We start from the raw sequence: 55,590 nt of genomic DNA, 5'->3' as shown, positions 1-55,590 counted from the left end.
GCATCCCGGTCGACCCGAACCGCACCCGCAACCTGACGGTGGACGAGCCCACCGCGTGATGATCAGGTGACCTGGTCGTTCCGGGTCCTGGCTCATGGTCGACAGTGAGCCAGGACCCCGCCAGGTGAGCCACGACGGCCCCGCTGCGCACCCGCGCGGCGGGGCCGTCGGCGTATGGCGTACTCTTGTCGACGTTCCCCCCAAGACCGCTGGTCGTCGCACGTCCGCGTGCGATCGAAGGTCCCGGAGCTCCGGGCGACCCGCGCAGGAGGACGGTTCGATCGGCAGGCGTTCGCGCCTGCCTCTCGCCCCGTGCGCCCTGCGCCGGGGCGTTCCTCGTCTCCGGGCCTCTCGTCGCACGTCGTCGTGCAGCGTCCAGCAGTCGCCCGACAGACGAGAGGAGGCCCATGCCCACGCAGGCGAAGGCCGCGGTGATCGACGAGATCACCGAGCGGTTCCAGTCGTCCAGCGCGGCGGTGCTCACCGAGTACCGCGGGCTGTCCGTGGCCCAGCTGACCCAGCTGCGCCGTTCCCTCGGTGAGGGCAGCAGCTACGCCGTCGTCAAGAACACCCTGACGAAGCGGGCAGCGGACCAGGTCGGTCACACCGACCTCGCCCCGCTGCTCAACGGTCCTACCGCGATCGCCTTCATCGAGGGCGATGTCGTCGAGGCCGCCAAGGCCATCCGCGACTTCGCGCGCGCCAACCCGCTGCTCGTCGTCAAGGGTGGTGTCGTCGAGGGCCGCACGGTCAGCCCCGCCGAGGTCACCGCCCTGGCCGACGTCGAGCCGCGCGAGGTGCTGCTGGCCAAGCTGGCCGGCGCGATGAAGGGCAACCTGACCAAGGCCGCCGGCCTGTTCCAGGCCCCGCTGTCGCAGGTCGCCCGCCTGGCCGAGGCGCTCAAGGAGAAGAAGCCCGCCGAGGGCGCCGACTCCACCGCCGACGCCGCCGCGGACACCGCTGCTGCCGACACCCCCACCCCCGACGCTGACGCCGCGGACGCCGCGGCCAGCACCGACTGACCCCAGAAGGAGACACCATGGCCAAGCTTTCCACCACGGAGCTGCTCGACGCGTTCAAGGAGATGACCCTCCTCGAGCTGTCCGACTTCGTGAAGCAGTTCGAGGAGACCTTCGAGGTCACCGCTGCTGCCCCCGTCGCCGTCGCGGCCGCCCCGGCCGCCGGTGGTGGTGGCGGCGACGCCGGTGCCGCTGCCGAGGAGCAGGACGAGTTCGACGTCATCCTCGAGAGCGCCGGCGACAAGAAGATCCAGGTCATCAAGGAGGTGCGCGGCCTGACCTCGCTCGGCCTCAAGGAGGCCAAGGACCTGGTCGACAACGCCCCCAAGCCGGTCCTGGAGAAGGTCGCCAAGGACGCCGCCGAGAAGGCCAAGGCCGCTCTCGAGGGCGCCGGCGCCTCGGTCACCGTCAAGTAAGAGGACCCCGCTGCCCCCCGCGCCTCGCTAGCTCGGCGCGGGACCCTGCAGCGGGGCCAGGCACCACCCCGCACAGGGGCCGTCCTCCACCCGGAGGACGGCCCCTGTCGCATGTCCGGGTGGTTTCGGCCGCCTAGGAGGAGATGGGAGTCACGGAAACTCCGTGACACACGTAACCTTCGCCGGGCGCGTTCGTTACTGACCGGTAGTGAGTCGGGCGAGCTCTCCGGGACCGGAGCGGCTCGGGCCACCCACGCGGCCGGGGCCCGCCACTGCGGCGGGGCGGGGAACCGGCGCGATCGGTCGGAGCGGGAGGCAGGGGACACGTGGGCGTCGCAGTCGAGGTCTCGGGGCTGACCAAGTCGTTCGGCAGCCAGAACATCTGGAGCGACGTCACGCTCACGCTCCCGCCCGGGGAGATCTCGGTCCTGCTGGGCCCGTCGGGCACCGGCAAGTCGGTGTTCCTGAAGTCGCTGGTGGGCCTCCTCAAGCCCGAGCGCGGTTCGATCGTCATCTCCGACACCGACATCGTCCGGACCAGCGAGTCCCGGCTTTACGAGGTGCGCAAGCTGTTCGGCGTGCTGTTCCAGGACGGCGCGCTCTTCGGCTCGATGAACCTCTTCGACAACATCGCCTTCCCGCTGCGCGAGCACACGAGGAAGAGCGAGTCCGAGATCCGGCGGATCGTCCTCGAGAAGATGGACATGGTCGGCTTGCAGGGGGCCGAGGGGAAGCTGCCGGGGGAGATCTCCGGCGGCATGCGCAAGCGCGCCGGGCTCGCCCGGGCCCTGGTGCTCGACCCGGAGATCATCCTGTTCGACGAGCCGGACTCCGGCCTCGACCCGGTCCGCGTCGCCTACCTCAACCAGCTCATCGTCGACCTCAACGCCCAGATCGACGCGACCTTCCTCATCGTCACGCACGACATCGGCACCGCCCGCACCGTGCCGGACAACCTCGGCCTGCTCTTCCGCCGCCACCTGGCGATGTTCGGCCCGCGCGAGCAGCTGCTCACCTCCTCCGAGCCGGTCGTCCGCCAGTTCCTCAACGGCCGCCGCGAAGGGCCGATCGGGATGAGCGAGGAGAAGGACGTCGCCCAGGTCGAGGCGGAGATGGCGGCGCTGGAGGCCCGCGGCGGGGACCAGCACAACGGCATCGGGCCCAAGGGCGCCAGCGGTGGGGACGCCGTCCCGCCGCAGCTGGACCCATCCCCGGGCCTGCCGGAGCGCAAGGCGGTGCGCCGCCGGCAGGAGCGGGTGGCGCGCATGCTCCACGAGTTCGACCCCGCCACCGCCGAGGCCATCCGGGCCTCGCTGCCCCACGACCTGCTCGCGCAGGTCGACGCCGGTGTCTTCGGTCCGACGCCGGTCCCGGGTGGCCGGCACTGGGCGCCCGAGCCGGGCGCGACGGCCCCCACGGTCGTGCTGCCCCGGGTCGGGGGGGACGGGTGACCGCCACCGGCAAGCCGCCCGCGCCGGGGCTGCTCGACGGCAGGTACTCGCCGACCCGGCCGCTGGCGGCGAGCGGGAAGCTGTTCGCCTTCGCCCTCGACGTGCTGCGGGCCCTGCCCAAGCGCCCGTTCCAGGTGCGGGAGTTCATCCAGCAGACCTGGTTCGTCGCCAGCGTGACCATCCTGCCGACGGCGCTGGTGGCGATCCCCTTCGGCGCGGTCATCGCCCTGCAGCTGGGCTCGCTGACCCGGCAGCTGGGCGCCCAGTCCTTCACCGGGTCGGCCTCGGTGCTCGCCGTCCTGCGCGAGGCGAGCCCGATCGTCACCGCGCTGCTGATCGCGGGCGCCGGGGGATCGGCGATCTGCGCCGACCTGGGCGCGCGCAAGATCCGCGACGAGATCGACGCGATGGAGGTCCTGGGCATCAGCCCGATCCAGCGCCTCGTCGTGCCCCGGGTGCTGGCCGCGATGCTGGTGGCCACCCTGCTCAACGGCCTGGTCAGCGTCGTCGGGGTGGCCGGCGGCTACTTCTTCAACGTCGTCCTCCAGGGCGGGACGCCGGGGGCCTACCTCGCCTCGTTCAGCGCCCTGGCCCAGGTGGAGGACTTCTGGTCCGGTGAGCTCAAGGCGCTGGTCTTCGGGTTGATCGCGGGGATCGTGGCCGCCTACAAGGGGCTGGGCGCCGGCGGCGGCCCCAAGGGCGTGGGTGACGCGGTGAACCAGGCGGTGGTCATCACGTTCCTGCTGCTGTTCGCGGTCAACTTCGTGATGACGGCGCTGTACTTCCAGCTCGTCCCCCCGAAGGGGGCGTGATGGCGCTCCTCTCGCCCACCGACCGGATCAAGGTCGGCGCCCGCCGCATCGCACGCACCGTCTACCGGCGGCCGCTGGACACCCTGGACGACCTCGGCGACCAGCTGAGCTTCTACGGCCGGGCGCTGGGCTGGGTGCCGCGCAGCCTGCGGCGCTACAAGCGCGAGACCTTCCGGCTGCTGGCCGAGGTCACCTTCGGCTCCGGGGCGCTGGCGGTCATCGGCGGCACGGTCGGCGTGATCGCGTTCCTCTCCTTCTTCACCGGCACCGAGGTGGGGCTGCAGGGCTACGCCGCGCTGGACCAGCTCGGCACCTCGGCCTTCACCGGTTTCCTCTCGGCGTACTTCAACACCCGGGAGATCGCCCCGCTGGTGGCCGGGCTCGCGCTCTCGGCGACGGTCGGCTGCGGGTTCACCGCGCAGATCGGCGCCATGCGGATCAACGAGGAGATCGACGCGCTCGAGGTCATGGGTGTGCCGTCACTGCCCTTCCTCGTCACGACCCGCATCGTCGCCGGCTTCATCGCCGTCGTCCCGCTGTACGTGCTGGGGCTGCTGAGCAGCTACTTCGCCACGCGCACCATCACCACCCAGGCCTACGGGCAGTCCACCGGCACCTACGACCACTACTTCAACCTGTTCCTGCCCCCGCAGGACGTGTTCTGGTCGTTCCTGAAGGTGCTCGTCTTCGCCGTGGTGATCATCCTGAGCCACTGCTACTACGGCTTCCGCGCCAGCGGCGGGCCCGCCGGCGTGGGCCTGGCGGTGGGCCGGGCGGTGCGCTTCTCGATCGTCGCGGTCATGGTCATCGACCTGTTCCTGTCGCTGGCGATCTGGGGTTCCACGACGACGGTGCGGATCGCGGGGTGAGCGGGGTGACCGGCACGCGGGGCGTGGTCGTGCGTCGGCGGCTGCAGGGGCTGGCCTTCCTGGTCGTGCTCGTGCTGCTGCTGGCGCTGGCCGTGGCGGCGTACCAGAAGGCGTTCACCGAGGTCGCCCGGGTGACCCTCCGGACGGACACGGTCGGCAACCAGCTGCAGGAGGCCTCCGACGTCAAGGTGCGGGGGGTCATCGTGGGCGACGTCCGTGCGGTGCGGGCGAGCACCGACGGCGCGGAGATCGAGCTGGCGATCAAGCCGGAGCACCTCGCGCAGATCCCGGCCGACGTCACCGCGCGGTTGCTGCCCAAGACGCTGTTCGGCGAGCGGTTCGTCTCCCTGGAGCTGCCCGAGCAGCCCAGCCCGGAACGGCTCGCCGACGGCGACGTGATCGGTCAGGACCGCAGCGCGAACGCCATCGAGCTGCAGCGGGTGATCGACGGCCTGCTGCCGCTGCTGCGGGCCGTCGAGCCGCAGGACCTCGCCACCACGCTGGGCGCGGTCGCCGACGCGGTGCGCGGCCGGGGTGACCGGCTGGGAGCCAACCTGGCCGCGGTGGGGCAGTACGTCGGGGAGCTGAACACGGTGCTGCCGCAGCTGCAGGCGGACATCACCGGGCTGGCCGACGTCGCCGACACCTACGAGTCCGCCGCCGACGACCTGCTGGCGGTGCTCGACAACCTCGCTGTCACCAGCACGACGCTGGTGGACCAGCAGGAGCAGCTGCGCCGGACCTTCACGGTGGGCCGGTCGGCCGGTGACGTCACCGCGGGCTTCCTCGAGGCCAACGAGCGGAACATCATCTCGCTGGCCGAGACCTCGCGGCCGGTGCTGGGTGTCTTCGCCGAGTACTCGCCGGTCTACCCCTGCCTGCTGGAGGGGCTCACCCGCTTCAACCCCATGATCAGCGAGGCGTTCGGCGCCGACGGCGACCCGGCGCTCAACCTGAACATCGTGGTGTCCCTGCCGCCACGCAACCCGTACGTGCCCGGTGACCAGCCGGCGTACCTCGACCGGAGCGGCCCCGACTGCCAGGGGCTCGACGACATCGACGGCCTCGTCCGGGCCGCCGAGCGCGGCGAGTACTACTGCCCGACCCCACCGGAGGACGGCGTGGACTCACCCGACAACCCCTACTCGGGCAACCCCGTCTGCCTCGGCGGGCGCGGCCCCGACGACGTGCCCGAGGGCGCGGGGGACCCCAACCCCTCGATGGGCGACTCCCTGCCCTACGACCTCGCCGGATCGACAGCGGAGCTGGACTTCGTGCGGAGCATCCTCGCCTACCAGACCGGGACCGGGCCGAGCGAGGTCTCCGACCTCGCGGCCTCCACGATGGCGCCGCTGCTGCGCGGCACCCAGGTGGCGCTCCGATGAGCGAGCGCCGGCGAGCGAGGAGCGGAGCGGTCGGCCGCGGAGCGGGGTGGGCATCGTGAAGGGGACGCTGCGCGGGCTGGCGGCCCCGCTCACCAAGCTGCTCGTGTTCGGGCTGGTCACCGTGCTGGCCAGCTACGTGCTGGTCAGCACCATCACCAACGCCGGGTACGGCGAGCAGCGCCAGTACCGGGCGCAGTTCACCGACGTCGCGGGGCTGGTGGAGGGCGACGAGGTGCGCATCGCCGGTGTCCGGGTCGGTCAGGTGACCGGCATCGGGCTGGCCGAGGGGATCGATCGCCCCGTCGCCGAGGTGGCCCTGGAGGTCAGCGCCGACGTGCCCCTGCCGGCCGGGGTGGAGGCGACCATCCGCTACCGCAACCTGGTCGGTCAGCGGTACATCGCGCTCGAGGAGGGGGACGGGTCCGCGGGTCGGGTCCTCGCGGAGGACGCGCTGATCCCGCTGGCGCAGACCACCCCGGCCCTGGACCTCACCACGCTCTTCGGTGGCTTCCAGCCGCTGCTGCAGGCCCTGTCGCCGGCGGACATGAACCGGTTGTCGTTCCAGATCATCCAGGTGTTCCAGGGTGAGGGCGGCACGGTGCAGAGCCTGCTGGCGCACATCGCGTCGCTGAGCGACTCGCTCGCCGACAAGGACGCCGTCATCGGCAGCGTGATCGACAACCTCACGACCGTGCTGGGCAGCGTCGCGGCCCGGGACGAGCAGCTGTCCGGCCTGATCGTGAGCCTGCAGCAGTTCGTCACCGGCCTGGCCGGTGACAGCGAGGCCATCTTCGACTCGCTGCAGACCGTCGACGGGCTGGCCCGGGCCACCACCGACCTGCTGGTCGACGTGCGCGCCCCGCTGACCGCCGACATCCGGGCGCTGGAGGACCTCTCGACCAACCTGGCCGACAGCGGCGAGGTCCTCGAGGACTTCCTGCAGCTGGCGCCGACCAAGCTCGACCTGGTCACCCGGACGGCGGTCAACGGCAGCTGGTTCAACTTCTTCCTCTGCGGGGCCTCGGGCAACGTCGTCCTGCCGGTCAGCAACCCCGACGGCACGGAGAACGCCGTCGAGGTGCCGACGGGGGGCCTGCGCAACGGTGAACGGGGGTGCAGCTGATGGCCGGCCGGTCCCGTCCCTTCCGGAGCCGCAACCCGGTGCCGATCGGCGCGGTCAGCCTGACGGTGATCGCCGTCTTCGTGCTGCTGGCGTTCAACGCCCAGTCGCTGCCGCTGATCGGGGGCGGCACCGTGTACCGGGCGCAGTTCTCCGAGGCGGCCGGCCTCCAGCCCGACGACCCGGTCCGGGTGGCCGGCGTCAAGGTGGGCACCGTCGAGAGCCTGTCGCTGGAGGACGGCGCGGTCACGGTCGAGTTCCGGGTCCGGGACGCGTTCGTGGGCGACCGCTCGGAGGCCGCCATCAAGATCGAGACGGTGCTGGGGGCCAAGTACCTGGCGCTCGTGCCGCGCGGCTCCGCCGCGCTGGACCCCGACGAGCGGATCCCGCTGACGCGCACCGCGTCGCCCTACGACGTCGTCGAGGCCTTCGCCGACCTCTCCACGACCGTGCAAGACCTGGACACCGCGCAGCTGGCCGGCTCCTTCGAGGTGCTGGCGGAGACCTTCGCCGAGACACCCGACGAGGTGCGCAGCTCGCTGCAGGGCCTCGCCCGGCTCTCGGACACCATCGCCTCCCGGGACGCCCAGCTCCGCGAGCTGCTGTCGGCGACCCGGACGGTGACCGACGTGCTCGCCGACCGGAACGGGGAGTTCACCCGGTTGATCGTCGACTCGAACACGCTGCTCACCGAAGTGCAGGAACGACGGCAGCTGATCGACGCCGTCCTCACCAGCACCCAGGAGCTGTCCACGCAGCTCTCCGGGCTGGTGGCCGACAACCGCGAGGCGCTCACCCCCGCGCTGGCCCAGCTCGGCCGGGTGACCGACATCCTGGCGCGCAACCGGGAGAACCTCGCCCAGACCGTCGACCGGCTGGCGCCGTTCGTCCGGGTGTTCACGAACACCCTCGGCAACGGCCGGTGGTTCGACAGCTTCGTGGACAACCTGCTGCCCGGCGTGGTCGGCAGCATCGTGTGCGGCGGCCCCGGCGTCGTGGGCGCGCCGGTCTCCTGCCAGGAGGGCAACTGATGAGCGGTTCCCTGCAGCGCGGCGTCGCGCTGGCCGCCACCCTCGTGCTGGTCGGCGCGCTGGGCTGGACGGTGCTCCGGCCGGCGGGCCAGTACCGGGTCACGGCCTGGTTCGGGCAGGCGGTCGGGTTGTACGCGGGCAGCGACGTCCGGGTCCTCGGCATCGAGGTCGGCGAGATCACCGAAGTCCGTCCCGAGGGCGGCCGGGTGCGGGTCGAGATGGCGATCGACGACGACTACGACATCCCGGCCGACGCGAACGCCGTGGTGCTCGCGCCCTCCCTGGTCTCCGACCGGTACGTCCAGTTCGCCCCCGTGTACGACGGCGGGCCGGCGATGCGCGACGGCGCGGAGGTGCCGCTGGAGCGCACCGCGACGCCGGTGGAGCTCGACGCCGTGTACGGCGCCCTCGACGAGCTCTCCGCGGCGCTGGGGCCCACCGGGGCGAACGCCGACGGCGCCTTGTCGGACCTCATCGACGTCGGGGCGGCGAACCTGCAGGGCACCGGGGACGACCTCAACCGCACGCTGACCGGCTTCTCGCGAGCGGTGGAGACGCTGGCCGAGAACCGCGACGGCCTCTTCGATTCGGTCGAGAACCTGCAGCGGTTCACCAGCGCGCTGGCCACCATCGACAACCAGGTCGGCCTGTTCCACCAGAACCTCGCGGCGGTCGCCGACCTGCTCGAGGGCGAGCGCGAGGACCTCGCCACGGCGCTCCAGTTGCTGTCGCAGGCGCTCGGGGAGGTGGCCGGCTTCGTCCAGGACAACACCGACCTGCTGCGCACCAACGTCGACCGGCTGGCCGACGTCACCCTGGCCCTGGTCCAGCAGCGCGACGCGCTGGCCGAGGTGCTGGACGTCGCCCCGGCGGCGCTGGGCAACCTCGCGCACGCCTACAACCCCGACTACGGGACCCTCGACACGCGCGACAACTCGCTGGGTGCCACCAGCCCCGAGGTGATCGTCTGCCAGATCCTGGGGGCGACCGGGCGGCTGCGGCTGGACCTGGACCTGGTGCCCGACGTGCTCACCGATCCGCTGACCCAGGGCCTCCAGCTGCCGCCGATCGAGCAGGTCTGCACCCGCCTGCTCTCCGGGGACGCGGACAACGACGGCGCCCTGGACGACCTCAACGGCAACGGGGTCAGCGACCTGCAGGAGCTGCTGACCGCGCTGTTCGGCGGTGGGACCGCCGGCGCCCGCCCCGGCGGTTCGCTGATCGGCCTGCCGGACCTCTCGGGAGGACGGCGATGACGACCCGGGTCCTCGTGCGGGCGACCGCACTGGCAGGCAGCGTGCTGCTGCTCACCGGCTGCGGCTTCCGCGGCGCGTACTCCTTCGGGCTCCCCGGCGGGGCCGACCTCGGGGACGAGCCCTACACCGTGCAGGTGGAGTTCCTCGACGTCCTGGACCTGGTGCCGCAGTCGGGCGTCCGCGTCGCCGACGTCCCGGTGGGCCGGGTGGAGGAGATCGAGCTGGGCGAGGACTGGACCGCGCTGGTGACGCTGTCGGTCAACGGGGACGTCCGGCTGCCGGCCAACGCCGTGGCGATGATCGGCCAGACCTCGCTGCTCGGCGAGAAGGTCGTCGAGCTGGCTCCCCCCGGCAACGAGGAGCCGCGCGGCACCCTCGAGGACGGCGCGCGGATCGGGCTGGACCGGACCAACCGCAACGTCGAGGTCGAGGAGCTGCTCGGCGCCCTGTCGCTGGTCCTCAGCGGCGGGGGGCTGAGCCAGCTGCAGACGATCACGCGGGAGCTCGGCGTCGCGCTGGAGGGCCGCGCGTCGGCGATCCGCAGCACGCTGGCGCAGCTGGACACCTTCATCGGCGGGCTGGACGCGCAGAAGGCCGAGATCAGCCGGGCGCTGGACAGCGTGAATGCGCTCGCCGCGAGCCTCGCCGAGCGCACGGGGACCATCGAGCAGGCGCTGGACACCATCGGCCCCGGCCTGGACGTGGTGAACCAGCAGCGCGACCTGCTGGTGTCGATGCTCGACAGCCTGGCCCGGCTGGGGGACGTGGGGACCCGCGTCATCGAGCAGGCGGGCGCGAACACGGTGGCGGACCTGCAGCTGCTCCAGCCGATCCTCACCCAGCTCGCCTCCGCCGGGCCGGACCTGGCCGGCTCGCTGGACCTGCTGCTGACCTACCCCTTCCCCGCGAGCTCGCTGTCGGCGCTGAACTACCGGCAGGACCTGCGGACGGGTGGCTACGGGCTGTTCACCAACATGACCGCCACGCTCGACCTCGACCTCACCGAGGTCCTCTGCCGCTACGTCGTGGACCCGGTGACCGGTGCCCTGGAGGAGACCGACCCCGACGACGTCACCGGTGGCCGGTGCGGCGTGCCGGGGAGCCCGCCCGGCAACGGGGCGGGCGAGCCCGGCGGCGGGTCGGCGGCACCGGAGCCCGCGCAGCGGACCGGCCTCGGCGCGTTGCTGCCCGAGGACGTCGTCGGCCGGGTGCCCGGCCCGGGCGGCCTCGTCGGCCTCCCCGACCTGCTGGGAGGCCGGCCGTGATCACCCGCACCACCAAGCTGCAGCTGGCCGCCTTCGCGATGGTGGCCGTCCTCGGCATGGCGTACCTCGGCTTCACCTACGTCGGCCTGGACCGGCTCGTGCTCGGCACCGGCTACGAGGTGGCCGCCGACTTCCGGGACTCCGGCGGGATCTTCGAGAACGCCGAGGTGACCTACCGCGGGGTCGCCGTGGGCCGGGTCACCGACATGGAGCTGGTCGAGGACGGGGTGCGCGTGACGCTCTCCATCGATCCGGACGCCGCGCCGATCCCCGCCGACACCACGGCCGTGGTCTCGACCCGCAGCGCGGTGGGGGAGCAGTACGTCGACCTCGTACCCGACGACGACGAGGGCCCCTACCTCGAGGACGGCGCGGTCATCCCGCAGGAGCGCACCGCCATCCCGGTGCCGGTGGAGCAGCTGCTGCTCAACGTCGACGAGCTGGTCGGCTCCCTGGACCAGGAGAACCTGCGGATCGTCGTCGACGAGCTGGGACGGGCCTTCGCCGGGGCCGGCGACGACCTCGGCCGGCTGATCGACAACGGTGACCTGCTGCTCGCCCGTGCCCAGGAGTCGCTGCCCGAGACGCTGCGCCTGATCACCGACGGCCGGACGGTGCTCGACACCCAGGTGGCGAGCCGCTCGGCGATCCAGCAGTGGGCGGCCGACCTCCGGCTGCTCAGCGACACGCTGGTGACCAGCGACCCCGACCTGCGCAGCCTGCTGGTGAGCGCCCCGGACGCCGGCGACGCGCTGCAGCGGCTCGTGACGGAGGCGGGCCCGGGCCTCGGCCCGCTGATCCGCAACCTCGACGTCCTCAACGGGGTCACCATCCCCCGGCTGGACGGCGTGGAGCAGCTGCTGGTCACCTATCCCGACGTGGTCTCCGGCGGTTTCTCCGTCGTGCGCAACGACGGCGGGACCATGCGGGCCCACTTCGGTTTCGTGCTCAACGCCGGCGAACCGCACGCGTGCACCAGCGGCTACGTCTCCACGGCGGCGTTGCCGGGGCCGGGCGCGGTGCAGGCGCTGGACACCGGGGCCGTGCGCTGCCGCGTCGTCGACGGGGTCGATCCCGCCCCGGGGGACGGAGTCGAGGAGACCGGCTCGAACCTCCGAGGAGAGCAGAACATCGGCCGCTCCGGCGGCGTCGGTGGCACCGGGCCGCAGGGCGGCGGCGGCACCCGTCCACCGGTGCTCGCCGGCCTCGACGAGCTGCTCGGTGACCTGCTGCACGCCAGCCCGTTCTCCCGGACCAACGCCTGAACCACCCATCCGGGTCGGTCGTCGTGCGCACCGGGCCCATCCCACGAGACGACAGAGGAGGATGCGCGGGTGATCAGTGACGCGCGGGCCCGGACGCCGGAGGGCGGTCGGGGGAGTGCCGCTCCGGCCTCCGGCGCCGACGAGGAGCCGGTGGGGGGCGGCACCGCCGTCGAAGCCGGGGAGCCGCCGGTCGCCGAGGTGCTGCCCGACGACGCCGAGGCCACCCGGCCGGAACCGGCGCGCCGCTCCCGGCGGCCGGATCGGGAACCCGCCGCGGAGGAGCGGAGGAGCGCGCGCGCATCGGGTGGCGCCCGGCCGGCGGTTCCGGTGGTGCCGCTGCTCGCGGCGCTGCTGGCCCTGCTCCTGGCCGCGGCCGCGTTCCTGTGGTTCACCCGGCCGGAGCCGTCCGTCATCCGGACCGACGACTACGTCGACGCGCTGCAGGCGGCCCGTGCGCACGTGGTGGACCTCACCTCGTTCGACCACGTCACGCTCGACGACGACCTCCGGCAGATCGAGCAGGTGACCACCGAGGAGCTCGGCGCGGAGACCGTCGCCCAGCTCGAGGCGCGGCGGCAGCAGATCGTCGACTCCGAGGCGGTCGTCAGCACGGAGGTCATCGGGGCCGGCATCACCAGGGCCGGCACGGAGGACGCCGCGGCGCTCCTGGTCATCGAGTCGAGTCAGCGGAGCAGCGCCGACGAGCAGGCCCAGCTGCTGCGCTACCGGATCGAGGTCGAGCTGACCAAGGTCGACGGCCGGTGGCTGCTGTCCGCGATCCGGGGAGCGTGAGGTCGGCATGAGCCAGACACCGGAGAACCGTCCGCGCCCCACGGCGCGGCCGCGGCCGACGCCCGCCGCCCGTCCCGGCCCCCGCCCGCGGGTCGCCGGGAGCCGGCGCGAGCGTGAGGAGGGCCCGGCCGCGGCCGAGCCCGCCGTGCCCCCCGCCGAACCCGCCGACACCCCGGTCGACCCGGCCCCGGCCGGACCCGCGGCCCGGAGGCCGCGCACGACCCGTCGCCACGCGGCCGCTCCGCCTCCCGCCGGGGCCCTGGCGCCCGGCCGGCGTCGCGGCCGCGCCCTGGTCGCCGTCCTGGCGCTGCTGTGCCTGCTCGCCGCGGCCGGCACGGGGGTGCTGCTGTGGCAGCGGCTGGACCCGCGGTACGTCGACGCCTCGGTGATCGATGCGGCGGGGGACGGCGTCCGCGCCCTCTACGCCTACGACTACGAGGACTCCGAGGGCAGCGTGGAGGGCAAGCTCGCGGTGCTCACCGGAGAGCTGCGCGAGCAGTACGAGCGCGACCTGTCCCAGGGCGGGATCATCGACACCTACGAGCAGGTGTCGGCCACGACCGGTTACGAGGTGGACGCCGTCGGGCTCCAGCAGATCAACGACGCCCAGGACACCGCGACGCTCGTGGTCTTCGGCCAGTACGTCGTCCGGTCGGTGAACACCGGGCAGCAGCAACCGCCCGAGGGCTCGGAGTGCCAGGTGACCCCCGAGGGCGCCCAGTCGTGCGTGCAGACGGTGCAGGTGCGCATGGTCGCCGTCGACGGCGAGTGGAAGATCAGCGAGCTGACGCTGCTCACGACGAGCTAGGTGGGGGCCGCGTGCCCCCGCCGGTCGCCGGGCTCGCGGCTGCCGCCGCGCGGCACGGCTCCGGCGTGGCGGTCCCACGGAGGCGGGACGGCTGTCATCATGGATCCGGCGCACGCCCCGCCGGCCCCACCGAGGGCCCGCGCGTCCCGCGGGTGTGGCACCGCTCGCACCGGTGCCCCCGACGTGGACATCGCGCTCCACCAGGGGTAGGGTCTCCTGTTGCGCTGCCCTCTGACTGCCTGCCCGCCACGACGGGTCACGACGGGTGCCCGGGAATCCGCCGGGCGACGCCCGCGCTGACCTGTCCGGCGAGCGATCGCGGCCGTCGCGGACAGCCTCGCCACCACCGACGACGACCCAGGACGACCCCGCAGCCCACCGCCCGCACGTCGTGAGGTCCTTGGAAGGACGCATCTTGGCAGGCTCTCGCCCCACCAGCATCACCCCCGGCACCACCGAGTCGGGTAACACCCGGACCACCCCGGTCACGCAGAACGGCCCCCGCACCGGCGAGGCCGACCAGCAGAAGATCCCCGGCGCGCCGCTGCGCGTCTCGTTCGCCAAGATCTCCGAGCCCCTCGAGGTGCCGGATCTGCTCGCCCTGCAGACCGCGTCCTTCGACTGGCTCGTGGGCAGCCCCGAGTGGCGGGCCACCCTCTCCCCCGAGGAGCAGGAGGCGGCCGTCGGTGGCCTCGCCGAGATCCTCGAGGAGATCTCCCCGATCGAGGACTTCAGCGGCTCGATGTCGCTGTCCTTCTCCAACCCGCGCTTCGAGGACGTCAAGGCGTCCCTCGAGGAGTGCAAGGACAAGGACATGACCTACGCGGCGCCGCTGTTCGTCACCGCCGAGTTCATGAACAACACCACCGGCGAGATCAAGAGCCAGACGGTGTTCATGGGCGACTTCCCGATCATGACGAACAAGGGCACCTTCGTCATCAACGGGACCGAGCGCGTCGTCGTCTCGCAGCTGGTCCGCAGCCCCGGCGTCTACTTCGACAAGACGCTGGACAAGACCTCGGACAAGGACGTCTTCTCCGCCAAGGTCATCCCGAGCCGGGGTGCGTGGCTGGAGTTCGACGTCGACAAGCGCGACACCGTCGGCGTCCGCATCGACCGCAAGCGCCGCCAGCCGGTCACCGTGCTGCTGAAGGCGCTGGGCTGGGGCGAGGACCGCATCCGCGAGCACTTCCAGTGGTCGCCCACGGTCCTGGCCACGCTCGAGAAGGACCACATCGCCGGGCAGGACGAGGCGCTGCTCGACATCTACCGCAAGCTGCGGCCGGGCGAGCCGCCGACGCGCGAGTCGGCGCAGGCGCTGCTGGAGAACCTGTTCTTCAACCCCAAGCGCTACGACCTGGCCAAGGTGGGCCGGTACAAGGTCAACAAGAAGCTGGGCGTCGAGGTGCCGCAGGGCACCCAGACGCTGACCGAGGACGACATCGTCGCCACCATCGAGTACGTGGTGCGCCTGCACGCCGGCGAGCCCGACCACGGCGTCGACGACATCGACCACTTCGGCAACCGCCGCCTGCGCACCGTCGGCGAGCTGATCCAGAACCAGATCCGGGTCGGCCTCTCCCGCATGGAGCGCGTGGTCCGCGAGCGGATGACGACCCAGGACGTCGAGGCGATCACGCCGCAGACGCTGATCAACATCCGGCCGGTCGTCGCCTCCATCAAGGAGTTCTTCGGCACCAGCCAGCTGTCCCAGTTCATGGACCAGACCAACCCGCTCGCGGGCCTGACCCACAAGCGCCGCCTGTCGGCGCTGGGTCCCGGTGGTCTGTCGCGTGAGCGGGCCGGCATGGAGGTCCGCGACGTGCACCCGAGCCACTACGGCCGGATGTGCCCGATCGAGACGCCGGAAGGCCCGAACATCGGCCTGATCGGTTCGCTCTCCTCCTTCGGCCGCGTCAACGCCTTCGGCTTCATCGAGACGCCGTACCGCAAGGTCGAGAACGGCCAGGTCACCGACCAGATCGACTACCTCACCGCCGACGAGGAGGACCGCTTCGTCGTCGCGCAGGCCAACAGCCCGCTCGACGCGCAGGGCCGCCTCGCCGAGGAGCGCGTCCTGGTCCGCACCAAGGGCGGTGAGGTCGACTACCTCGCCCCCGAGAACGTGGACTACATGGACGTCTCGCCGCGGCAGATGACCTCGGTCGCGACGGCGATGATCCCGTTCCTCGAGCACGACGACGCCAACCGGGCGCTCATGGGCGCGAACATGCAGCGCCAGGCGGTGCCGCTGCTGCGCAGCGAGGCCCCGCTGGTCGGCACCGGCATGGAGCTGCGTGCCGCGGTCGACGCCGGCGACGTGGTCGTGGCGGAGAAGGCCGGTGTGGTCGAGGACTCCACCGCCGACTACGTCACCGTCATGGCCGACGACGGCACCCGGCAGACCTACCGGCTGCTGAAGTTCCGCCGGTCGAACCAGGGCACCTCGATCAACCAGACCCCCGTCGTGGACGAGGGGCAGCGGGTCGAGGTGGGCCAGGTCATCGCCGACGGCCCGTGCACCGACGAGGGCGAGATGGCGCTGGGCAAGAACCTGCTCGTCGCCTTCATGCCGTGGGAGGGCCACAACTACGAGGACGCGATCATCCTGTCGCAGCGCCTCGTGCAGGACGACGTCCTGTCCTCGATCCACATCGAGGAGTTCGAGGTCGACGCCCGCGACACCAAGCTGGGCGCCGAGGAGATCACCCGGGACATCCCGAACGTCTCCGAGGACGTGCTGGCCGACCTCGACGAGCGCGGCATCATCCGCATCGGTGCCGAGGTCGTCCCCGGCGACATCCTCGTCGGCAAGGTGACGCCGAAGGGCGAGACCGAGCTGACCCCCGAGGAGCGGCTGCTGCGGGCGATCTTCGGTGAGAAGGCCCGCGAGGTCCGCGACACGTCGCTGAAGGTCAAGCACGGTGAGTCCGGCAAGGTCATCGGCGTCCGCGTGTTCTCGCGCGAGGACGGCGACGAGCTGCCCGCCGGCGTCAACGAGCTGATCCGGGTCTACGTCGCCCAGATGCGCAAGATCAGCGACGGTGACAAGCTCGCCGGCCGCCACGGCAACAAGGGCGTCATCTCGAAGATCCTGCCGCAGGAGGACATGCCGTTCCTCGAGGACGGCACCCCGGTCGACATCGTCCTCAACCCGCTCGGTGTGCCCGGCCGCATGAACGTCGGCCAGGTGCTGGAGACCCACCTCGGGTGGATCGCCAAGCAGGGCTGGGAGGTCAACGGCGACCCGGACTGGGCGAAGAACCTGCCCGAGGCCGCGAAGTCGGCGGCGCCGGGTACCCGGACCGCGACGCCGGTTTTCGACGGCGCCAAGGAGGACGAGATCATCGGCCTGCTCGGCTCCACGACCCCGAACCGCGACGGCAACCGCATGGTCCAGCCGACCGGCAAGGCGCGGCTGTTCGACGGTCGCTCGGGGGAGCCGTTCCCGGAGCCGATCTCGGTGGGCTACGTCTACATCCTGAAGCTGCTGCACCTGGTCGACGACAAGATCCACGCCCGCTCGACCGGCCCGTACTCGATGATCACGCAGCAGCCGCTGGGTGGTAAGGCGCAGTTCGGTGGCCAGCGGTTCGGCGAGATGGAGTGCTGGGCGATGCAGGCCTACGGCGCGGCCTACGCGCTGCAGGAGCTGCTCACCATCAAGTCCGACGACATCCTGGGCCGCGTCAAGGTCTACGAGGCGATCGTCAAGGGCGAGAACATCCCCGAGCCGGGCATCCCGGAGTCGTTCAAGGTGTTGCTCAAGGAGCTGCAGTCGCTGTGCCTCAACGTCGAGGTGCTCTCCGGTGACGGGCAGGCGATCGAGCTGCGCGACACCGACGACGAGGTCTTCCGGGCCGCGGAGGAGCTGGGCATCGACCTGTCCCGCCGCGAGCCGTCGTCCGTCGAGGACGTCTGATCGGCCGCCGGCCGGCCCCGGTCACCGGGGTCGGCCGGCTCCCCACCTCTGACATAGAAGCGAAGAACTAGCCCCGGAAAGGGGTCACCACCTTGCTCGACGTCAACTTCTTCGACGAGCTCCGCATCGGCCTGGCCACCGGCGACGACATCCGCCAGTGGTCCCACGGTGAGGTGAAGAAGCCCGAGACCATCAACTACCGGACCCTGCGTCCGGAGAAGGACGGTCTCTTCTGCGAGAAGATCTTCGGTCCCACCCGGGACTGGGAGTGCTACTGCGGTAAGTACAAGCGGGTCCGGTTCAAGGGCATCATCTGCGAGCGCTGCGGCGTCGAGGTGACCCGGGCCAAGGTCCGCCGCGAGCGGATGGGCCACATCGAGCTGGCCGCTCCGGTGACGCACATCTGGTTCTTCAAGGGTGTGCCGTCGCGGCTGGGTTACCTGCTCGACCTGGCGCCCAAGGACCTCGAGAAGATCATCTACTTCGCGGCCTACATGATCACCTCGGTCGACGACGAGGCGCGCCACCGCGACCTCCCGACCATCGAGGCCGAGATCAGCGCGGAGAAGTCCAACCTCGAGGGCCAGCGGGACGCGAACGTCGAGGCGCGCCAGCAGAAGCTCGAGGCCGACCTGGCCGAGCTGGAGGCCGAGGGCGCCAAGTCCGACGTCCGCCGCAAGGTGCGCGAGGGTGGCGAGCGCGAGATGCGCCAGCTGCGCGACCGCTCCCAGCGGGAGATCGACCGCCTCGACGAGGTGATGGACACCTTCCGCAAGCTCGAGGTCAAGCAGCTCATCGCCGACGAGGGCCTCTACCGGGAGCTGCGCGACCGCTTCGGTGAGTACTTCGAGGGCGGCATGGGCGCCGCGGCGCTGCAGAAGCTGCTCGCCGGCTTCGACCTCGACGCCGAGGCCGTCTCGCTGCGCGAGACGATCCGCAGCGGCAAGGGCCAGCGCAAGCTGCGGGCGCTCAAGCGGCTGAAGGTCGTCGCGGCGTTCCAGCAGACCCGCAACTCGCCCATGGGCATGGTGCTCGACTGCGTCCCGGTCATCCCGCCGGACCTGCGCCCGATGGTGCAGCTCGACGGTGGCCGCTTCGCCACCAGCGACATGAACGACCTGTACCGCCGCGTGATCAACCGGAACAACCGGCTGAAGCGACTGCTCGACCTCGGCGCCCCCGAGATCATCGTGAACAACGAGAAGCGGATGCTCCAGGAGTCCGTGGACGCGCTGTTCGACAACGGCCGTCGCGGCCGGCCGGTCACCGGCCCGGGCAACCGTCCCCTGAAGTCCCTGAGCGACCTGCTCAAGGGCAAGCAGGGCCGGTTCCGCCAGAACCTGCTGGGCAAGCGCGTCGACTACTCCGGCCGTTCGGTCATCGTCGTCGGCCCGCAGCTGAAGCTGCACCAGTGCGGCCTGCCCAAGCAGATGGCGCTGGAGCTGTTCAAGCCCTTCGTCATGAAGCGGCTGGTCGACCTCAACCACGCCCAGAACATCAAGTCCGCCAAGCGGATGGTCGAGCGTGCGCGCCCGGTCGTGTGGGACGTGCTGGAAGAGGTCATCACCGAGCACCCGGTGCTGCTGAACCGGGCGCCGACCCTGCACCGCCTGGGCATCCAGGCCTTCGAGCCGCAGCTGGTCGAGGGCAAGGCCATCCAGATCCACCCGCTCGTCTGCACCGCGTTCAACGCGGACTTCGACGGTGACCAGATGGCGGTGCACCTGCCGCTGTCGGCCGAGGCGCAGGCCGAGGCCCGGATCCTGATGCTGTCCAGCAACAACATCCTGAGCCCGGCCGACGGTCGCCCGATCACCGCGCCGACCCAGGACATGGTGCTGGGCCTGTACCACCTCACGACCCTGGTGCCCTCGCGGCACGAGTCCGACGGCGGCCGGCCGGCGGCCTACTCCTCGGCGGCCGAGGCGCTGATGGCCTTCGACATGGGTGCGCTGGGTCTGCAGGAGCGGGCCTACATCCGCCTCGACGAGGTGTTCGGCGTCGACAACGGCAAGGTCAACGAGGCCTGGGAGCAGCCCGAGGACTGGACCCCGGGTCAGCCCGCCGTGGTGGAGACCAGCCTGGGCCGCGTGCTGTTCAACGAGGCCCTGCCCGAGGACTACCGCTTCGTCAACTACCAGGTGCCGAAGAAGGAGCTCGGGGCGATCGTCAACGACCTCGCCGAGCGCTACCCCAAGGTGCAGGTCGCGGCGACGCTGGACGCCCTCAAGGCCGCCGGGTTCCGCTGGGCCACGCGGTCGGGTGTCACCATCGCCATCGACGACGTCGTCACGCCGCCGGTCAAGCAGGAGATCCTCGACCGGCACGAGGCCGAGGCCGCGAAGATCGAGAAGCAGTACGAGCGCGGCGTCATCACCGACGCCGAGCGTCGTGGCGAGCTGATCGAGATCTGGACCCGCGCGCGGGCCGAGGTCAGCCAGGCGATGGTGGACAACTTCCCGACCACCAACCCGGTCTGGGTCATGGTCAACTCGGGCGCCCGAGGCAACATGATGCAGATCAGCCAGATCGCCGGTATGCGCGGCCTGGTCGCCAACCCGAAGGGTGAGATCATCCCGCGGCCGATCAAGGCCAACTTCCGGGAAGGTCTGTCGGTGCTGGAGTACTTCATCTCCACGCACGGCGCCCGCAAGGGTCTGGCCGACACCGCGCTGCGGACCGCCGACTCCGGGTACCTCACCCGGCGTCTGGTGGACGTCTCGCAGGACGTCATCATCCGCGAGGAGGACTGCGGCACCGACCGCGGCGTGATCATGCCCATCGGCACTGTCCTCGACGGTGTGGTGACGCGTGACCCGCACGTGGAGACCGGCGTCTACGCCCGCGCTCTGGCCGCCGACGTGGTGGCCGAGGACGGGACCGTCATCGCGCAGGCCAACTCCGACCTGGGTGACGTGCTGATCCAGGCGCTCATCGACGCCGGCGTCAGCGAGGTCAAGGTCCGCTGCGTCCTGACCTGCGAGTCGCTGCTCGGCACCTGCGCCACCTGCTACGGCCGGTCGCTCGCGACCGGCAAGCTGGTGGACGTCGGCGAGGCGGTCGGCATCATCGCCGCCCAGTCGATCGGTGAGCCCGGCACCCAGCTGACGATGCGCACCTTCCACACCGGCGGTGTCGCGGGTGAGGACATCACCCACGGTCTGCCGCGTGTGGTGGAGCTCTTCGAGGCCCGCGTCCCCAAGGGCAAGGCCCCGATCGCCGAGCTGGCCGGCACCGTCCGGATCGAGGACGGCGAGCAGTTCCGGAAGCTCACCATCACCCCGGACGACGGCTCCGACGAGGTCGTCTACGACAAGCTGTCGCGTCGCTCGCGGCTGCGGGTCGAGGACGGTGCCCACGTCGAGGTCGGCGAGCAGCTGACCGAGGGTGCGGTCGACCCGCACGAGGTCCTGCGGATCATGGGCCCCCGCGAGGTGCAGCTGCACCTGGTCCGGGAGGTCCAGGAGGTCTACCGCTCGCAGGGTGTGTCGATCCACGACAAGCACATCGAGGTGATCATCCGCCAGATGCTGAAGCGGGTGACCATCATCGACTCGGGGGCGACGGAGTTCCTCCCCGGTGCGCTGGTCGAGCGGACGATCTTCGAGACGGAGAACCGCCGCGTCGTCGCCGAGGGCGGCGAGCCCGCCTCGGCCCGTCCGGTGCTCATGGGCATCACGAAGGCCTCGCTCGCGACCGAGTCGTGGTTGTCGGCCGCCTCCTTCCAGGAGACGACCAAGGTGCTCACCGACGCCGCGATCCAGGGCAAGAGCGACAGCCTGCTCGGGCTCAAGGAGAACGTGATCATCGGAAAGCTGATCCCGGCGGGTACGGGGATCAGCCGCTACCGGAACATCGCGGTCGAGCCGACCGAGGAGGCGCGCGCCGCCGTCTACACCATGGCCGGCTACGAGGACGGGCAGTACTACAGCCCGGACGTCTTCGGCCAGGGCACCGGCGAGGCCGTCCGCCTGGAGGAGTACGACTGGCGGGGCTGATGCCCCCCAGGAGCCGCTGAACGCCGGAGGCCCAGAACCTGCATGGTTCTGGGCCTCTGGCGTTCCCTGCGTCGGCAGGGGCAGGGGCAGGGGCAGGGGCAGGGGCAGCGGCTCCGGCTCCCGGGCCCCGCAACGCGCGAGGCGCGCGCCCCGCAGGGGACGCGCGCCTCGTGACTGCCTGGAACCGGCCCCCTCCCGGGCCCCACCGCCGAGCGGAGCGAGGTGGTGGGGAGGAGGGGTCCTTCTTCAGTGGTCGACGGCCTTCTCCGCCCCGATGCCGGTGAGGGCCCGCACCTCGAGCTCGGCCCACTTGTCCTCGTTCGGCTTCTCCTTGGTGAGCACCGTGCCCAGGTAGCCGAGGAGGAACGAGGCCGGGATCGACACCAGACCCGGGTTGCGCAGCGGGAAGAAGTCGAAGTTCCCGCCCGGGAACATCGAGGTCTCCGTGCCCGACACCACCGGGGAGAAGACGATGAGCCCGACGCAGATGATCAGGCCGCCGTAGATCGACCACAGCGCGCCCTGGGTGGTGAACCGCTTCCAGAACAGCGTGTAGAGGATCGTCGGCAGGTTCGCCGAGGCGGCCACCGCGAACGCCAGCGCCACGAGGAAGGCGATGTTCAGCCCGGCGCGCAGCGCCAGGATGCCCAGGCCGATCGAGACGGCGCCGATGACGACCGCGGTGATCCGGGCGACCTTGACCTCGCCGTTCGGCGGGACGTCGCCCTTCTTGATCACCGACGCGTACACGTCGTGGGCGAACGACGCCGACGCGGTGATGGTGAGCCCGGCGACCACCGCGAGGATGGTCGCGAACGCGACACCGGCGATGATGCCCAGCAGCACCGTGCCGCCGAGCTCGAACGCCAGCAGCGGGGCCGCGGCGTTGACCCCACCCGGGGCCGCGACGATGCGCTCGGCACCCACCATGGCGCCGGCGCCGTAGCCGATGATCAGGCTGAACAGGTAGAAGATGCCGATCAGCCAGATCGCCCAGACGACCGAGGTCCGCGCGGCCTTCGCCGTCGGCACGGTGTAGAAGCGCATCAGCACGTGCGGCAGGCCGGCGGTGCCGAGCACCAGGGCCAGGGCCAGGCTGATGAAGTCCAGCCGGGTCGCGTCGCTGACGCCGTACTGCGCGCCGGGGTTGAGCACCGCGTCGTTGCCGGCGCTCTGCACCGCACCACCGAGCAGCGCCGAGAGGTTAAAGCCGTACTCGCCGAGGACCCACAGCGTCATCACCAGTGCGCCGGCGATCAGCAGGCTGGCCTTGATGATCTGCACCCACGTCGTGCCGCGCATGCCGCCGACGAGGACGTAGAAGATCATGAGCGCGCCGACGACCACGACGACCAGCGCTTCGGCCACCGGGCCGCTCACCCCGAGCAGCAGCGCGACCAGGCCACCGGCACCGGCCATCTGCGCGAGCAGGTAGAACAGCGAGACCGCGAGCGTCGAGATGGCGGCGGCGGTGCGCACCGGCCCCTGCCGCATCCGGAAGGCCAGGACGTCGGCCATGGTGAACCGGGCGGTGTTGCGCATCAGCTCGGCGACCAGCAGCAGCGCGACCAGCCACGCCACCAGGAAGCCGATGGAGTAGAGGAAGCCGTCGTAGCCGTAGATGGCGATGGCGCCGGCGATGCCGAGGAACGAGGCCGCCGACAGGTAGTCACCGGCGATGGCCAGACCGTTCTGCTGACCGGTGATGGTGCGGCCGGCGGCGTAGTAGTCCGCCGCGCTCTTGTTGTTGCGGCTGGCCCGGAAGGTGATGGCCAGCGTGACGACGACGAACGCGCCGAAGATGGAGATGTTGATCGCCGGGTTGCCGATGGTGGCATCGGCAGCGAGCAGCTCAGGCACGGGTGGCCCCCTGGGTGTGGGCGTCGCCGCCGCCTGCGGTCGCGTCGGGCGCGAAGTCGTGCGCCTCGAGACGCTCGCGCATCTCGTCGGCGATGGGGTCGGTGCGCTTGTTGGCGTGCCGCACGTAGAGGTGGGTGATCACGAAGGTCGTCAGGAACTGGGCGAGGCCGAACAGCAGGCCCACGTTCACGTTGCCGAACACCTGGGTCGACATGAAGTCGGAGGCGTACGTCGACAGCAGGACGAAGAGCAGGTACCAGACGATGAACGCCACCGTCATCGGGAAGGCGAAGCTGCGGAACCGCTTCTTCAGCTCCACGAACTCCGGGGAGTCCTGCGCGGCGCGGTACTCCTGCGGTGTCAGCAATCGTCGTTCGTCTATCCGGGTCAACGTGCGGCCTCCTGGTCGGGGTCGGGACCACCGTCGCCGAGCAACAGTGGACAGCTGTGAGCGCTGTCACGTTAGGGAGCCGGCCGACGGGAGGGCAGGGGACCGCGCGGACGCTGCGGTGAGCGGCGATCACGCGTCGACGTACGGCACGTCCTGCGGGACGAACGGTCGGGCGCCGAGGCGCCCGGTCGGGCCGACCCGTGACGGACGGCGTCTCACGCCCGCGGCGACCCGGCGGGGATCACCGGGGGAGCGGCCCCCGGTCCAGGGGCACCGCCTCGGGAGTGTGCAGCCTGGCCATGCTGCGAGAGGCGTGCCGTGGCAGGCGCCGGGGCGTGGCCAGGGAGACCACCACCATCGTGAGGAATGCCAGCGGGACGGTCCAGGCCGCCGGCTGGACGAGCAGGGCGCCGGGCCAGCCGTCGGGAGCCAGCCCGAGCAGGGTGGCCAGCACCGCGGATCCGGCGCAGCCACCACCGACCGACATCCCGGCGATCGCGCCGACGTCGGTGAGCCGGCGCCACCAGATGCCCAGCACCAGCAACGGGCAGAACGTGGAGGCGGCGAAGGCGAAGGCGAGGCCGACGGCCCGGGCGACGCCCACCCCCTCGGTGAGCAACGCGAGGCCGAGCGGGACGACGACGGCCATGACCGCTGCCGCCTGGAACGCGCGCACGCCGCGGAACCGGCGGCCCATCACGTCCTGGCTGATCACGCCGGCCACCGCGACGGTCAGCCCGGACGACGTCGACAGGAAAGCGGCGAAGGCCCCCGCGGTGGTCAGGGCGGACAGCAGCTCGCCGGTCGTACCGCCCAGCATCCGCGCCGGCAGTTCCAGGACCACGGTGTCGGTGCGGCCGCTGCTGATCAGGTCCGGTGTGTACAGCCGGCCCAGGCCGCCGTAGATCGGCGGCAGCACGTAGAACAGACCGAGGAGGGCCAGCACCAGGAGGGTCGTGCGGCGGGCCGCGGCGCCGTCCGGGTTGGTGTAGAAGCGCACCACGACGTGGGGCAGCCCCATGGTGCCGAGGAACGTGGCGACGATGATCGAGTACGTCGTGTAGAGCTGGTGCCCGCTCCCGGCGAGCGGCGACGCCCACTCGTCCCCGGACACGCCCGGGCCTCCGATGACGGCCGAACCGGGGGAGGGGCTGCCGTCGCCGAGCCAGACGGCGGCCATGAAGAGCACCGGGAACAGCAGCGCGGTGAGCTTCAGCCAGTACTGGAACGCCTGGACGAAGGTGATGCTCCGCATCCCGCCGAAGAGCACGTTGACCAGCACCACCGTCGCGACGAGCGCGCCGCCCAGCCACGGCTCGGTCCCGGTCGTGGTGGCGAGCGCCAGGCCGGCTCCCTGGAACTGCGGCATCAGGTACAGCCAGCCGATCGCCACCACCAGCAGTGAGGAGAACCGGCGCACCGCGAGCGACTCCAGCCGGCTCTCGGCGAAGTCGGGCAGCGTGTAGGCGCCGGAGCGGCGCAGCGGCGCGGCGACGAACACCAGCAGGACCAGGTAGCCCGCCGTCCACCCGACCGGGTACCATAGCATGTCCGTGCCGAACGCCAGCACCAGACCGGCGACACCGAGGAAGGAGGCGGCGGAGAGGTACTCCCCGCCGATCGCCGACGCGTTCAGTCCCGGCCGCACCGTGCGCGAGGCGACGAAGAAGTCGCTGGTGGTGCGCGAGAACCGCCACCCGTAGGCGCCGATCGCCAACGTGGCGACGACCACGACCGCGACGCCGACGACGCTGTAGCCGGCGACGGTCACGGCCGGCCGATCCGCGGCGTCACGAGCGGTTCAGCACGTCGGTGAAGTCCCGCTCGGTGCGTTCGGCGGCACGCACGTAGAGCCAGCCGATGGCGAACAGGAACGGGTAGACGGCGAACCCCAGCACGAACCAGGGGAGCGGGACGGCGAGCACCTCGACCGCGGCGAGGTCCGGCACCAGCCAGAACACCAGGGGGATCCCCCCGACGAACACCGCCAGGGCGGCCATCACCAGCAGGGCCAGGCGCAGCTGGGAGCGCAGCAGCGACGTCACGTACACCTCGCCGAGGAGGGTCTGGTCGTCGATCTCCCGGGCAGCCGGGACCCGCTGCGCCCGCGCGGCGCCGGTGCGCGGGCTGGTGACGCGCACGCGGCGCGGGGTCGGGTCCGGCATCGCTCACCATCTCCCCGAGGGGCCCGGCCGCGCCCGGCGCACCAGGAGATCGCGGAGCTCCCGGGTGTGCCGCCGGCTCACCCCGAGCTCCACGCCGGCGACGACCACCGTGCACCGGCCGGCGTCCATCCGCACCTCGTCCACGTGCTGGAGCGCGACCAGGAGCGATCGGTGGATCCGCACGAAACCGGCGTCCTTCCAGGCCTCCTCCAGGGTGGTCAGCGGCACCCGGACCAGGTGGCCGCCCGAGGCGGTGTGCAGCCTGGCGTAGTCGCCCTGCGCCTCGACGTAGCGGATGCTGGAGCGGGGTACGAACCGCGTCACCCCGCCGAGCTCCACGGCGATGTCGTCGTCGGCAGGCGGGGGGCGACCGGCCCGCGCAGCGGCCACCCGGCGGACCGCCTCCGTCAGCCGGTCGTCCCGGACGGGCTTGAGGACGTAGTCCACGACGTCCAGCTCGAACGCGTCCACGGCGTGGTCGTCGTGGGCGGTCACGAAGACCACCGGAGGCGGCGTCTTGAACTGGGACAGCACCCGCGCCAGGTCCAACCCCGTGAGGCCGGGCATCCGGATGTCCAGGAAGACCCCGTCGAGGGTCCCCTCCTGGAGGATCCGCAGCGCTTCGGTGGCCGAGTCGGTGGTCACGACGGCGCCGATGCGGGCGTCCCGCTCGAGCAGCCAGCGCAGCTCGTCGAGGGCAGGGCGTTCGTCGTCGACCACGAGCACGGTCAGCAGGTCGGCCGTCACGGGCGCACTCCCGGGGCGAACTTCGGAACCCGCACGCTGACCTTCGTGCCGGCTCCAGGGCCGGTCTCGACGACCAGCCCGTAGTCGTCCCCGAAGGCTGTGCGCAGCCGGGCGTCCACGTTGCCCAGCCCCACCGAGTCGACGGACGTGTCGCCGGCCAGCGCCCGTCGGACCTTCTCCGGGTCCTCCCCGATGCCGTCGTCCTCCACGGAGATCAAGCATTCGCCGCCGTGGTCGGCGGCGATGATGGTCACCGTCCCGGTCCCCGGCTTGCGTTCGAGCCCGTGCCGGACGGCGTTCTCCACGAGCGGCTGGAGGCAGAGGAACGGCACGGCCGCCGGCAGCACTTCCTGGGCCACCCGCAACGTCACCTGGAGCCGGTCGCCGAACCGGGCCTTCTCGAGCACGAGGTAGCGCTCGACCGACCGCAGCTCCTCGGCCAGCGTCGTGTACTCGCCGTGCCGGCTGAAGGAGTACCGGGTGAAGTCGGCGAACTCCAGCAGCAGCTCGCGGGCCCGCTCCGGATCGGTGCGCACGAACGACGCGATCGCGGTCAGCGAGTTGTAGATGAAGTGTGGGCTGATCTGCGCCCGCAGCGCCCGCACCTCGGCCTCCATCAGGCGGGTGCGGGAGGCGTCGAGCTCCGCGAGCTCCAGGTTCCCCGACACCCAGCGTGCGACCTCGCCCGCGGCCCGGACGAGCCGGGCCGAGGCGGACGACGTGAACGCCTGCAGGGTGCCGACCACCCGGTCGTCCACGACGAGCGGGCTGATCACGACCTGTCGCAGCCCGCACCCGGCGTCGCCGCAGGAGAAGTCCGTCCGGTCCCGGACCACGGTGTTGCCCGATCCGAGCACGAAGGCGGCGAGAGCCGAGGAGTGCCGCTCGTGGTGCCCGAACCGACCGTCCCACGCCAGCATCGACACGGTGTCGGTGAGCGCGACCGCCGGCACGCCGAGCAGGTCGCGCAGATGCCGGACGGCGCGTTCCGCCGAGCCCGCGGTCAGGCCCTCACGCAGCGCAGGCGCGGTGAGGGAGGCCGAGTGGAGGGTCCGGAACGTCGCCTGTTCCGCCTCCGTCCCGAGCTGGCCGGGCCGCAGCCACCGCCACGAGATGCGCATCTGTCGTCAGGGGCGCCGATGCCGGTGCGGCGCGGCCCGTTCTCCCTTCCACCCGTCCCGTGCGTGCCCTGGATGTCGCGGGGCAGCCGGAAGCGCACCGTAGAGCGTCCGCACGGGTCCCGCCATCCCGGCCGGCCGCGACGGGCCGGGAGCCGGGGGCCGCTGCTCGTCCGTGCCGCCGGCCCCGGCGACACGGCGTGCCCGCCGGCCGCCGTGGCCGGGGGGCCGGAGCGGCTATCCGGCCAGCCGCTTGACGGTCTCGACCGTCCGCAGCCGCCCCTCCCGGCTGCCGTCGAGCGGCTGGAGCATCAGGGTGGTCACGCCGGCCTCGGCGAAGGCGGCGATCCGCTCGGCGACGTAGCCCTCCGAGCCGATCAGCGACGACGCCCGCACCAGCTCGTCGGGGACGACGGCCGCGGCCTCGTCCTTCTTGCCGTCGAGGTAGAGGTCCTGGATGGTCCTCGCCTCGGCCTCGTAGCCGTACCGGACGGCGAGGTCGTTGTAGAAGTTCTTGCCGCGGGCGCCCATGCCGCCGATGTAGAGAGCGAGCGCCGGCTTCACGAACTCCAGCAGCCCCTCGGCGTCGTCACCGATCGCGACGGGGACGCCGGTGACGACCTGCAGGTCGCCGAGCGCCGGGTCGCGCTTGGCCTTGCCGGCGGCCAGGGAGTCGCCCCACACCGACGCCGCCTTCTCGGGCACGAAGAAGATCGGCTCCCAGGCCTCCGCGATCTCGGCGGCGAGCTCGACGTTCTTCGGGCCGAGGGCGGCCAGCATCACCGGGATCCGGTCGCGGACCGGGGTGTTGATCAGCTTGAGGGGCTTGCCCAGGCCGGTGCCCTGGTCGGCCGGCAGCGGGATCGTGTACTTCTTGCCCTGGTGGTCCAGCCGGTCCCGGCGCCACACCTGGCGGCAGACCTCCACCACCTCGCGGGTGCGCTGCAGGGGCGCGTCGTAGGGCACGCCGTGCCAGCCCTCGATCACCTGCGGGCCGGACGCGCCCAGCCCGAGGGTGAAGCGGCCGCCGGACACGAAGTCCAGGCCGGCGGCGGTCATCGCGGTCAGCGCCGGGGTGCGGCTGTAGATGGGGAAGATCGCGCTCAGCAGCTCGACCCGCTCGGTCACCGCCGCCAGGTAGCCGAGCTGGCTGACCGCGTCGAAGGTGTAGACCTCGGCCACCGCGGCCAGGTCGAGCCCCGCGGACTCGAGGTCGCGGATCTCCGCCGCCGTGTCCTGGAAACCGCCGCTGTAGCTGGCCTGGATGCCGATCCGCACGTGCACTCCTCTGTGTCGCGGCGCCACCGTTGACGTCGTCCGCACGCTATCGGTCGCGCCCCGGCGGGTGCGGTGGCGCTGTCCCCGGGGCGGCTGCGGCGGTAGTGTCCGGGCACTTCGGCTGCCACCCAGGCCCTCTCCGGTCGACCTGTCGACGCGTGTGAGGCACCCGGCTTTGACCGGCTCCGCAGGCGCGGGTATCGTGGTCAGCCGTGCCCAGGGTGCCCTGGGCCTGCTCCCGTTCGCGGTGCGCCTGGGTGGCCCGAGATGCAGATCTCAGGGTCGCCGGGGACCGTCCTCCCGGCTCGACCGGGGTGGGTGGCGGCGCCGAGTCGCGAGGGGCAACCGAGTTCGGTCAGACGCCGCACCGGTCCGAGGAAGGGCGACACGCCCGACCACGTGGACCGGACGTGGAACAGGGCCGGGGTCGGCGAGGTTCCGACGAGGGGCCGGCACCCCAGCACCACCCGCAGAGCAGAAAACAGACGAGCACCACCCCAGCGCAGGTAGGAGATCCAGGCCACCCATGCCCACGATCAACCAGCTGGTCCGCAAGGGCCGCGAGGACAAGGTCGAGAAGACCAAGACCCCGGCGCTGAAGGGTTCGCCCCAGCGTCGCGGAGTCTGCACGCGCGTGTACACGACGACGCCGAAGAAGCCGAACTCCGCGCTGCGCAAGGTCGCTCGCGTCCGCCTCACCAGTGGCATCGAGGTGACCGCCTACATCCCGGGCGTCGGCCACAACCTGCAGGAGCACTCGATGGTGCTCGTGCGCGGCGGCCGCGTGAAGGACCTGCCGGGCGTGCGCTACAAGATCATCCGCGGCTCGCTGGACACCCAGGGTGTCCGCAACCGCAAGCAGGCTCGCAGCCGCTACGGCGCGAAGAAGGAGAAGAGCTAATGCCGCGCAAGGGCCCCGCGCCGCGTCGCCCGCTCGTCGCCGACCCGGTGTACCAGTCGCCGCTGGTGACCCAGCTGGTGAACAAGGTGCTGGTCGACGGCAAGCGCTCGGTCGCCGAGTCGATCGTCTACGGCGCCCTCGAGGGCTGCCGCGCCAAGACCGACACCGACCCGGTCGTCACGCTCAAGCGGGCGCTGGACAACGTCAAGCCGGCCCTCGAGGTCCGCAGCCGCCGCGTCGGTGGTGCGACCTACCAGGTCCCGGTCGAGGTCCGCGCCTCCCGCAGCACCACCCTCGGTCTGCGCTGGCTCATCCAGTACAGCCGGGCCCGCCGCGAGAAGACGATGACCGAGCGTCTGATGAACGAGCTGCTCGACGCGAGCAACGGTCTGGGTGCGGCTGTGAAGCGGCGCGAGGACACGCACAAGATGGCCGAGTCGAACAAGGCCTTCGCGCACTACCGCTGGTAACGCACCAGCGCCCGCCGTCGGCGGGACTCCCGGGCGATCCCCGGCACCCGCACACGGACAACCAGCAAGAGGGGTAACAAATGGCCAGCAACGAGGCCCAGCTCGCCAAGACCCGCAACATCGGGATCATGGCGCACATCGACGCCGGCAAGACCACCACGACCGAGCGCATCCTCTTCTACACCGGTATCAACTACAAGATCGGTGAGGTCCACGACGGCGCGGCCACGATGGACTGGATGGAGCAGGAGCAGGAGCGCGGCATCACCATCACGTCCGCCGCGACGAAGTGCTCCTGGAACGGCCACGACATCAACATCATCGACACCCCCGGGCACGTCGACTTCACCGTCGAGGTGGAGCGGTCCCTGCGGGTGCTCGACGGTGCCGTCGCCGTCTACGACGGCGTCGCCGGCGTCGAGCCGCAGACCGAGCAGGTCTGGCGGCAGGCCGAGAAGTACGGCGTCCCGCGCATGTGCTTCGTCAACAAGCTGGACCGCACCGGCGCCGACTTCTTCCGTTGCGTCGACATGATGGTGGAGCGCCTCGGGGCCAACCCGCTGGTGCTGCAGCTGCCGATCGGCGCCGAGGCCGACTTCATCGGTGTCGTGGACCTGGTGCAGATGCGTGCGCTCACCTGGCGCGGTGAGACCAAGATGGGCGAGGACTACGCCATCGAGGAGATCCCCGCCGAGCTCGCCGACCAGGCCGCGGAGTACCGGGAGAAGCTGCTCGAGAACATCGCGGACTTCGACGACTCGCTCATGGAGTCCTACCTCGGCGGCGAGGAGATCTCCGTCGAGCGGCTCAAGGCGGCCATCCGCAAGGCGACCATCGCCGCGCAGGTCAACCCGGTCCTGACCGGGACGGCCTTCAAGAACAAGGGCGTGCAGCCCCTGCTCGACGCGGTCACGGACTACCTGCCGAGCCCGCTGGACGTCGAGGCGATCGTCGGCACGGCCATGGACGGCGAGACCGAGGTGCTCCGGCACGCCGACGAGGACGAGCCGTTCTCGGCGCTGGCCTTCAAGATCCAGACCGACCAGCACCTGGGCAAGCTGACCTACATCCGGGTCTACTCGGGTCGCCTCGACGCCGGCTCCCCGGTGCTCAACAGCACCAAGGACCGCAAGGAGCGGGTCGGCAAGATCTACCAGATGCACGCCAACAAGCGCGAGGAGCGCGACGGCGTGGGCGCCGGCCAGATCGTGGCGGTGAACGGCATGAAGCAGACGACGACGGGTGACACGCTCTGCGACCCGCAGAAGCCGGTGATCCTCGAGTCGATGACCTTCCCGGCCCCGGTCATCTCGGTCGCCATCGAGCCGAAGACCAAGAGCGACCAGGAGAAGCTGGGCACGGCGATCCAGAAGCTCGCCGAGGAGGACCCGACCTTCCAGGTCAAGCTCGACGAGGAGACCGGTCAGACCGTCATCTCCGGCATGGGCGAGCTGCACCTGGAGATCCTCGTCGACCGCATGCGGCGCGAGTTCAACGTCGAGGCCAACGTCGGCAAGCCCCAGGTCGCCTACCGCGAGACGATCCGCAAGGCGGTCGAGCGGTACGACTACACCCACAAGAAGCAGACGGGTGGCTCCGGGCAGTTCGCGAAGGTGCAGATCGCCATCGAGCCGCTGCCCATGGGTGGTGACTCCGCGACCTACGAGTTCGAGAACAAGGTCACCGGGGGTCGCGTCCCGAAGGAGTACATCCCGTCGGTCGACCAGGGCATGCAGGACGCCATGCAGTACGGCGTCCTCGCCGGCTACCCCATGGTGGGCGTCAAGGCGAGCCTGCTCGACGGCCAGTACCACGAGGTCGACTCCTCGGAGATGGCCTTCAAGATCGCCGGCTCGATCGCCTTCAAGGAGGCGGCGCGCAAGGCCGACCCGGCCCTGCTCGAGCCGCTGATGGCGGTCGAGGTCACGACGCCCGAGGAGAACATGGGTGACGTGATCGGCGACCTCAACTCCCGCCGCGGGCTCATCCAGGCGATGGAGGAGCGCTCCGGCGCCCGCGTCGTCCGGGCGCTGGTCCCGCTGTCGGAGATGTTCGGCTACGTGGGCGACCTGCGCAGCCGCACCCAGGGACGGGCGAGCTACTCGATGGTGTTCGACTCGTACGCCGAGGTCCCGGCCAACGTCGCCAAGGAGATCATCGCCAAGGCGACCGGCGAGTAACCGGGATGCGGGCGACCGCCCGCGAGCTCCCGAGCACAGCCCCCACCCCAGAGCACGCACCACCTGCGTAACCACGAGGAGAGGAACCCAGTGGCCAAGGCCAAGTTCGAGCGGACCAAGCCGCACGTCAACATCGGCACCATCGGGCACATCGACCACGGGAAGACGACGCTGACCGCGGCGATCACCAAGGTCCTGCACGACAAGTACCCCGAGCTCAACGAGGCGTCGGCGTTCGACCAGATCGACAAGGCGCCCGAGGAGAAGGCTCGTGGCATCACGATCTCGATCGCGCACGTCGAGTACCAGACCGAGAACCGGCACTACGCGCACGTCGACTGCCCCGGGCACGCCGACTACATCAAGAACATGATCACCGGTGCCGCGCAGATGGACGGCGCGATCCTGGTCGTGGCCGCCACCGACGGCCCGATGCCGCAGACCAAGGAGCACGTCCTCCTGGCCCGCCAGGTCGGCGTCCCCTACATCGTCGTGGCGCTCAACAAGGCCGACATGGTCGACGACGAGGAGATCCTCGAGCTCGTCGAGCTGGAGGTCCGCGAGCTCCTCAGCGAGTACGAGTTCCCGGGCGACGACGTCCCCGTGATCCGCGTGTCGGCGCTGAAGGCCCTCGAGGGCGACGCCGAGTGGGGCAACAAGCTCATGGAGCTCATGGACGCCGTCGACTCGGCGATCCCCGAGCCGGAGCGTGAGATCGACAAGCCGTTCCTCATGCCCGTCGAGGACGTCTTCACGATCACCGGTCGTGGCACCGTGGTGACCGGTCGCGTGGAGCGCGGCATCGTCAAGGTCTCCGAGGAGATCGAGATCGTCGGTATCCGCGAGGGTTCGACGAAGACGACCGTCACCGGCGTCGAGATGTTCCGCAAGCTGCTCGACCAGGGTCAGGCCGGCGACAACGTGGGTCTGCTGCTGCGCGGCATCAAGCGCGAGGACGTGGAGCGCGGCCAGGTCGTCGTGAAGCCCGGCTCGATCACCCCGCACACCAACTTCGAGGGCTCGGTCTACATCCTCTCGAAGGACGAGGGTGGCCGTCACACGCCGTTCTTCAACAACTACCGTCCCCAGTTCTACTTCCGGACGACGGACGTGACCGGCGTCGTGACCCTGCCCGCCGGCACCGAGATGGTCATGCCCGGCGACAACACCGAGATGACGGTGGAGCTCATCCAGCCCATCGCCATGGAGGAGGGTCTGCGGTTCGCCATCCGCGAGGGTGGCCGCACCGTGGGCGCCGGCCGCGTCACCAAGATCCTCAAGTAACACCCTGACGGGGGGGGGGGGGGGGGGGGGGGGCGCCCCCCCCCCCCCCCCCCCGCCCCCCCCCCCCCCCCCCCCCCCCCCCCCCCACCCCACAACCCCCCACCCCCCCCCCCCCCCCCCCCCCCCCCCCGGCCATGGGCCCCGGGCGCCACGCCGCCCGGGCCCGCACGGGTCCCAGACCCACCGGGTCAGCAGACCCACTTGATCTTTCACAACCGATCGGCAGGAGCGAGAACAGGCGATGGCGGGACAGAAGATCCGCATCCGGCTGAAGGCCTACGACCACGAGGCGATCGATGCCTCGGCGCGGCGCATCGTGGAGACGGTGACGAAGACCGGAGCGCGCGTCGTCGGTCCGGTGCCGCTGCCGACGGAGAAGAACGTGTACGCCGTGATCCGGTCTCCGCACAAGTACAAGGACTCCTTCGAGCACTTCGAGATGCGGACCCACAAGCGGCTCATCGACATCCTCGACCCGACGCCGAAGACGGTGGACGCGCTCATGCGCATCGACCTGCCGGCCTCGGTCGACGTCAACATTCAGTAAGGGCAGTCAGCAGACATGGCGAGCACATTCCGTGGTCTCCTCGGCGAGAAGCTGGGGATGACCCAGGTTTTCGACGAGAACAACCGCCTCGTGCCGGTGACCGTCGTCAAGACGGGCCCGTGTGTGGTGACCCAGGTGCGCACCCCCGAGGTCGACGGCTACTCCGCCGTCCAGCTCGGGTTCGGTGAGATCGACCCGCGCAAGGTGAACAAGCCCGAGGGTGGGCACTTCACCAAGGCGGGCGTGACGCCGCGGCGTCACCTGGTGGAGCTGCGCACCTCCGATGCGGGGAGCTACACGGTCGGCCAGGAGCTGACCACCGAGGTGTTCGACGGCGTCGCGAAGGTCGACGTCATCGGCACCAGCAAGGGCAAGGGCACCGCCGGTGTCATGAAGCGCCACGGGTTCAAGGGCCTCGGCGCCTCGCACGGCACCCAGCGCAAGCACCGGTCGCCGGGTTCCATCGGTGGCGCGTCGACGCCGGGCCGGGTCTTCAAGGGCCTGCGCATGGCCGGCCGCATGGGTGCGGTCAAGACCACGACCCTGTCGCTCGTCGTCCACAAGGTGGACACCGAGCGGGGTCTGCTGCTGATCAAGGGCGCCATCCCCGGTCCGAAGGGCGGCCTCGTGCTCGTCCGTTCGGCCGTCAAGGGCGGTCCCGTGGGGAGTGACGACAAGTGACCTCATCGACCGAGACGCGCACCGACCGCCAGGTCGACGTCCGCACCCCGGCGGGGGAGACCTCCGGCAGCGTGACGCTGCCCGGTGAGCTCTTCGACGCCAGCGCGAACGTCTCCCTCATGCACCAGGTCGTCGTCGCGCAGCTGGCGGCTGCCCGCCAGGGCACCCACGCCACCAAGTCGCGGGGTCAGGTCGCCGGCGGTGGCGCGAAGCCGTACCGCCAGAAGGGCACCGGTCGGGCCCGCCAGGGCTCGATCCGCGCGCCGCAGTTCACCGGTGGTGGGATCGTCCACGGCCCGCAGCCGCGCAACTACGAGCAGAAGACCCCGAAGAAGATGAAGGCCGCCGCGCTCCGCGGGGCCCTCTCCGACCGGGCCCGCGACGGCCGGGTGCACGTGGTCTCCGCGTTCGTCGACGGCGACGCCCCCAAGACGAAGGCCGCGCTGGCCACGCTGAACGCCGTCACCCAGGCCAAGCGGGTCCTGGTGGTCCTCGACCGCGAGGACGTCCTCAACTGGGTCAGCCTGCGCAACGTCCCCGAGGTGCACCTGATCGAGGCGGGCCAGCTCAACACGTACGACGTGCTGGTCTCCGACGAGGTGATCTTCACCGAGGCGGCGCTGGCCGAGTTCGTCGCCGGTCCGGCCAAGGGCAAGCGCTCCGGCGCCGACCTGCCCGACCTCGCCACCCACGAGACGCCGGGTGGCATCCCGTCCATCGCCCCCGCCGCCGGCGAGGGCACCGTCGAAGAGACCACCGAGGAGAAGGCATGAGCGTCCGCGACCCCCGGGACGTCCTGCTCGCCCCGGTCATCTCCGAGAAGAGCTACGGCCTGCTCGACGGCAACCAGTACACGTTCATCGTGCGGCCGGACGCCAACAAGACGCAGATCAAGATCGCGGTCGAGCAGATCTTCAAGGTGAAGGTCCTCGGCGTGAACACGATCAACCGCCAGGGCAAGCGCAAGCGCAGCCGGGGTACCCAGATGGGCAAGCGCAAGGACACCAAGCGCGCCATCGTCTCCGTGGCTGCCGGCGACCGCATCGAGATCTTCGGTGGTCCCGGCGCCTGAGCGCCGTGACCGTTCGGACCAGAGATAGAGGACTGAGTCAGCAATGGCTATCCGCAAGTACAAGCCGACGACGCCGGGCCGCCGCGGCTCCAGCGTCGCCGACTTCGCCGAGGTCACGCGAGACCACCCCGAGAAGTCGCTGGTCCGACCGCTGCACGGTCGTGGCGGGCGCAACGTGCACGGGAAGGTCACCGCTCGCCACCAGGGCGGCGGCCACAAGCGCGCCTACCGGGTGATCGACTTCCGTCGTGCCGACAAGGACGGCGTGCCGGCCAAGGTCGCGCACATCGAGTACGACCCGAACCGCACCTCGCGGATCGCGCTCCTGCACTTCGCCGACGGCGAGAAGCGCTACATCATCGCGCCGGCGCGGCTGAAGCAGGGCGACACGGTGGAGTGCGGCCCCGCGGCCGACATCAAGCCGGGCAACAACCTGCCGCTGCGGAACATCCCGGTCGGCACCGTGGTTCATGCCATCGAGCTCCGTCCCGGTGGCGGCGCGAAGATCGCCCGCTCCGCGGGGACCAGCGTCCAGCTGGTCGCCCGTGAGGGTCGCTTCGCGCAGCTGCGCATGCCGTCGGGCGAGATCCGCAACGTCGACGTGCGCTGCCGCGCGACCGTCGGCGAGGTGGGCAACGCCGAGCAGTCGAACATCAACTGGGGCAAGGCCGGCCGCATGCGGTGGAAGGGCAAGCGCCCGACCGTCCGTGGTGTCGCCATGAACCCGGTCGACCACCCGCACGGTGGCGGTGAGGGCAAGACCTCCGGTGGTCGCCACCCGGTGAACCCGAAGGGCAAGCCGGAGGGCCGGACGCGCAAGCGGAAGGCAAGTGACGCCCTGATCGTGCGCCGCCGGCGCACCAACAAGAAGCGCTGAGCGGGTAGAGGAGTCCGACAGATATGCCACGCAGCCTGAAGAAGGGCCCGTTCGTCGACGACCACCTGCTCGCCAAGGTGGACGCCCAGAACGCCAAGGGCACCAAGAACGTGATCCGTACCTGGTCACGCCGCTCGACGATCATCCCGGACATGCTCGGCCACACCCTCGCGGTGCACGACGGCCGCAAGCACGTCCCGGTGTTCGTCACCGAGGCGATGGTCGGGCACAAGCTCGGGGAGTTCGCGCCCACGCGCACCTTCCGCGGGCACGTCAAGGACGACCGCCGCTCGCGGCGGGGCTGACCAGGTAGAGAGAGATTCAGATGACTTCCCAGTTGGGACAGGAGGCGCCGGTCGCCCGGGCTACGGCCCGGTTCGTCCGCGTGACCCCCATGAAGGCCCGCCGCGTGGTGGACCTGATCCGCTACCTGCCGACCGACGAGGCCCTGGCGCTGCTGCGCTTCGCCCCGCAGTCGGCGAGCGAGCCGGTCGCCAAGGTCGTCGCCAGCGCGGTGGCCAACGCCGAGCACAACCTGCAGCTGGACCCGGCTGCACTCGTGGTCAGCGCCGCCTACGTCGACGAGGGCCCCACGCTCAAGCGGATCCGTCCGCGTGCGCAGGGCCGGGCGTTCCGCATCAACAAGCGGACCAGCCACATCACCATCGAGGTGAGCGAGGTGGCCAGCAGCGCCGTCCTCGCGCAGAAGTCGCGCAAGGCGCGCCGGGACACCGGCCAGTCCGGCCCGGCCACCCAGCAGTCCACCAGCAACACGAGGGGAGGGACCCGATAGTGGGTCAGAAGGTCAACCCGCACGGGTTCCGGCTCGGGATCACCACCGACTACAAGTCCCGGTGGTACGCGGACAAGCTGTACAAGGACTACGTCAAGGAAGACGTCGCGATCCGCAAGCTCATGTCCAAGGGCATGGAGCGGGCCGGCATCTCCAAGGTGGAGATCGAGCGCACCCGTGACCGGGTCCGCGTCGACATCCACACCGCCCGCCCGGGCATCGTCATCGGCCGCCGCGGCGCCGAGGCCGACCGCATCCGCGGCGAGCTGGAGAAGCTCACCGGCAAGCAGGTGCAGCTGAACATCCTCGAGGTCAAGAACCCCGAGTCCGATGCGCAGCTGGTAGCCCAGGGCGTTGCCGAGCAGCTCTCCAGCCGGGTCAGCTTCCGTCGTGCCATGCGCAAGGCGATGCAGTCCGCGCAGCGCAGCCCGCAGGTCAAGGGCATCCGGGTGCAGTGCTCGGGTCGCCTCGGCGGCACCGAGATGAGCCGTTCGGAGTTCTACCGCGAGGGCCGCGTGCCGCTGCACACCCTCCGGGCGAACATCGACTACGGCATCTACGAGGCCCGCACGACCTTCGGTCGCATCGGCGTCAAGGTGTGGATCTACAAGGGCGACGTCAGCGGCTCGCGCGCCGAGCGGGAGGCCCTCGAGGCCCTCGCCCAGCGTCAGCAGCGGCGTGAGCGCGCTCAGCGGCCCCAGCGCCGCTCGGGCTCCTCGGGCACCACCGCCGGTGGCACCGAGGCCGGCCGCGCCGCCGTCGAGTCCTCCACCGGGCCGGTCGCCGACACCACGACGGCGGCTGCCGAGAGCACCGTCGCGCAGACCTCCGGCGAGTCCGCGACCGAGCAGACCATCGCTCAGGCCGCGGGTCCCGAGGCCACCGCGGCCGCCGAGACCACGGCTGCCGACAACACGGCGACCGAGAACACGGAGAGCTGAGCCATGCTCATCCCACGGCGCGTCAAGCACCGCAAGCAGCACCACCCGAGCCGCTCCGGCCGGGCCAAGGGTGGCACCGAGATCAACTTCGGTGAGTTCGCCATCCAGGCCCTGGAGCCGGCCTACGTCACCAACCGGCAGATCGAGTCGGCGCGTATCGCGATGACCCGGCACATCCGTCGTGGCGGAAAGGTGTGGATCTCGATCTACCCGGACCGTCCGCTGACGAAGAAGCCGGCCGAGACCCGCATGGGTTCCGGTAAGGGTTCGCCCGAGTGGTGGGTGGCCAACGTCAAGCCCGGCCGCGTGCTGTTCGAGCTGTCCGGGGTCGCCGAGCCCGTGGCCCGCGAGGCCATGCGTCGCGCGATCCACAAGCTGCCGATGAAGTGCCGCTTCATCACGCGTGAAGGAGAAGTGTGATGGCCGCCGGTCTGACCGCTCCCGAGCTGCGCGAGCTCTCTGCTGACGAGCTCGCCTCGCGGCTGCGCGAGTCGAAGGAAGAACTGTTCAACCTGCGGTTCCAGGTGGCCACCGGCCAGCTGGACAACAACCGGCGACTGCAGACCGTCCGCCGCGACATCGCCCGGATCTACACGATCATGCGCGAGCGCGAGCTGGGTCTCTCGGTCGCCCCGAACGAGGGTGTGGCATGAGCGAACCCCAGACGGTGAGCGCTACGTCGACCGGGCCAGGCCTGGCCGGCCGTGGCTACCGGAAGGTCCGCGAGGGCCTCGTCGTCAGCGACAAGATGGAGAAGACCATCGTCGTCGAGGTCGAGGACCGCGTGAAGCACGGCCTGTACGGCAAGGTCATCCGCCGGACGAGCAAGCTGAAGGCGCACGACGAGCAGGGGGTCGCCGGCGTCGGTGACCGCGTGCAGATCATGGAGACCCGGCCGACGTCGGCCACCAAGCGGTGGCGGCTGGTCGAGGTCATCGAGAAGGCCAAGTAAGCCAGCACGAGGCGGCCCGGCAGGGTCGCCGCAGGTAGGAGTACGCTGAACGACTGGCGCGCGCCTCGGTGCTCTGAGGGGTCGTGCGCCACATCCCGGTACCCGTGCTTCGGACGCACCGGCGGCATCTGCCGCCGGTGCGTCCGCACGCGAGTGCCGGACAGCCGGTTCACCGTTCCGGCCCGGCTGTCACCACAAATTTTTGGGAGTAGGACGTGATCCAGCAGGAGTCGCGGCTGCGCGTCGCCGACAACACCGGTGCGAAGGAGATCCTCTGCATCCGGGTGCTCGGCGGCTCCGGGCGACGCTACGCGGGCATCGGCGACATCATCGTCGGCACCGTGAAGGACGCGCTGCCCGGTGCCGGCGTCAAGAAGGGCGACGTCGTCAAGGCCGTCGTCGTCCGCACCGTGAAGGAGCGCCGTCGTCCGGACGGCTCCTACATCCGCTTCGACGAGAACGCCGCGGTCATCATCCGCGACAGCGGCGACCCGCGCGGGACGCGCATCTTCGGGCCCGTCGGCCGGGAGCTCCGCGACAAGCGCTTCATGCGGATCATCTCGCTCGCCCCGGAGGTGCTGTGATCATGGCTGCTGCCAGCAACGGCAAGACGCCGTCGATGAAGGTCAAGAAGGGCGATACCGTCCTCGTGCTCGCCGGCAAGGACAAGGGAGCCAAGGGCCGCGTCATCGCCGCCTACCCCAAGCTCCAGCGGGTCCTCGTCGAGGGTGTCGGTCGCGTGCGCAAGCACACCCGCATCAGCTCGACCCAGCGCGGCGCCCAGCAGGGCGGGATCGTCACGCAGGAGGCGCCCATCCACGTGAGCAACGTGATGGTGGTCGACTCCGAGGAGAAGCCGACCCGGGTCGGCTACCGCAAGGACGAGGAAGGCCGCAGCATCCGGGTCTCGCGGCGCACCGGTAAGGACCTCTGAACCTCATGAGCGCACCCACCCGTGAGCTGCCCCGCATGCTCGCCCACTACCGCGAGACGATCACGCCGGCCCTCCAGTCGGAGTTCGGCTACGACAACGTCATGCAGATCCCGCGCCTGACGAAGATCGTCGTCAACATGGGCGTCGGCGAGGCCACCCGCGACGCCAAGCTGATGGACGGCGCGGTCCGCGACCTCACCGCCATCACCGGTCAGAAGCCGGCCGTCGTCCGGGCCCGGAAGTCCATCGCGCAGTTCAAGCTGCGCGAGGGCATGCCCATCGGCGCGAAGGTCACCCTCCGCGGCGACCGCATGTGGGAGTTCCTGGACCGCCTGCTGTCGCTGGCGCTGCCCCGCATCCGCGACTTCCGCGGCCTCAACCCCAAGCAGTTCGACGGCCACGGCAACTACACGTTCGGGCTGAACGAGCAGTCGATGTTCCGGGAGATCGACGTCGACAAGATCGACCGCCCCCGCGGCATGGACATCACGCTGGTCACCACCGCGACCACCGACGAGGAGGGTCGCGAGCTGCTCCGCCAGCTCGGCTTCCCCTTCGCCGGCCAGCCCGTCGTCACGACCGTCCGCTGAGCCGGGCAGGAGAGAAGAGATGGCCAAGAAGGCGCTGATCAACAAGGCGGCCCGCACCCCGAAGTTCAAGGTGCGTGGCTACACCCGCTGCCAGCGGTGCGGTCGCCCGCACTCGGTCTTCCGCAAGTTCGGCCTGTGCCGGATCTGCCTGCGGGAGATGGCCCACGCCGGGGAGCTCCCGGGCGTGCGCAAGTCCAGCTGGTGAAGGACCCGGCCGCTCCCCAGGACACGCTCCGCGCGCCCTGGGTCCCTGCGGCCGGCCCGTTCCATCCCTTTCAGTAGCACCACCGATCGCCGAGAGGCCCGGCGCCAAGTCCCCGACGACCCGGCGCACGAGGAACCGCGGCGAGAGAGGCACCACTACGTCATGACCATGACCGACCCGATCGCAGACATGCTGACGCGTCTGCGCAACGCCAACCAGGCGTACCACGACTCCGCGGTCATGCCGTCGTCGAAGCTCAAGACGCACATCGCCGAGATCCTCCAGCAGGAGGGCTACATCGCGGGGTGGCGCGTCGACGAGACCGACGCCGACGGCAAGCCGTTCAAGCAGCTGGTGGTCGACCTCAAGTACGGCCCGAACCGCGAGCGGAGCATCGCCGGGGTCCGCCGGGTCTCCAAGCCGGGCTTGCGGGTGTACGCGAAGTCGACGGCGCTGCCCAAGGTGCTCGGCGGCCTCGGCGTCGCGATCATCTCGACCTCGACGGGGCTGCTGACCGACAAGCAGGCGAACAAGAAGGGCGTGGGTGGGGAAGTCCTCGCCTACGTCTGGTAAGGGAGCGAACGACAATGTCACGGATCGGACGACTCCCGATCGCCGTGCCCGGTGGTGTCGACGTCGCCATCGACGGTCAGACGGTCAGCGTGAAGGGACCCAAGGGCGAGCTTCGCCACACGGTCGCCGCGCCGATCACCGTCGAGCGCGACGAGGACGGCACGCTGCGGGTGCAGCGCCCCAACGACGAGCGGCAGAACCGCGCCCTGCACGGGCTCTCGCGGACTCTGATCGCCAACATGGTCACCGGCGTCACCGAGGGCTACACCAAGACCCTCGAGATCGTCGGTGTCGGTTACCGCGTCCAGGCGCGCGGCTCGGACCTCGAGTTCGCCCTGGGCTACAGCCACCCCGTGCCGGTGAAGGCCCCCGAGGGCATCACCTTCGCGGTCGAGTCCCCGACCCGCCTGCGGGTCAGCGGGATCGACAAGCAGCTGGTCGGTGAGGTGGCGGCCAAGATCCGTAAGATCCGCAAGCCCGACCCGTACAAGGGCAAGGGCGTGCGGTACCAGGGCGAGGTCGTCAAGCGCAAGGTCGGGAAGACGGGTAAGTGATGGCTCAGGCAACTGCTCCCACGAACGGGAAGACCGCCGGCGGCCGCAAGCCCGTCGGCACCGACATCAGCACGGCGCGGCGCGTCTCGCGGCTGCGTCGGCACAACCGGCTGCGCAAGCGGGTCTCCGGCACGCCGGAGCGTCCGCGCCTGGTGGTCAAGCGCAGCTCGCGCCACATCCACGTGCAGGTGGTCGACGACACCGTCGGCCGCACCGTGGTGAGCGCCTCGACCATGGACGCCAGCCTGCGTGGCGCCGAGGGCGACAAGTCCGCCCTGGCCCGCCAGGTGGGTGCCCTGGTTGCTGAGCGGGCGAAGGCCGCCGGCATCACGGCGGTCGTCTTCGACCGCGGCGGCAACCGCTACGCCGGGCGCATCGCCGCGTTGGCCGACGGTGCCCGCGAGGGTGGGCTGGACTTCTGATGACCACCCACCGCACCAGCACGAGCGAGCAGATCGAGAGGGACGTCTGATGCCAGGACCACAGCGACGCGGCGGCGGCGCCGGCGGCGGCAACGACCGCCGCGACCGTCGTGACGGCGGGCGGGGCCCCGGAGGCGCTCCCGCCGAGAAGAGCAACTACATCGAGCGCGTGGTGGCGATCAACCGCGTGTCCAAGGTCGTCAAGGGTGGTCGGCGCTTCAGCTTCACCGCCCTGGTGATCGTGGGCGACGGTGACGGCACCGTGGGCGTCGGCTACGGCAAGGCCAAGGAGGTGCCCGCGGCGATCGCCAAGGGCGTCGAGGAGGCCAAGAAGCACTTCTACAAGGTGCCGCGCATCGCCAGCACCATCCCGCACCCCGTGCAGGGTGAGGCGGCGGCCGGCGTCGTGCTGCTCAAGCCGGCCAGCCCCGGTACCGGTGTGATCGCCGGTGGGCCGGTGCGCGCCGTGCTCGAGTGCGCCGGGATCCACGACGTGCTCTCCAAGAGCCTCGGTTCGTCGAACCCGATCAACATCGTGCACGCCACCATGCAGGCGCTGAAGGACCTCGTCCGCCCCGAGGAGATCGCGGCCCGCCGCGGTCTGCCCCTCGAGGACGTCGCCCCGGCCGCCATGCTGCGTGCGCGTGCGGGTCAGGGGGTCTGAGATGGCGCAGCTGAAGGTCACCCAGGTCAAGTCCGCGATCGGCACCAAGCCCAACCAGCGCCAGACGCTGCGCTCGCTGGGCCTGAAGAAGATCAACGACTCGGTCGTGCAGGAGGACCGTCCCGAGATCCGCGGGATGGTCGCGACGGTGCCCCACCTGGTCACCGTCGAAGAGATCAGCTGAGCTGAGGAAAGACTCCGATGACACTGAAGGTCCACCACCTGCGTCCGGCTCCCGGCGCCCACACCAAGAAGACCCGCGTGGGTCGCGGTGAGGGCTCCAAGGGGAAGACGGCCGGGCGCGGTACCAAGGGCACCGGCGCGCGGGGCACCGTCTCCGCGCGGTTCGAGGGTGGGCAGACACCGCTGAACATGCGGCTGCCGAAGCTCTCGGGCTTCAAGAACAACAACAAGGTCGTCTTCCAGGTCGTCAACCTCGACCGGATCGCGGCGCTCTTCCCGCAGGGGGGTCCGGTCAACCCGGACACGCTGGCCGACGCCGGCGCCGTGCGCCGTGGCCAGCCGGTCAAGGTGCTGGGCACCGGGGACCTCGGCGGGGTCAAGGTCGACGTGCACGCGAACGCCTTCTCCGCCTCGGCGGCGGAGAAGATCGCTGCGGCCGGAGGCAGCACCACCCGCATCTGAGCAAGGACCCCCTGCCCCACCGCACGCTCGCGGCGGGGCCCGCGGGGGTCACCATCGGCCCGCCCTGCGCCCTCGCGGGGCGGGCCGATTGCTAACCTCACTCGACCGAACAGGGGAGGGCACGTGCTGCAGGCGTTCGCCGCGGCGTTCCGGACGCCAGATCTCCGGCGCAAGCTGCTGTTCTCCCTGGCGATCATCGCCGTCTACCGGCTGGGGGCGGCGGTCCCCGGGCCGGGCGTCTCGGTTGAGGCGATCAACAGCTGTCTGGAGCAGGCCCAGGCCTCCGACCAGCGGGACATCTACTCGCTGGTGAACCTGTTCTCCGGCGGGGCACTGCTCCGGCTGAGCGTGTTCGCGCTGGGGATCATGCCCTACATCACCGCGAGCATCATCGTGCAGCTGCTGGTGGTGGTGATCCCTCGCTTCGAGCAGCTGAAGAAGGAAGGGCAGTCGGGTCAGGCGAAGCTGACCCAGTACACCCGCTACCTCACCATCGCGCTGGCCGTGCTGCAGAGCACCGGCATCATCGCCCTCGCCCGCAGCGGGCAGCTGTTCCCGAACTGCAGCGAGGAGATCATCCCGTCGGAGTCCGTCTGGACGACGATCGTCCTGGTGATCGCGTTGACCGCCGGCACCGCGCTGATCATGTGGCTCGGCGAGCTGCTGACCGAGAAGGGGATCGGCAACGGCATGTCCGTGCTGATCTTCACCTCGATCGCCGCGCGGATCCCGGCCGAGGGCGGCTCCATCCTGCAGACCCGCGGCGGCATCGTCTTCGCCGTCGTGTGCGCCTTCGCCGTCGTGATCATCGGCACCGTGGTCTACGTCGAGCAGGCGCAGCGCCGCATCCCGGTGCAGTACGCCAAGCGGATGGTCGGCCGCCGGATGTACGGCGGCACGTCGACCTACCTGCCGCTGAAGGTGAACCAGGCCGGCGTCATCCCGGTCATCTTCGCGTCGTCGCTGCTGTACCTGCCCCAGCTCGTCACCCAGCTGCAGGGCAGCGAGACCGGTGCGGTGCGCCGGTTCTTCGAGAACTACGTGATCGACCAGAGCAGCCCGGTGCACGTCGCGATCTACTTCGCGATGATCATCTTCTTCACGTACTTCTACGTGTCGATCACGTTCAACCCGGAGGAACGGGCCGACGACATGAAGCGCTACGGCGGCTTCATCCCGGGCATCCGGCCGGGGCGGCCCACCGCCGAGTACCTGCAGTACGTGCTGTCCCGGATCACGCTTCCGGGGTCGATCTACCTGGGTCTGGTCGCCGTCCTGCCGAACCTCTTCCTGTCGATCACGCAGGAGGGGCAGAACCAGAACTTCCCGTTCGGTGGGACCGCTGTCCTGATCATGGTCGGAGTGGGGTTGGAGACGGTGAAGCAGATCGAGACGCAACTGAATCAGCGCAACTACGAAGGGTTCCTGAAGTAGTGCGCGTCGTCCTCCTGGGCCCTCCCGGAGCGGGCAAGGGCACCCAGGCGCAGATCATCGCCGCCAAGCTCGGCGTCCCCGCGATCTCGACCGGCGACATCTTCCGGGCGAACGTGAGCGGGCAGACCGAGCTCGGCCGCAAGGCCAAGGTCTACATGGACGCCGGCGACCTCGTCCCCGATGAGATCACCGTCGCGATGGTGAAGGACCGGCTGGCCGAGGACGATGCGGCGTCGGGCTTCCTGCTCGACGGCTTCCCGCGCACCATCGCCCAGGCCGAGCAGCTGCGCTCGTCGCTCGCCGACCTCGGTCACGGGCTGGACCGGGTGCTGGAACTCGTCGTGGACGAGGAGGAGCTGGTCCGCCGGCTGTCGGGTCGCCGCATGCTCGTGGACGGTGAGATGGTCCAGCGGGACGACGACAAGCCCGAGACGGTGCGCCACCGGCTCAAGGTCTACCGGGAACAGACCGCCCCGCTGTCGGGCTTCTACGAGGACGAGGGGCTGCTCGCGCGGATCGACGCGATCGGTCCGGTCGAGGAGGTCACCGAGCGGGCACTGCGCGCCCTGCGCGGGGACGACGGTCCGGGGACCGCAGGGGTTCCCACCCCGGCCTGAGGTACCGCGCGGTGTCCCGTGCGGAGGAGTGGCGGCACAGATGACGGCAGGGATCCTCAGCCGGCTCCCGCTGCTCGCGAAGTGGAGTGGACGCATGATCCAGATCAAGACGCCGCACGAGATCGAGCTGATGCGGGGCGCCGGCCTCGTCGTCGCGGGGGCGATCGCGGCGGTCCGGGCCGCCATCCGCCCGGGGGTCACCACGGGTGAGCTCGACGCGATCGCCGAGGACCACATCCGCAGCGCGGGCGCGGTCCCGTCGTTCCTCGGGTACCACGGGTTCACCGGGAGCATCTGCGCATCGATCAACGACGAGATCGTGCACGGCATCCCGCACAAGGACCGGGCGCTCGCGTCGGGTGACAACATCTCGATCGACTGCGGGGCCATCCTGGACGGCTGGCACGGGGATTCCGCTGTGACGCTGACGGTGGGGGAGCCGTCCGCCGAGGACGCGGCGCTTCTCGACGTCACGGAGCGCTCGATGTGGGCGGGGCTGGCCCGCGCCGTCGCCGGTGGCCGGCTGACCGACATCAGCTCCGCGGTCGAGCAGGCGATCCGTGCCGAGAGTCATCCGTACGGCATCGTCGACCACTACGGCGGGCACGGCATCGGCACCGAGATGCACCAGGACCCGCACGTGCTGAACTACGGGCGGCCGGGCCGTGGGCCCAAGCTCGTGCCGGGGCTCGCGCTCGCGATCGAGCCCATGGTGACGGTCGGCGACCCCGCCACCGTGGAGCTCGAGGACGGCTGGACCGTCGTCACGAAGGACGGGTCGCGTGCGGCGCACTTCGAGCACACGGTCGCGATCACGCCGGAGGGTCCGTGGGTGCTCACCGCCGAGGACGGGGGCCTCGCCGGTCTGGCGCCGTTCGGGATCACCCCTCGCAGCTGAGCACGGCGCCACCCTCCGCTCCGCCCACCGGGTCGGTGGACGGGCCATGACGGCAGTCACCAGGGCCGGGTTGGAGCGGCACGCCGCAGCGCGGTACAGTTGCCGATGGCGCTAGCGCCGTTCCGTCGTCGTGCTGTGGCCGCATGACGCGGAGCGCCCTCTGCGAGAGCGCCGGCACCACCCGATCTGCAATGTCCGAGCGCGTCCAGCCGGTGACCGGCGTGGCCGCGCAGAGGAACCAGTACCACCGAGTCAAGGAGTGCGTGTAGGGCATGGCGAAGAAGGACGGGGCCATCGAGGTCGAGGGTCGCGTCGTCGAGCCGCTGCCCAACGCGATGTTCCGGGTCGAGCTGCAGAACGGGCACCGGGTGCTCGCCCACATCAGCGGCAAGATGCGGCAGCACTACATCCGCATCCTGCCCGAGGACCGCGTGGTCGTGGAGCTCTCGCCCTACGACCTGACCCGCGGTCGCATCGTCTACCGCTACAAGTGACCGTCGCGGGCCCGCACAGCGTGCGCGGTCCGGGCACATCGATTTCGAGGAATGAGGGGCGGCACCGGTGAAGGTCCAGCCGTCGGTGAAGAAGATCTGCGACAAGTGCAAGGTGATCCGCCGGCACGGCCGGGTCATGGTCATCTGCGACAACGCCCGGCACAAGCAGCGCCAGGGCTGAGGGAGTACCTGAACATGGCACGACTGGCTGGCGTCGACCTGCCCCGCGAGAAGCGGATGGAGATCGCGCTCACCTACATCTATGGCATCGGCAAGCACCACGCCAAGGAGACCCTGGCCGCAACGGGCGTCAACCCCGACCTGCGCGCCAAGGACCTCAGTGACGAGGACCTGCTGAAGCTGCGCGACTACATCGACGAGCACTTCCGCGTCGAGGGTGACCTGCGCCGCGAGGTGGCCGCCGACATCCGTCGCAAGGTGGAGATCGGTTGCTACCAGGGGCTGCGGCACCGCCGCGGGCTCCCGGTGCACGGTCAGCGCACCAAGACCAACGCGCGCTCGAGCAAGGGCCCGCGCAAGACCATCGCCGGCAAGAAGAAGGCCGGCAAGAAGTAAGCCGCGAGAGCGCGTCGCCGCAGATCCCGTGAGGGGGGAGCGTCGGCGCGCACGCGTGCTGCCTCTCTAGGCCACGAAGAGAAGGAATCCGACAGACTCATGCCTCCCAGGGCTCGCGCCGCGGCCGGCGCCAAGAAGGTCCGCCGCAAGGAGAAGAAGAACGTCGCTCACGGTGCTGCGCACATCAAGAGCACGTTCAACAACACGATCGTCTCGATCACCGACCCCAACGGGAACGTGATCAGCTGGGCCTCCGCCGGTCACGTCGGCTTCAAGGGTTCCCGCAAGTCGACCCCCTTCGCCGCGCAGATGGCCGCCGAGAACGCGGCCCGCAAGGCGCAGGAGCACGGCATGCGCAAGGTGGACGTCTTCGTGAAGGGTCCCGGCTCCGGCCGCGAGACCGCGATCCGCTCGCTCCAGGCCACCGGCCTCGAGGTGGGGCAGATCCAGGACGTCACCCCGCAGCCGCACAACGGCTGCCGCCCCAAGAAGCGCCGCCGGGTCTGACCGGTCACTGACGAGACGAAGAGGTAGATAGACGTGGCCCGTTACACCGGAGCCGACTGCCGCATGTGCCGGCGCGAGAAGATGAAGCTGTTCCTCAAGGGCAGCAAGTGCGAGTCCCCGAAGTGCCCGATCGAGATCCGGCCGTACCCGCCGGGCGAGCACGGCCGGGGCCGCAGCAAGGACAGCGAGTACCTGCTGCAGCTGCGTGAGAAGCAGAAGGCCCGCCGCATCTACGGCGTGCTGGAGAAGCAGTTCCGCGGCTACTACGAAGAGGCCAACCGCAAGACGGGCAAGACCGGCGAGGTCCTGCTGCAGATCCTCGAGTCGCGGCTGGACAACGTGGTCTACCGGGCCGGCTTCGCCGAGTCCCGCGACATGGCGCGCCAGCTGGTGCGCCACGGCCACATCCGGGTGAACGGCCGCAAGGTCGACATCCCGTCCTACCGGGTCAGCGAGAACGACATCATCGAGGTCGCCGAGAAGTCGCGCACCATGATGCCGTTCGAGGTGGCCCAGGCCCGGGCGGGCGAGCGCCCCGTGCCGCCGTGGCTGGAGGTCATCAGCACCCAGCTGCGCGTGCTCGTGCACGGCATCCCGGCCCGCCAGGTGATCGACACCCCGGTCCAGGAGCAGCTGATCGTCGAGCTGTACTCGAAGTAAGCACCACAGCACCACAGCACCACCGGCTCCGGCGGGCGGACAGATGCCCGCCGGAGCCCGCACCACCCCTCACGGCGTCATATGGCGGGTGCCGGAGGACCTGAAGGAGACAGGCAATGCTCATCGCACAGCGCCCCACGCTGACCGAGGAGACGATCTCGGAGCAGCGCTCGCGGTTCGTCATCGAGCCGCTCGAGCCGGGCTTCGGCTACACCCTCGGCAACTCCCTGCGGCGCACGCTGCTGTCGTCCATCCCCGGTGCCGCTGTCACCAGCATCCGCATCGAGGGCACCCTGCACGAGTTCACGACCGTGCCGGGCGTCAAGGAGGACGTCACCGAGATCATCCTCAACCTCAAGGGCCTGGTCGTCAGCTCCGACTCCGACGAGCCGGTGACCATGTACCTGCGCAAGCAGGGCCCGGGTGAGGTCACCGCCGCGGACATCGCGCCGCCGGCCGGCGTCGAGGTGCACAACCCCGAGCTGCACATCGCCACCCTGAACGGCAAGGGCCGGCTGGAGGTCGAGCTGGTCGTCGAGCGCGGCCGCGGCTACGTGCCGGCCCCGCAGAACAAGCAGCCGGGCCAGGAGATCGGCCGCATCCCCGTCGACTCGATCTACTCGCCGGTCCTCAAGGTCACCTACGCCGTCGAGGCGACCCGCGTCGAGCAGCGCACGGACTTCGACCGGCTCGTGGTGGACGTGGAGACCAAGCCCTCCATCGCCCCGCGCGACGCGATCGCGTCGGCCGGGTCGACCCTGGTCGAGCTCTTCGGGCTGCTGCGCGAGCTGAACATCGACGCCGAGGGCATCGAGGTCGGGCCCAGCCCGGCCGAGGCCGCCGACATCGCCAACTTCTCGATGCCGATCGAGGACATGGACCTCACCGTCCGGTCCTACAACTGCCTCAAGCGCGAGGGCGTGCACACCGTCGGTGAGCTCGTCACCCGCTCCGAGGCCGATCTGCTCGACATCCGGAACTTCGGGGCCAAGTCGATCGACGAGGTCAAGATGAAGCTGGCCGCGATGGGTCTGGCGCTCAAGGACAGCCCGCCCGGGTTCATCCCGACCTCGATCGAGAGCTACGACGAGGGCTACGAGACCGACGCCTACCAGGGCACGGGCGAGTACGCGGCCGGCTACGACCAGGCGCAGTACGACGAGGGCTCCTACCAGGAGACCGAGCAGCTCTGACCGGTGCGGGCCGGACGGCGGGGAGCCCCGCCGTCCGGCCCCGCCGTGGGGCGCGCGACACTGACGCGAGAGCAGTGCAGCCCCACCGCAGCAAGGACGACAGCACCACCACGGATGCAGCCGGCAGCGAGCGCCCGGCCGCCTGAGGAAGGACCGACATGCCCACCCCCACCAAGGGCCCCCGTCTCGGCGGCTCCCCCGCGCACGAGCGGCTGATGCTGGCCAACCTGGCCACCTCGCTGTTCGAGCACGGGCGGATCACCACCACCGAGGCGAAGGCCAAGCGGCTGCGTCCGCTGGCCGAGAAGCTGGTGACCTTCGCCAAGCGCGGTGACCTGCACGCCCGTCGTCAGGTGATGACGACCATCCGTGACAAGGACGTCGTCCACACCCTCTTCGCCGAGATCGGTCCTCGCTACGAGAACCGGCCCGGTGGCTACACCCGCATCACCAAGGTCGGTCCCCGCAAGGGCGACAACGCCCCGATGGCGGTCATCGAGCTGGTCGAGGCCCTGACCGTCGGCCAGCAGGCCGTCGGCGAGGCCGAGCGCGCCCGTGGCACCCAGTTCGCCACCGGTGCCGGCGCCGCCGCGGCCGCTGGTGAGGTCACCGCCGACGCGGTCGAGACGACCGACGCCGAGGAGACCCCGGCTGACGAGTCCGCTGCCGCGGAGACCTCCGTCGCCGAGGACGCCGCGGCCGACGAGGTCGCCGAGGAGGCGGCCGGCGAGACCGCTGCCGACGCCGGGGACGCGGACGCCCGATGAGCTCGCCCGAGGACGTGACGGGCGCAGGCGCGGCCGGCGTCTCCGCCGGTGGCGGGGACCAGGGGGCCACGTTCGAGGGTGAGACCACCGGCCCCGGCGGCGACACCTCGCCGGCCGTGACCGACGGCAGCGTCACCGACGAGGCGCAGGAGATCGTCACCGACGTCTTCAACCCCGACGGAGACCGGCAGGACGACGGCGACGTGACGCCCGAGCCGCAGCGCGAGAACGCGGCCGTGGTGGACGACCCGGCGCTCTCGCCCGAGGTGGCCCGCGCCGCCGCCGCGGAGGTCCAGGCCGCCGAGCTCGGGGACGCCGCGACCGCGAGCCAGCAGTACCAGGGCGGCGACGCCGCCCCGGACCCGAAGTGACGTGCCGCTGAGCGATCAGCAGCGCACGGACGAGCCCGCCACCGACCCCGGTGGCGGGCTCGTCCGTCTCCGGTTGGCCGTGCAGTACGACGGCACCGGTTTCCACGGCTGGGCCCGCCAGCCGGCGATGCGCACCGTCCAGGACGAGCTGGAGCGGGGCCTGGCCACGGTGCTGCGCCGCGACGTCGACCTCACCGTCGCCGGCCGCACCGACGCCGGCGTGCACGCCACCGGCCAGGTCGTCCACTGCGACGTCCCGCGGGGGCTGTGGGAGCAGCAGGCCGCCAAGCTGGTCCGGCGGCTCCGCGGCGTCCTGCCGCCGGACGTGGTGGTCCGTTCGGTGACCGAGGCCCACCCCGACTTCGATGCGCGCTTCGGCGCGCTGGCCCGCCACTACGCGTACCGGCTGACCGACGACCCGGCGGGTCCGACGCCGCTGCGCCGGAACGACACGGTGGCCTGGCCGCGCCGGCTCGACGCCACCGCCATGGATCTCGCGGCGGGGCTGCTGCTCGGTGAGCACGACTTCGCCGCCTACTGCAAGCGCCGCGAGGGGGCCACGACGATCCGCACCCTCCTGCGGCTGGCCGTCTCACGCGCCGCGGCGGACGACGGCTCGCAGGTGGTGCGGATCGACGCGTCCGCCGACGCCTTCTGCCACTCGATGGTGCGCAGCCTGGTGGGTGCGCTGATCGCGGTGGGCGAGGGGCGGCGCCCGCTGGACTGGCCCGCTGCGCTGCTGTCGCGGACCGAGCGGGCCAGCGAGGTGCCGGTGGCCCCGGCCCACGGTCTGACGCTGCTCGCCGTCGACTACCCGCCCGACGCCGCGCTCGCCGCCCGCGCATCGGTCACCCGGGCCCGCCGCGGCGGGTGACGCCGGGGCCGGTCGAGCCGGCGGCCCGGGTCCACCCGCGCTGGGTCAGGGCACGGAGGCGACCGCCTCCTCGACCGGCGTCTCGCCCGCGACGAGCTCGACGACCGCACCGTCGCGCGGGTGGTCCAGGAACGCCAGCAGCACGGCGGCGACGTCGTCGCGCGGGATCTCGCCGCGCTCCACGTGCCGGTCCAGGGTGACCCGGCCCGTCCCGGGACCGTCGGTGAGCCCACCGGGGCGCAGCACCGTGACCGCCAGGCCCGGGCGTGCGAGCAGGTCCTGCTCGGCGGCGAGCTTGGCGCGCAGGTAGGCGGCGAACACCTCGTCCATGCCGTCGGGTGCGGCACCGCCGGCCACCAGGTCGGTCCCCATGGAGGAGACGAGCAGGTAGGTGCGCACCCCCGCCCGCTCGGCGGCATCGGCCAGCAGCACCGCGGCACCCCGGTCGACGCTGTCCTTGCGGGCGGTCCCGCTCCCCGGGCCGGCGCCCGCCGCGAACACGACGCCGTCGGCGCCCCGCAGCACCTCGGCGACCTCGTCGAGCGACGCCGACTCCAGGTCGAGCACCGCCGGCGTCACGCCGTCGGCCTCGAGGTCGGCCCGGTGATCGGGGTTGCGGACGAGGCCGACGACGGTGTCGCCGCGGCCGGACAGGAGACGGCCGAGGCGGCGGGCGACCTGCCCGTGGGCCCCGGCGATGACGATGCGCATGCGCCAGGCCCTACCCGGGAGGTGTGCCGGCTACCTCCCGGGCGCGCGCCAGCTCCTCGGGGGTGTCGCAGTCCAGCCACGGCGGGGGCCGGCCGGGGCTGGTCGGCGGGGAGAAGCGGTCGACGGCGAGCCCGGACACCACCCGGTGCAGGGCCCGAGGGGGGTCCGGGCCCCCCACGGCGGCGCGCAGCGCGTCCGCGCGCCAGGCGCCGAGCAGGAACTGGTCGCGGCCGGTGCCGTCTACCACCAGGACGCCGTCGCGGCGCAGGCGCCGGCGCAGCTCCCCGACCAGGTGGGCGGTGAGGAACGGCAGGTCGGCGGCGAGGACGACGACGACGGCGGTCTCCACGCGCTCCAGGCCGGCGCGCAGCGCCGCGGCGGGCCCACCGCCGGGCGGCGCCTCGCGGGTCAGCAGGACGTCACCGGGGACCTCCTGCGCCGGCCCCACGACGATCCGCCGCCGCGCGTCGCCGACGGCGTCGAGGACGGCCGCCAGCATCGTGCGGCGCCCCACGCGGAGCTGGGGCTTGGGCTGCCCGCCCAGCCGCTCGGCCCGCCCGCCGGCCAGCACCACGGCCGAGTACGGGGGCAGCGCGTCCACGCCGACACGGTAGGCGCACGGCATGGGTACCGTCCTCCGCGTGGGACGAGTCACCAGCCGCACCCCGGTGCTGCGCATCCGCGGCGCGCAGCACACCACCCGGCCCGACACGGTCGCCGCGGAGGAGCCGCTGGAGATCCGCTTGGGCGGCACCGCGCTGGCGATCACCATGCGCACCCCCGGTGACGACTTCGATCTGGTGCACGGCTTCCTGGCGACCGAGGGCGTGATCCGCGGCGCCGACGACGTCGCGGGCCTGCGCTACTGCGACTCGGTCGACGCGGACGGCCGCAACACGTACAACGTCGTCGACGTCGACCTGGCGCCCGGTGTGCCGATGCCCGACACGGGGCTGGAGCGGAACTTCTACACGTCCAGCTCCTGCGGCGTCTGCGGCAAGGCGAGCATCGACGCGATCCGCACCAAGACCTCCTTCGACGTCGCCGCTGACGCCGCGCAGCTGCCCCTGGAGGTGCTGCTGGCGCTGCCGGACCGGCTCCGGGCCGAGCAGCAGGTGTTCGACAAGACCGGTGGCCTGCACGCTGCCGGGCTGTTCGGCGCGGACGGCGAGCTGCTCGCGCTGCGCGAGGACGTCGGCCGGCACAACGCGGTGGACAAGGTGATCGGCGACGGCGTGCGGGCGGGCCGGCTGCCGCTTGCCGGGCACGTCCTGATGGTCAGCGGCCGGGCGAGCTTCGAGCTGACCCAGAAGGCGGCGATGGCGGGCATCCCGGTGCTCGCCGCGGTGTCGGCGCCGTCGTCGCTCGCGGTGGAGCTGGCCCGCGAGGTGGGCATCACCCTGGTGGGCTTCCTGCGCGGTGACGGCTGCAACGTCTACACGCATCCCGAGCGGATCGTCCTTCCGGACGCCGGCTGACCCGGTACCTGCTTCGTCGTCTGCTGCGACGCGGGGGGCCACATCGTTCGCCACCCGGGTCAGGGGCCAGGCGCTGTGGCCGACTGCCATCCTCTGGGTGTGAGGGACGACGGTCGACAGGGCGGAATCCTCGTTCGACCCGTCCTGCGTGAGATCTGGCGGCCGTTCCACGCCTTCGGTGCCATCGCGGGGGTCGTGCTCGTCGTGGGCCTGGCGGCCGCGGCGGCGGGAGCGTCGGACGCGCTGGAGGTGGTGTCGTTCGTCTGCGCGATCATCATCCTCCTCGCATGCGCGCGAACCGCGACGTGGCGGCTCCTGCCCGGACGGACCACGGTCGGGTGGGACGACACAGGGCTGATCGTCCGGCGCGGGACCAGGGTTCTCCGGCACTATCCGTGGCCGACCGTCGAGCGGGTGTTCGTGTCCCGGGGTGATCGCTGGCCGGAATGGGCCAGGTGGGCGCTGTTCAGCACTCTTTCCGTGGTGCAGCGGCGTCCGGGGGGGGGGGGGGGGCGGCCATCACGTCCTCGCCAGGGCTCCTCCTGGTCCGCGAGGAGGACGTGGAGCGGGCGCAGCGCATGCTGGACGCGGTCGCCACGCGGCACCTCGCCGAGCGGCACGACGCCTAGGTGTACTGCCCGGACAGGTTGGTGCACCGCGTGGTGAGTGATCGGTCTTGATGTGAGGAGGGACCTCCGGGTTCTGTTTGGGAGCCGCCAAGCACCCATCCAGACCCCAGGAGGTCCCTCGTGGTCCA

At 71.1% G+C, this 55,590-nt stretch carries 63 protein-coding genes (1 of these 63 only partly in view); 54 read left to right on the top strand and 9 right to left on the bottom strand.

Going from position 1 to position 55,590, the window contains the following annotated elements; all coding sequences use genetic code 11:
- The 16 genes from rplA to ACI79S_RS09400 form a co-directional block, all read left to right on the top strand.
- Positions 1-59: the final stretch of a 50S ribosomal protein L1 gene (rplA, locus tag ACI79S_RS09475; protein ID WP_456593183.1), read on the top strand. Its footprint begins 661 nt before the window's first position; the window shows 59 of its 720 coding nt (coding positions 662-720); its start codon lies off the left edge, out of view; its stop codon occupies positions 57-59.
- A gap of 348 nt (positions 60-407) precedes the next feature.
- Positions 408-1,022, top strand: a complete 615-nt coding sequence (rplJ, locus tag ACI79S_RS09470) for a 50S ribosomal protein L10 (RefSeq protein ID WP_456593182.1) — start codon at positions 408-410, stop codon at positions 1,020-1,022.
- Positions 1,023-1,039: 17 nt separating this feature from the next.
- Positions 1,040-1,435 (top strand): 50S ribosomal protein L7/L12, encoded by a 396-nt coding sequence (rplL, locus tag ACI79S_RS09465; RefSeq protein ID WP_456589078.1) that lies wholly within the window; start codon positions 1,040-1,042, stop codon positions 1,433-1,435.
- A 326-nt stretch (positions 1,436-1,761) separates the two neighbouring features.
- Complete coding sequence (locus ACI79S_RS09460; protein WP_456593181.1) at positions 1,762-2,886, top strand: ABC transporter ATP-binding protein; 1,125 nt, start codon at positions 1,762-1,764, stop codon at positions 2,884-2,886.
- Positions 2,883-3,698: an MlaE family ABC transporter permease gene (locus tag ACI79S_RS09455; protein ID WP_456593180.1), complete on the top strand. Its 816-nt coding sequence runs from the start codon at positions 2,883-2,885 to the stop codon at positions 3,696-3,698. The genes ACI79S_RS09460 and ACI79S_RS09455 overlap by 4 nt, the downstream gene beginning before the upstream one ends.
- Positions 3,698-4,567, top strand: coding sequence for an MlaE family ABC transporter permease (locus ACI79S_RS09450; protein ID WP_456593179.1), 870 nt, complete (start codon positions 3,698-3,700; stop codon positions 4,565-4,567). The genes ACI79S_RS09455 and ACI79S_RS09450 overlap by 1 nt, the downstream gene beginning before the upstream one ends.
- 5 nt (positions 4,568-4,572) lie before the next feature.
- Positions 4,573-5,952, top strand: a complete 1,380-nt coding sequence (locus tag ACI79S_RS09445) for an MCE family protein (protein ID WP_456593178.1) — start codon at positions 4,573-4,575, stop codon at positions 5,950-5,952.
- 46 nt (positions 5,953-5,998) lie between these two features.
- A complete protein-coding gene (locus ACI79S_RS09440; RefSeq protein ID WP_456593177.1) occupies positions 5,999-7,075 on the top strand; it encodes an MCE family protein in 1,077 nt (358 codons plus the stop codon).
- Positions 7,075-8,103 (top strand): MCE family protein, encoded by a 1,029-nt coding sequence (locus ACI79S_RS09435; RefSeq protein WP_456593176.1) that lies wholly within the window; start codon positions 7,075-7,077, stop codon positions 8,101-8,103. The genes ACI79S_RS09440 and ACI79S_RS09435 overlap by 1 nt, the downstream gene beginning before the upstream one ends.
- Positions 8,103-9,359: an MCE family protein gene (locus ACI79S_RS09430; RefSeq protein ID WP_456593175.1), complete on the top strand. Its 1,257-nt coding sequence runs from the start codon at positions 8,103-8,105 to the stop codon at positions 9,357-9,359. Before ACI79S_RS09435 ends, ACI79S_RS09430 begins: the two co-directional genes overlap by 1 nt.
- On the top strand, positions 9,356-10,624 hold the full coding sequence (locus tag ACI79S_RS09425) for an MCE family protein (RefSeq protein WP_456593174.1): 1,269 nt from the start codon (positions 9,356-9,358) through the stop codon (positions 10,622-10,624). The genes ACI79S_RS09430 and ACI79S_RS09425 overlap by 4 nt, the downstream gene beginning before the upstream one ends.
- Positions 10,621-11,889, top strand: coding sequence for an MCE family protein (locus ACI79S_RS09420; protein WP_456593173.1), 1,269 nt, complete (start codon positions 10,621-10,623; stop codon positions 11,887-11,889). The genes ACI79S_RS09425 and ACI79S_RS09420 overlap by 4 nt, the downstream gene beginning before the upstream one ends.
- Before the next feature lie 69 nt (positions 11,890-11,958).
- Positions 11,959-12,681 carry a hypothetical protein gene (locus tag ACI79S_RS09415; RefSeq protein ID WP_456593172.1) on the top strand — a complete coding sequence of 241 codons (723 nt, stop codon included), beginning with the start codon at positions 11,959-11,961 and terminating at the stop codon, positions 12,679-12,681.
- Positions 12,682-12,688: 7 nt separating this feature from the next.
- Positions 12,689-13,489 carry a hypothetical protein gene (locus tag ACI79S_RS09410; protein ID WP_456593171.1) on the top strand — a complete coding sequence of 267 codons (801 nt, stop codon included), beginning with the start codon at positions 12,689-12,691 and terminating at the stop codon, positions 13,487-13,489.
- A gap of 415 nt (positions 13,490-13,904) precedes the next feature.
- Complete coding sequence (gene rpoB, locus ACI79S_RS09405) at positions 13,905-17,411, top strand: DNA-directed RNA polymerase subunit beta (RefSeq protein WP_456593170.1); 3,507 nt, start codon at positions 13,905-13,907, stop codon at positions 17,409-17,411.
- Between the two features lie 92 nt (positions 17,412-17,503).
- Positions 17,504-21,409: a DNA-directed RNA polymerase subunit beta' gene (locus tag ACI79S_RS09400; RefSeq protein WP_456593169.1), complete on the top strand. Its 3,906-nt coding sequence runs from the start codon at positions 17,504-17,506 to the stop codon at positions 21,407-21,409.
- A 246-nt stretch (positions 21,410-21,655) separates the two neighbouring features.
- Here the strand turns inward: ACI79S_RS09400 and ACI79S_RS09395 are convergent, their stop codons facing one another.
- The 7 genes from ACI79S_RS09395 to ACI79S_RS09365 form a co-directional block, all read right to left on the bottom strand.
- Positions 21,656-23,269, bottom strand: coding sequence for a solute symporter family protein (locus ACI79S_RS09395; RefSeq protein WP_456593168.1), 1,614 nt, complete (start codon positions 23,267-23,269; stop codon positions 21,656-21,658).
- A complete protein-coding gene (locus tag ACI79S_RS09390) occupies positions 23,262-23,660 on the bottom strand; it encodes a DUF485 domain-containing protein (RefSeq protein WP_456593167.1) in 399 nt (132 codons plus the stop codon). The genes ACI79S_RS09395 and ACI79S_RS09390 overlap by 8 nt, the downstream gene beginning before the upstream one ends.
- A gap of 241 nt (positions 23,661-23,901) precedes the next feature.
- Positions 23,902-25,431, bottom strand: a complete 1,530-nt coding sequence (locus ACI79S_RS09385) for a sodium/solute symporter (protein WP_456593166.1) — start codon at positions 25,429-25,431, stop codon at positions 23,902-23,904.
- A gap of 19 nt (positions 25,432-25,450) precedes the next feature.
- Positions 25,451-25,825, bottom strand: a complete 375-nt coding sequence (locus tag ACI79S_RS09380; RefSeq protein WP_456593165.1) for a hypothetical protein — start codon at positions 25,823-25,825, stop codon at positions 25,451-25,453.
- A gap of 3 nt (positions 25,826-25,828) precedes the next feature.
- Positions 25,829-26,572 (bottom strand): LytR/AlgR family response regulator transcription factor, encoded by a 744-nt coding sequence (locus ACI79S_RS09375; protein WP_456593164.1) that lies wholly within the window; start codon positions 26,570-26,572, stop codon positions 25,829-25,831.
- The gene (locus tag ACI79S_RS09370; protein ID WP_456593163.1) at positions 26,569-27,693 is read right to left on the bottom strand and encodes a sensor histidine kinase; all 1,125 of its coding nucleotides are present in this window, start codon (positions 27,691-27,693) and stop codon (positions 26,569-26,571) included. The genes ACI79S_RS09375 and ACI79S_RS09370 overlap by 4 nt, the downstream gene beginning before the upstream one ends.
- 234 nt (positions 27,694-27,927) lie before the next feature.
- A complete protein-coding gene (locus tag ACI79S_RS09365) occupies positions 27,928-28,968 on the bottom strand; it encodes an LLM class F420-dependent oxidoreductase (protein WP_456593162.1) in 1,041 nt (346 codons plus the stop codon).
- A gap of 526 nt (positions 28,969-29,494) precedes the next feature.
- Between ACI79S_RS09365 and rpsL the strand changes: the two genes are divergently transcribed.
- From rpsL to truA, 37 genes are all read left to right on the top strand, one after another.
- Complete coding sequence (gene rpsL, locus ACI79S_RS09360; protein WP_012950487.1) at positions 29,495-29,869, top strand: 30S ribosomal protein S12; 375 nt, start codon at positions 29,495-29,497, stop codon at positions 29,867-29,869.
- Positions 29,869-30,339 (top strand): 30S ribosomal protein S7, encoded by a 471-nt coding sequence (gene rpsG, locus ACI79S_RS09355; protein ID WP_117375616.1) that lies wholly within the window; start codon positions 29,869-29,871, stop codon positions 30,337-30,339. Before rpsL ends, rpsG begins: the two co-directional genes overlap by 1 nt.
- A gap of 80 nt (positions 30,340-30,419) precedes the next feature.
- Positions 30,420-32,519, top strand: a complete 2,100-nt coding sequence (fusA, locus tag ACI79S_RS09350; protein ID WP_456593161.1) for an elongation factor G — start codon at positions 30,420-30,422, stop codon at positions 32,517-32,519.
- A gap of 90 nt (positions 32,520-32,609) precedes the next feature.
- A complete protein-coding gene (gene tuf / locus ACI79S_RS09345; protein WP_456593160.1) occupies positions 32,610-33,803 on the top strand; it encodes an elongation factor Tu in 1,194 nt (397 codons plus the stop codon).
- A gap of 241 nt (positions 33,804-34,044) precedes the next feature.
- Positions 34,045-34,350: a 30S ribosomal protein S10 gene (rpsJ, locus tag ACI79S_RS09340; RefSeq protein ID WP_014377994.1), complete on the top strand. Its 306-nt coding sequence runs from the start codon at positions 34,045-34,047 to the stop codon at positions 34,348-34,350.
- Positions 34,351-34,365: 15 nt separating this feature from the next.
- Entirely contained in the window at positions 34,366-35,031 is a 666-nt protein-coding gene (gene rplC / locus ACI79S_RS09335) for a 50S ribosomal protein L3 (RefSeq protein ID WP_456593159.1), read from the top strand.
- Positions 35,028-35,804 (top strand): 50S ribosomal protein L4, encoded by a 777-nt coding sequence (rplD, locus tag ACI79S_RS09330; protein WP_456593158.1) that lies wholly within the window; start codon positions 35,028-35,030, stop codon positions 35,802-35,804. Before rplC ends, rplD begins: the two co-directional genes overlap by 4 nt.
- A complete protein-coding gene (rplW, locus tag ACI79S_RS09325) occupies positions 35,801-36,103 on the top strand; it encodes a 50S ribosomal protein L23 (RefSeq protein WP_347058012.1) in 303 nt (100 codons plus the stop codon). The genes rplD and rplW overlap by 4 nt, the downstream gene beginning before the upstream one ends.
- Positions 36,104-36,146: 43 nt before the next feature.
- The gene (gene rplB / locus ACI79S_RS09320) at positions 36,147-36,980 is read left to right on the top strand and encodes a 50S ribosomal protein L2 (protein ID WP_073421345.1); all 834 of its coding nucleotides are present in this window, start codon (positions 36,147-36,149) and stop codon (positions 36,978-36,980) included.
- 23 nt (positions 36,981-37,003) lie between these two features.
- Positions 37,004-37,285: a 30S ribosomal protein S19 gene (rpsS, locus tag ACI79S_RS09315; protein WP_236825796.1), complete on the top strand. Its 282-nt coding sequence runs from the start codon at positions 37,004-37,006 to the stop codon at positions 37,283-37,285.
- Between the two features lie 20 nt (positions 37,286-37,305).
- Entirely contained in the window at positions 37,306-37,773 is a 468-nt protein-coding gene (gene rplV / locus ACI79S_RS09310) for a 50S ribosomal protein L22 (RefSeq protein ID WP_091929107.1), read from the top strand.
- On the top strand, positions 37,773-38,714 hold the full coding sequence (rpsC, locus tag ACI79S_RS09305; RefSeq protein WP_456593157.1) for a 30S ribosomal protein S3: 942 nt from the start codon (positions 37,773-37,775) through the stop codon (positions 38,712-38,714). Before rplV ends, rpsC begins: the two co-directional genes overlap by 1 nt.
- A gap of 3 nt (positions 38,715-38,717) precedes the next feature.
- Positions 38,718-39,134, top strand: coding sequence for a 50S ribosomal protein L16 (gene rplP / locus ACI79S_RS09300; RefSeq protein WP_104527740.1), 417 nt, complete (start codon positions 38,718-38,720; stop codon positions 39,132-39,134).
- Positions 39,134-39,367: a 50S ribosomal protein L29 gene (gene rpmC / locus ACI79S_RS09295; RefSeq protein ID WP_097194642.1), complete on the top strand. Its 234-nt coding sequence runs from the start codon at positions 39,134-39,136 to the stop codon at positions 39,365-39,367. Before rplP ends, rpmC begins: the two co-directional genes overlap by 1 nt.
- On the top strand, positions 39,364-39,666 hold the full coding sequence (gene rpsQ, locus ACI79S_RS09290) for a 30S ribosomal protein S17 (protein WP_456593156.1): 303 nt from the start codon (positions 39,364-39,366) through the stop codon (positions 39,664-39,666). The genes rpmC and rpsQ overlap by 4 nt, the downstream gene beginning before the upstream one ends.
- A gap of 215 nt (positions 39,667-39,881) precedes the next feature.
- Positions 39,882-40,250 carry a 50S ribosomal protein L14 gene (gene rplN / locus ACI79S_RS09285; protein WP_305998210.1) on the top strand — a complete coding sequence of 123 codons (369 nt, stop codon included), beginning with the start codon at positions 39,882-39,884 and terminating at the stop codon, positions 40,248-40,250.
- A 2-nt stretch (positions 40,251-40,252) separates the two neighbouring features.
- On the top strand, positions 40,253-40,600 hold the full coding sequence (gene rplX, locus ACI79S_RS09280; protein ID WP_456593155.1) for a 50S ribosomal protein L24: 348 nt from the start codon (positions 40,253-40,255) through the stop codon (positions 40,598-40,600).
- Positions 40,601-40,605: 5 nt separating this feature from the next.
- A complete protein-coding gene (rplE, locus tag ACI79S_RS09275; RefSeq protein ID WP_456593154.1) occupies positions 40,606-41,190 on the top strand; it encodes a 50S ribosomal protein L5 in 585 nt (194 codons plus the stop codon).
- A 19-nt stretch (positions 41,191-41,209) separates the two neighbouring features.
- Positions 41,210-41,395 carry a type Z 30S ribosomal protein S14 gene (locus tag ACI79S_RS09270; RefSeq protein WP_091929101.1) on the top strand — a complete coding sequence of 62 codons (186 nt, stop codon included), beginning with the start codon at positions 41,210-41,212 and terminating at the stop codon, positions 41,393-41,395.
- A gap of 168 nt (positions 41,396-41,563) precedes the next feature.
- Positions 41,564-41,968 carry a 30S ribosomal protein S8 gene (gene rpsH, locus ACI79S_RS09265; protein ID WP_456593153.1) on the top strand — a complete coding sequence of 135 codons (405 nt, stop codon included), beginning with the start codon at positions 41,564-41,566 and terminating at the stop codon, positions 41,966-41,968.
- 14 nt (positions 41,969-41,982) lie between these two features.
- Positions 41,983-42,522: a 50S ribosomal protein L6 gene (gene rplF, locus ACI79S_RS09260; protein ID WP_456593152.1), complete on the top strand. Its 540-nt coding sequence runs from the start codon at positions 41,983-41,985 to the stop codon at positions 42,520-42,522.
- A complete protein-coding gene (gene rplR / locus ACI79S_RS09255; RefSeq protein WP_456593151.1) occupies positions 42,522-42,944 on the top strand; it encodes a 50S ribosomal protein L18 in 423 nt (140 codons plus the stop codon). Before rplF ends, rplR begins: the two co-directional genes overlap by 1 nt.
- Positions 42,945-42,993: 49 nt before the next feature.
- Positions 42,994-43,608: a 30S ribosomal protein S5 gene (gene rpsE, locus ACI79S_RS09250; protein WP_026857030.1), complete on the top strand. Its 615-nt coding sequence runs from the start codon at positions 42,994-42,996 to the stop codon at positions 43,606-43,608.
- Between the two features lies 1 nt (position 43,609).
- Positions 43,610-43,792: a 50S ribosomal protein L30 gene (gene rpmD, locus ACI79S_RS09245; protein ID WP_236825789.1), complete on the top strand. Its 183-nt coding sequence runs from the start codon at positions 43,610-43,612 to the stop codon at positions 43,790-43,792.
- A gap of 17 nt (positions 43,793-43,809) precedes the next feature.
- Positions 43,810-44,253, top strand: coding sequence for a 50S ribosomal protein L15 (gene rplO / locus ACI79S_RS09240; protein WP_456593150.1), 444 nt, complete (start codon positions 43,810-43,812; stop codon positions 44,251-44,253).
- 123 nt (positions 44,254-44,376) lie between these two features.
- The gene (gene secY, locus ACI79S_RS09235) at positions 44,377-45,687 is read left to right on the top strand and encodes a preprotein translocase subunit SecY (protein ID WP_456593149.1); all 1,311 of its coding nucleotides are present in this window, start codon (positions 44,377-44,379) and stop codon (positions 45,685-45,687) included.
- A complete protein-coding gene (locus ACI79S_RS09230; protein ID WP_456593148.1) occupies positions 45,687-46,304 on the top strand; it encodes an adenylate kinase in 618 nt (205 codons plus the stop codon). The genes secY and ACI79S_RS09230 overlap by 1 nt, the downstream gene beginning before the upstream one ends.
- A 40-nt stretch (positions 46,305-46,344) precedes the next feature.
- Complete coding sequence (gene map / locus ACI79S_RS09225) at positions 46,345-47,202, top strand: type I methionyl aminopeptidase (RefSeq protein ID WP_456593147.1); 858 nt, start codon at positions 46,345-46,347, stop codon at positions 47,200-47,202.
- 272 nt (positions 47,203-47,474) lie between these two features.
- Positions 47,475-47,696, top strand: coding sequence for a translation initiation factor IF-1 (gene infA, locus ACI79S_RS09220; RefSeq protein WP_012950459.1), 222 nt, complete (start codon positions 47,475-47,477; stop codon positions 47,694-47,696).
- 67 nt (positions 47,697-47,763) lie between these two features.
- Positions 47,764-47,877 carry a 50S ribosomal protein L36 gene (rpmJ, locus tag ACI79S_RS09215; protein ID WP_012950458.1) on the top strand — a complete coding sequence of 38 codons (114 nt, stop codon included), beginning with the start codon at positions 47,764-47,766 and terminating at the stop codon, positions 47,875-47,877.
- A gap of 14 nt (positions 47,878-47,891) precedes the next feature.
- The gene (gene rpsM / locus ACI79S_RS09210) at positions 47,892-48,272 is read left to right on the top strand and encodes a 30S ribosomal protein S13 (RefSeq protein WP_456590442.1); all 381 of its coding nucleotides are present in this window, start codon (positions 47,892-47,894) and stop codon (positions 48,270-48,272) included.
- Positions 48,273-48,371: 99 nt separating this feature from the next.
- Positions 48,372-48,779 carry a 30S ribosomal protein S11 gene (gene rpsK, locus ACI79S_RS09205; protein WP_014377968.1) on the top strand — a complete coding sequence of 136 codons (408 nt, stop codon included), beginning with the start codon at positions 48,372-48,374 and terminating at the stop codon, positions 48,777-48,779.
- Positions 48,780-48,812: 33 nt separating this feature from the next.
- A complete protein-coding gene (gene rpsD / locus ACI79S_RS09200) occupies positions 48,813-49,439 on the top strand; it encodes a 30S ribosomal protein S4 (protein WP_456590441.1) in 627 nt (208 codons plus the stop codon).
- 116 nt (positions 49,440-49,555) lie between these two features.
- Positions 49,556-50,632 (top strand): DNA-directed RNA polymerase subunit alpha, encoded by a 1,077-nt coding sequence (locus ACI79S_RS09195; RefSeq protein WP_456593146.1) that lies wholly within the window; start codon positions 49,556-49,558, stop codon positions 50,630-50,632.
- Positions 50,633-50,790: 158 nt separating this feature from the next.
- On the top strand, positions 50,791-51,399 hold the full coding sequence (gene rplQ / locus ACI79S_RS09190) for a 50S ribosomal protein L17 (RefSeq protein ID WP_456593145.1): 609 nt from the start codon (positions 50,791-50,793) through the stop codon (positions 51,397-51,399).
- On the top strand, positions 51,396-51,770 hold the full coding sequence (locus tag ACI79S_RS09185) for a hypothetical protein (RefSeq protein ID WP_456593144.1): 375 nt from the start codon (positions 51,396-51,398) through the stop codon (positions 51,768-51,770). Before rplQ ends, ACI79S_RS09185 begins: the two co-directional genes overlap by 4 nt.
- A 1-nt stretch (position 51,771) precedes the next feature.
- Positions 51,772-52,644: a tRNA pseudouridine(38-40) synthase TruA gene (gene truA / locus ACI79S_RS09180; protein WP_456593143.1), complete on the top strand. Its 873-nt coding sequence runs from the start codon at positions 51,772-51,774 to the stop codon at positions 52,642-52,644.
- A gap of 45 nt (positions 52,645-52,689) precedes the next feature.
- Here the strand turns inward: truA and ACI79S_RS09175 are convergent, their stop codons facing one another.
- Positions 52,690-53,355: an SDR family oxidoreductase gene (locus ACI79S_RS09175; RefSeq protein ID WP_456593142.1), complete on the bottom strand. Its 666-nt coding sequence runs from the start codon at positions 53,353-53,355 to the stop codon at positions 52,690-52,692.
- Positions 53,356-53,365: 10 nt separating this feature from the next.
- Positions 53,366-53,956: a molybdenum cofactor guanylyltransferase gene (gene mobA, locus ACI79S_RS09170; protein WP_456593141.1), complete on the bottom strand. Its 591-nt coding sequence runs from the start codon at positions 53,954-53,956 to the stop codon at positions 53,366-53,368.
- Positions 53,957-53,996: 40 nt separating this feature from the next.
- Between mobA and fdhD the strand changes: the two genes are divergently transcribed.
- Positions 53,997-54,833 (top strand): formate dehydrogenase accessory sulfurtransferase FdhD, encoded by an 837-nt coding sequence (gene fdhD / locus ACI79S_RS09165; RefSeq protein WP_456593140.1) that lies wholly within the window; start codon positions 53,997-53,999, stop codon positions 54,831-54,833.
- Positions 54,834-55,590: the final 757 nt, after the last annotated feature.

This window comes from Blastococcus sp. SYSU DS1024 (assembly GCF_054050795.1).
This window is presented reverse-complemented; position numbering and strand designations above follow the sequence as displayed.

Bases quoted from the DNA above. Each gene is read 5' to 3' on its own strand.
- rplJ (WP_456593182.1), top strand. From the start codon at position 408: ATGCCCACGCAGGCGAAGGCCGCGGTGATCGACGAGATCACCGAGCGG.
- rplL (WP_456589078.1), top strand. From the start codon at position 1,040: ATGGCCAAGCTTTCCACCACGGAGCTGCTCGACGCGTTCAAGGAGATG.
- ACI79S_RS09450 (WP_456593179.1), top strand. From the start codon at position 3,698: ATGGCGCTCCTCTCGCCCACCGACCGGATCAAGGTCGGCGCCCGCCGC.
- ACI79S_RS09435 (WP_456593176.1), top strand. From the start codon at position 7,075: ATGGCCGGCCGGTCCCGTCCCTTCCGGAGCCGCAACCCGGTGCCGATC.
- ACI79S_RS09430 (WP_456593175.1), top strand. From the start codon at position 8,103: ATGAGCGGTTCCCTGCAGCGCGGCGTCGCGCTGGCCGCCACCCTCGTG.
- ACI79S_RS09425 (WP_456593174.1), top strand. From the start codon at position 9,356: ATGACGACCCGGGTCCTCGTGCGGGCGACCGCACTGGCAGGCAGCGTG.
- ACI79S_RS09410 (WP_456593171.1), top strand. From the start codon at position 12,689: ATGAGCCAGACACCGGAGAACCGTCCGCGCCCCACGGCGCGGCCGCGG.
- ACI79S_RS09380 (WP_456593165.1), bottom strand. From the start codon at position 25,825: ATGCCGGACCCGACCCCGCGCCGCGTGCGCGTCACCAGCCCGCGCACC.
- ACI79S_RS09370 (WP_456593163.1), bottom strand. From the start codon at position 27,693: ATGCGCATCTCGTGGCGGTGGCTGCGGCCCGGCCAGCTCGGGACGGAG.
- rpsL (WP_012950487.1), top strand. From the start codon at position 29,495: ATGCCCACGATCAACCAGCTGGTCCGCAAGGGCCGCGAGGACAAGGTC.
- rpsG (WP_117375616.1), top strand. From the start codon at position 29,869: ATGCCGCGCAAGGGCCCCGCGCCGCGTCGCCCGCTCGTCGCCGACCCG.
- fusA (WP_456593161.1), top strand. From the start codon at position 30,420: ATGGCCAGCAACGAGGCCCAGCTCGCCAAGACCCGCAACATCGGGATC.
- rpsJ (WP_014377994.1), top strand. From the start codon at position 34,045: ATGGCGGGACAGAAGATCCGCATCCGGCTGAAGGCCTACGACCACGAG.
- rplC (WP_456593159.1), top strand. From the start codon at position 34,366: ATGGCGAGCACATTCCGTGGTCTCCTCGGCGAGAAGCTGGGGATGACC.
- rplW (WP_347058012.1), top strand. From the start codon at position 35,801: ATGAGCGTCCGCGACCCCCGGGACGTCCTGCTCGCCCCGGTCATCTCC.
- rplB (WP_073421345.1), top strand. From the start codon at position 36,147: ATGGCTATCCGCAAGTACAAGCCGACGACGCCGGGCCGCCGCGGCTCC.
- rpsS (WP_236825796.1), top strand. From the start codon at position 37,004: ATGCCACGCAGCCTGAAGAAGGGCCCGTTCGTCGACGACCACCTGCTC.
- rplV (WP_091929107.1), top strand. From the start codon at position 37,306: ATGACTTCCCAGTTGGGACAGGAGGCGCCGGTCGCCCGGGCTACGGCC.
- rplP (WP_104527740.1), top strand. From the start codon at position 38,718: ATGCTCATCCCACGGCGCGTCAAGCACCGCAAGCAGCACCACCCGAGC.
- rpmC (WP_097194642.1), top strand. From the start codon at position 39,134: ATGGCCGCCGGTCTGACCGCTCCCGAGCTGCGCGAGCTCTCTGCTGAC.
- rpsQ (WP_456593156.1), top strand. From the start codon at position 39,364: ATGAGCGAACCCCAGACGGTGAGCGCTACGTCGACCGGGCCAGGCCTG.
- rplX (WP_456593155.1), top strand. From the start codon at position 40,253: ATGGCTGCTGCCAGCAACGGCAAGACGCCGTCGATGAAGGTCAAGAAG.
- rplE (WP_456593154.1), top strand. From the start codon at position 40,606: ATGAGCGCACCCACCCGTGAGCTGCCCCGCATGCTCGCCCACTACCGC.
- ACI79S_RS09270 (WP_091929101.1), top strand. From the start codon at position 41,210: ATGGCCAAGAAGGCGCTGATCAACAAGGCGGCCCGCACCCCGAAGTTC.
- rpsH (WP_456593153.1), top strand. From the start codon at position 41,564: ATGACCGACCCGATCGCAGACATGCTGACGCGTCTGCGCAACGCCAAC.
- rplF (WP_456593152.1), top strand. From the start codon at position 41,983: ATGTCACGGATCGGACGACTCCCGATCGCCGTGCCCGGTGGTGTCGAC.
- rplR (WP_456593151.1), top strand. From the start codon at position 42,522: ATGGCTCAGGCAACTGCTCCCACGAACGGGAAGACCGCCGGCGGCCGC.
- rpsE (WP_026857030.1), top strand. From the start codon at position 42,994: ATGCCAGGACCACAGCGACGCGGCGGCGGCGCCGGCGGCGGCAACGAC.
- rpmD (WP_236825789.1), top strand. From the start codon at position 43,610: ATGGCGCAGCTGAAGGTCACCCAGGTCAAGTCCGCGATCGGCACCAAG.
- rplO (WP_456593150.1), top strand. From the start codon at position 43,810: ATGACACTGAAGGTCCACCACCTGCGTCCGGCTCCCGGCGCCCACACC.
- map (WP_456593147.1), top strand. From the start codon at position 46,345: ATGACGGCAGGGATCCTCAGCCGGCTCCCGCTGCTCGCGAAGTGGAGT.
- infA (WP_012950459.1), top strand. From the start codon at position 47,475: ATGGCGAAGAAGGACGGGGCCATCGAGGTCGAGGGTCGCGTCGTCGAG.
- rpsM (WP_456590442.1), top strand. From the start codon at position 47,892: ATGGCACGACTGGCTGGCGTCGACCTGCCCCGCGAGAAGCGGATGGAG.
- rpsK (WP_014377968.1), top strand. From the start codon at position 48,372: ATGCCTCCCAGGGCTCGCGCCGCGGCCGGCGCCAAGAAGGTCCGCCGC.
- ACI79S_RS09195 (WP_456593146.1), top strand. From the start codon at position 49,556: ATGCTCATCGCACAGCGCCCCACGCTGACCGAGGAGACGATCTCGGAG.
- rplQ (WP_456593145.1), top strand. From the start codon at position 50,791: ATGCCCACCCCCACCAAGGGCCCCCGTCTCGGCGGCTCCCCCGCGCAC.
- ACI79S_RS09185 (WP_456593144.1), top strand. From the start codon at position 51,396: ATGAGCTCGCCCGAGGACGTGACGGGCGCAGGCGCGGCCGGCGTCTCC.
- ACI79S_RS09175 (WP_456593142.1), bottom strand. From the start codon at position 53,355: ATGCGCATCGTCATCGCCGGGGCCCACGGGCAGGTCGCCCGCCGCCTC.